We start from the raw sequence: 57,363 nt of genomic DNA on the forward strand, positions 1-57,363 counted from the left end.
GGCAGCAGCGACAAATCCTGGTAGACCGTTTCGATGCCCGCCGCGAGCGCTTCGAGCGGCGCCAGCCTCGCATGAGGCTTGCCTTCGATGATCAGCTCGCCCTCGTCGGGCGGCTGCGCGCCGGAGATGATCTTGATCAGCGTGCTCTTGCCGCAGCCGTTTTCGCCGAGCAGGTGATAGATCTGACCGCGTTCGAACGACAGCGTGACGCCGCGCAGCGCATGCACGCCGGTAAAGCGCTTGTGGACGCCGACCACTTGCAGCAAAGGCTCGGAGGAGGAAGTCTGTTGATTCATGATGCCTCCCGCTGGGCCGCCCCGAGGGAGGCATCCACCCCCTCGGGGGGCAGCGAACGATAGTGAGCGTGGGGGTAGTTCATTAGTTGACCGCTTGCGTTAAAAGCGGCGCGCGCTTGAAACAACGCGCGCCTTAGCCCTTCAACTCCGCCAACTTAGAACGAATAGCTTTTGTAGTTCGACTTGTCGACATCGACCCAGCCCTGGCCGCGCACGATGATGCCCTTACCCGGCCCCTTCGCCACCGTCACCTTGTTGTAGCCCGGAATGCCGAGGTCCTGGCCGTTCGTCACGGTCTTGCCGTCGATCAGCATCTGCGCGACCTTGTTCATCGCGAGGCCCGCGAGTTTCGGGTCCCAGAACGAGATGCCGTTGACCGCACCGCTTTCGAGGAACTTGCCCGCTTCGCCCGGCAGGCCCGTGCCGTACACGCAAATCTTGCCTTGCAGGCCCGCTTCCTCGACCGCGCGGCCGATGCCGATCACGTCGAGCGACGACGATCCTTGGAAGCCCTTCAAGTCCGGGTGCTTGCGCAGGACTTCCTTCGCGACTTCATAGGCGCGCTCGCCGTCGTTGTTCGTTTCGAGCTTCGGCTCGACCAAGTCCATCTTCGGATACTTCGCCTTCGCGTTCTGAATGCCGCCATCGGCCCACTGCACTTGCGAGCGGCTGCCGAGCGACCCGACCAGCACCGCCCACTTGCCGTCGTCGTGCATGCACGACGCCAGATGCTCGTTCAGGTTCGCGCCATAGGCGGTGTTGTCGAACGCCTCGATGTCGACCATCGTGTTCTTTTCGTTGTCGGCTTCGTGCGTCACAACCTTGATGCCGCGATCCATCGCCTTCTTGAGCGCGGGTTCAAGCGTCGGCGGATCGTATGGAACCACGGCGATCGCGCTCACTTTCTTCGCGATCAGGTCTTCGATGATGTTCAGTTGCTGCGCGGCGTCGGCGCGGCCCGGGCCCGTTTGATAAGCGTTGACGCCGGGATTGTCCTTAGCGAACTGCTTCACGCCTTCGTCCATGCGGTTGAACCAGTTGATGCCGGTCACCTTGACGACCGTGACGATCGTTTCGTTGATCGCCGCGTGCGCGGCAAACATGACGCCCGCGCTCAACGCACAAGCGGTGAGCGCAACGCTCAGTCGAGTCAATTTCATGCTGTGTGTCTCCTTTATCGTTTGACGACGCCCCTTAGCGACCAGCGGACGCCCGAGGCGCGATGTCCGCCGAATACCGTAAGTCAAGCGCTGTTAGCCCTTCGCTTCGGGCTTCCCTGCTGCCTGCGGCTTAAGCCCCGTGCCGAAGATCGCCCGCACCCGGTCGCCGCCCGCGAACGCGAGCGAAAGCAGCAGCAAGAAGCCCCACGCGCAGTCGCCGAAGAACTGCGAGACGCCCATCAGGTTGAACAGGCTCGACAGGAATTGCAGGACCGTCGCCGCGAAAAACACGCAGACGATGCGCCCGTAGCCGCCCGCCGGATTCACGCCGCCCATCACGGCGATGAGAATCGCGATCAGCAGATACGAATTGCCGTAGTCCCACTTCGCGGAAAGCGTGTGCGTCGTGCTGATCAGCCCGGCAAGCGAGGCGAGCACGCCGCACATCGTGTACGTGAGGATGAGCATCCGCGCGCGCGGAATGCCCGCGTAGAACGCGGCGCGCTGGTTCGTGCCCATCAGGTAAAGCCGCAGGCCGAACGGCGTACGCTTGAGGAGCCAGCCGAGCAGCACGACGGCGGCAATGAAGATGCAAAACGAAATCGGCACCTGGAAGAACGTGCCATTGCCGATGTTGGAGAGCGGGTCGACATAGTCGACGTGCACCGAAGCGCCATTGGACAGCGCGACCGCAAAGCCGGTGAACAGCAATTGTGTGCCGAGCGTGCAGAGAATCGGCGTGAGCCGCAGACGCGCGATCACGACGCCGTTCAGGAAACCGCCCACGAAACCCATGCAGACGACGATCGCGCAAAAGAGCGCCGTATAGAGCACGGGCGAATCGTCACCGCTGACGAACTTCGGCACGACGAGCGCGGCGACCATGCCCGACAAATTCGCGAGGCCGACGCCCGACAGATCGATCCCCCCGTTGCCCGAGAGCATCGACAGCATGATGCCGAGCGCAAGCAGACCGAGTTCGGGCAGTTGCGAGCCCATCGATTGCAGGTTGTCGATATCGACGAATTGGCCGTGCGACAGCCAGATCGCGATCAGCACGACCAGCACGTTCACGCCCAGCAGAAAATTCAATTGCCGGTCGCCAAAGAGATTCTGTAAACCGAACGAGGACTTCATGATGTCGGCGTGCTCCTTGAAACGTCTTTTTTTCAACGGCTCATCAGCGTGCCGTTGAGCACTTCGTTCACTTCGCTCAAACCCGGCATCGACGGCGCCGTGCCCGGGCGCGTCACGGAGAGGCCCGCGAGCGCGCAGCCGAAGCGCATCGCGGCGACAGGGTCCTCGCCACGCGCGAGCGCGGCCGCAAAACCGCCCGTGAAGCCGTCGCCCGCGCCCGCCGTCTCGACGACCGGGCCGCATTGGAACGCCGGCACGAGCACCGATTGCGAGCGCGAATGCAGCAGCGCGCCGGCCTCCCCCAGCGTGACGATCACCGCGCCCGCGCCTTTGTCGAGCAGGATGTCGGCCGCGCGGCGCGCGTCGTCGGCGTTGCGGATCTCGATGCCCGTCAGCGCGGCGGCTTCGGTTTCGTTCGGGGTGACGTAGTCGCAGAGCGGGAAGATATCGTCGGGCAGCGGCATCGCGGGGGCCGGGTTGAACACCGTCGTCACGCCGTGCTCGCGCGCCACTTCGAGGCCGCGCCGCGCGGCGGCGACCGGCTGCTCGAGCTGCGTGACGAAGACTTGCGCGGCGGCGATGTCGGCTTCGATCGCGTCGACATCGGCGGCGCTCATCGTGCCCGCCGCGCCCGACGCGACGATGATCGCGTTCATGCCCGTGTTGTCGTCGACGAAGATGTGAGCCGCGCCGGTTGCGACGTCGTCGAGCACGGTCGCGCGCGCGGTGATGCCTTCAGCCGCCCAGGTCTTTTGCGCGATCTCGCCGAACGCGTCGTTGCCGAGGCGCGTGCAGAACACCACCTCCGCGCCGGCGCGCGCGGCGGCCACCGCTTGATTCGAGCCCTTGCCGCCCGGCCCCATCGCGAACGCCGAGCCCGCGATCGTCTCGCCGATCACCGGCATGCGGTTCGCGCGAAACGCGAGGTCGGTCACGTAGATGCCGAGAATGACGACGCGGCCCTGGCTCATTTGCCTGCGTCCTTCGGGGCGTCCGGCGCGAGAATCACGCCTTTCGTGAACACGAAGCAGCCGTAGCCGCGCGTCTCCCCCGTCGCGATCACACAGTAGGCTTGCTTGGCACGCGCATAGAACGCGTGGCGTTCGATCGACGCGAACGGCACGTCGCGTCCTTCGGCGGCATTCACTTCGGCTTGCGCTTCGCGCTGCACGACAGGGATGGCATGCGGGTCGCCCACCACTTCCATCCGCATGGCCGGCGCATCGACGAACGTATCGAGCGGCAGCACCGACAACACCGCGCGCACGGCGCGCGCCGAATCCGCGCCGTCCAAACGCAGCAGCTTGCCGAGCACCGTTGCGCGCGCAACGGAATCGGCGGGGAAATTCGCGTCGCAGATGACGACTTCATCGCCGTGCCCCATCGCGCGCAGCGCATGGAGCACATCGGCGTTCAACAGCGGGTCTAGATTCTTTAGCACGTTGTCTCCTCCATTGAATGGGCGTGCTTGTCAGCGATCTATCGTTCGGCGACCCGTTCAATCGCCGTACGGTATCCAAATGTTTTTCACCTGCACGGCCTGCCGCAAGAACGCCAAGCCTTCGCTCGACCGGTCGAACCAATCGAGACGCCGCCCATGATCGACGAACGTCCGCTTCAGGTTGCCGATCGATTCGCGCTCGACGAGAGCCGCCTCGTCCGCCAGGCCGAAGCACCAGAGCGCGTCCACGTCGTCATGCTTCGCGAGCGCCGGCAGCAAGGCGCTACGCGCACCGGTCAGGATGTTGAGCGCGCCCGCCGGCACGTCCGAGGTCTCCACGATCTGATAGAAATCGGTCGCCATCAGCGGGCAAGCCTCGCTCGGCAGCACCACCACGCGGTTGCCCAGCGCGAGCGCGGGCCCCACGAGCGACACGAACGCGAGCAGCGGCGCCTCGTCCGGGCACGCGATGCCGATCACGCCGAGCGGCTCGTGCATCGCGAGCGCCACGCCGCGCAGCGGCGGGCTATGCACGGCGCCGTCGAACTTGTCGGCCCACGCCGCGTAGCTGAAAAGCCGCGTGATCGACGCGTCGACTTCTTCCCGCGCGTCGTTCACGCTGACATCCGCTCGCCGCGCGAGTTGCCGCGCGAACTCGTCGGCGCGCGCCGCGAGATTTTCCGCGAGGTAGTACAAGACCTGCGCGCGGTTGTGCGTGCTCGCCTGCGACCACTTCTGCGCATTGCGCGCGGCCGCGACCGCATCGCGCACGTCCTTGCGGCTGCCGTCGCTGACTTCGCCGACGAACTCGCCGCCCGGTGCGTACACCGCGCGCGAGTAACCGTTGTCGGGGCGCACTTGCTTGCCGCCGATATAGAGCTTGGCGGTGCGGTCGATGCGATCGACGCCGTCGATCGATGCTGGCGCTCCGCCTTCGCGCACGACTCGCGCCGCGCGCAGCGGCATGGTCCAGCCGTGCGGCTTCAAATACTCGTAGACGCCCTCGCGCCCGCCTTCACGTCCATAGCCCGACTCGCGATAGCCGCCGAAGCCGACGCCCGCATCGAACAGGTTCGTCGCGTTGACCCACACGACGCCGCATGCCAGCTGCGGCGCGATATCGAGCGCACGGCCGATGGTCTCGCTCCACACGCTTGCAGCCAAGCCATAGCGCGAGTTGTTCGCGAGCGCGACCGCTTCGTCCGGCGTGCGGAAGCTCATCGTCACGAGCACCGGCCCGAAGATCTCTTCCTGCGCGAGCGTCGAAGCGGGCGCCACGTCCGTGATCAGCGTCGGCGGATAGAAGCATCCCGCGTTCGGCAGCGCGACTTCGCGCGCCTGCCAGATCGAGCAGCCTTCGTTCCTGCCCGCCTCGACGAGCGCTTCGATGCGCGCAAGCTGCACGGGGTCGACGATCGCGCCGATATCGATGCCCTTGTCGAGCGAGGCGCCCACCCGCAGCGTCGCCATGCGCTGCTTGAGCTTCGCGATGAAGCGCGCTTCGATGCCTTCCTGCACGAGTAGCCGCGAGCCCGCGCAGCACACCTGCCCCTGGTTGAACCAGATGGCGTCGACGACGCCTTCCACCGCGCCGTCGAGGTCCGCATCGTCGAACACGATGAACGGCGACTTGCCGCCGAGTTCGAGCGTCAGCGACTTGCCCGAGCCCGCCGTCACCTTGCGGATATGGCGGCCGACTTCGGTCGAGCCCGTGAACGCGATCTTGTCGACACCCGGATGATCGACGAGCGCGGCGCCCGTGCGGCCGTCGCCCGTCACGACGTTGAGCACGCCGTCGGGCAAGCCGGCGCGATGCGCGAGTTCGGCAAACAGCAAGGCCGTGAGCGGCGTGTATTCAGCGGGCTTCAGCACGACGCAATTGCCGAGCGCGATCGCAGGCGCGATCTTCCATGCGAGCATCAGCAACGGAAAATTCCACGGCACGATCTGGCCGATCACGCCGAGCGGCGACCAATCGGCGAATTCGCTCTCTTGCAGTTGCGCCCAGCCCGCGTGATGCAGGAAGTGACGCGCGACCAAGGGGATATCGATATCGCGCGTCTCGCGGATCGGCTTGCCGTTGTCGAGCGCTTCGAGCACCGCGAACAAGCGGCTGTGTCGCTGCACCATGCGCGCGAGCGCATACAGATGCCGCGCGCGCGCTGCGCCGCCGAGCGCGAACCAGCCCGGCTGAGCGGCGCGCGCGGCGGCGACCGCCGCAGCCACATCCGCTGCATCGCCCTGCGCGACGTGCGCCAGCACGTCGCCGCTGGCCGGCGCGCGCGTCTCGAAGCGTTCACCCGAAGACGGCGCGCACCACGCGCCGCCGATGAAATGACCGAACGACGCGCCATGCTCCGCGAGCCATGCGCGCGCGGGCTGGTCGTCCTCCGGTGCGGGACCGTACTCCATCGAAGAAAAATACTCGGCTACGCTCATTGGAATTCTGCTCAGGCGACGGGGTGACGGTTGAAAGCGGAGTAACGGCCGCTCACGTGATGTTCGAGTTGCCGCTCGATGTCGGCGAGCAGGCTCGACGCGCCAATGCGGAACAACTCCGGCTCGAGCCACGGACGGCCCAGCTCCTCTTTCATGAGGATCTGATACGCGAGCACGGACTTCGCGGTCGAGACGCCGCCCGCCGGCTTGAAGCCCACGAGCGCGCCGGTGCGCTCGCGATACTCGCGGATCATGCGCACCATCACGAGCGAGACGTCGAGCGTCGCGTTCACGCCTTCCTTGCCGGTCGAGGTCTTGATGAAATCGGCGCCCGCCATCATGCAGACCATCGACGCCTTCGCGATGTTCGACAGCGTGCGAATGTCGCCCGTCGCGAGAATCGCTTTCAGATGCGCCGCGCCGCAGGCCGCGCGGAAGTCGCGCACTTCGTCGTAGAGCGCCTGCCAGTTGCCGGTCAGCACGTGTTCGCGCGTGACGACGATATCGATTTCCTCCGCGCCGTCCGCCACCGAGGCTTCGATCTCCTTGAGCTTGAACGGATGCGGGATGAGCCCCGCCGGAAAGCCCGTGGACACCGCCGCAACCGGGATGCCGCTGCCGGAGAGCGCATCGACCGCCGCCGCGACGAAGCGGTGATAGACGCAGACCGCGCCGGTTGTGATCGCGTCAGGGTCGAAGCCGAGCGCATCGAGAATGTCGGCGCGCACGGGCCGGCGCGCTTTGGCGCACAGACGCCGCACGCGGCCTTCCGTGTCGTCGCCGTTCAAGGTCGTGAGATCGATGCACGTGACGGCCTTCAGGAGCCACGCCGCCTGCGCATCTTTCTTCACCGAGCGGCGCGTGCCGAGCGTGGCGGTGCGGCGCTCGACCGCCGAGTGATTGACGCGCAGCGCGTCGAGCCATGAGGCGTCGAACGGCACGCCGGGATTGCGCGCGCCATGCACCGAGGGCGCGATCGGAGCGCCACGCAGCACGACGATTGAGTGGGTTGGAGCGTCGGACATAGGGCCTGTTTTGTGCGATGCACAACAAATGCTGATTGCGTGTTAGCAGGCATCCTACATCACTTGAGAGAATCATAACAAGCGGTCGTTACGATTATTTCTAGACAGCGTCGCGGCACACGTTTGCCGGGGGAAAGGCGCGAGTTCGGCTCGCGAAAGCCAGAACCAGCGCGCCCAGCCGACCAGCGCGAGCAGCACGAGCCCTGCCGCCCCGAGCACGGGCGAGCGCAGCGACACCAGCGCGGCGAACGCGAAGAGGCGCCCGCCCGCGAGCAGCGCAAATCCGGCGATCGCGCTCGACAGTGCGTCGAGCCAAAGCATCGCGCGAGTGTGGAGGGAGGCGACGGGCCCGGTCATGATCGCGTTCTCCTTATCTATCGGTGGTGAGTTTTCGACTTACGCCATCCCCGGCGCGGCATCGAGAAAACCGGTGACAGCCGCAAGCCGCCCCGACGCGTCGACGACGCCAAAGTCCGAGCCCTTCACGATCGCGTCGCCGTCGGGTGTCCTCAGCTCCCACGAAAAGCGCAAGCGGTTGCCGAAGCCGTCGACGTCCGTCGTGCGGCGGAACGTGTGGCGCGGAAAGCGCTCGTGCACGGCGCCGATCATCGCGTCGATGCCGTCGTGGCCGTTTCCGGACAAGAGCGGATCGGCGTAGGACGCATCGGCGGCCCAGGTCGACGCGATCAGCTCGCGGCGATGCGCGGCGTCGAGTTCGTTCCAGGCTTCGAAGTAGCGGTCGATCAGTTCGATATGCGGGTTCATCGCAGACTCCATTCGGTGGGTGACTGGGAGGTTCGCGAGGCGATCGATTCGCATCGATGGCCATTCGCTTGGGATGAAGGATCGGCGATCGAGCGCCGCGGGTCGATTACTCGGCAGGTAATGCTTTTACGTTGGCGAGCGCGCCCTGCTGGCGTTGGCGCGCATCAAGGGTGCCGTAACGCGGCAAATGAACCGGCGCAATATCGACATACGGATAAATTCGTTAGACATATCCCGCGTATTGCGGAAACTGGTTGTCTGGCTAGTTTCCATTCGGACACTGCCACTAGAAACTCGCTGCGAGCCGTTCAGGAGAATTTAGGAGAATCGCCGTGCCAACCTGGAAGCCAGACCCTACGTTCTATCCGTCCGCACGCATGGCGGGCGGCGCCCCGAAAGAAACGCTCGCCTATGTGGCGAGCTTCGACCCCACGCGGCAAACGCCCGATGCGCTCGATGTGATCGACCTCGATCCCGCGTCGCCGCGCTATGCGTCGATCGTCAATCGCGTATCGATGCCCAATGTCGGCGACGAGCTTCATCACTTCGGCTGGAACGCGTGCAGTTCGTGCTTGTGCCCGAACGCGCCGCATCCGCATTCGGAGCGGCGCTATCTCGTCGTGCCGGGCCTGCGCTCCTCGCGCATCCACATCCTCGATACCAAGCCCGACCCGCGGCGGCCGCAGATCGTGCGCGTGCTCGAGCCCGCCGAAGTCGCCGAGCGCGCCGGCTACACGCGCCCGCATACGGTCCATTGCGGCCCTGAGGGCATTTACGTGGTCTCGCTCGCGAACGCCGAGGGCGAGGCCCCGGGCGGCATCTTCCTGATGGATCACGAGACTTTCGATATCCGCGGCCAATGGGAAATCGATCGCGGCCCGCAGCAGCTCGCGTACGACGGCTGGTGGCACCTCGGCTACGACACGCTCGTGACGAGCGAATGGGGCCTGCCCGCGACGTTCGAGAACGGCCTCGTGCCCGAAGTGCTGCTTGGCGGCCAATACGGGCACCGTTTGCACTTCTGGGATCTGCATTCGCGCAAGCACAAGCAGGTGATCGATTTCGGCGCGGAGAACCAGCTCGTGTTCGAGCTGCGTCCCGCGCACAACCCGACGCGCGCCTATGGCTTCGTCAATTCGGTGATCAGCCTGAAGGATCTGTCGGCGTCGATCTGGACGTGGTATCGCGAAGGCGACACGTGGGCCGCACGCAAGGTCATCGAGATTCCGGCCGAGCCCGCCGATCCCGATTTGCTGCCGCCGATGCTCAAGAGCTTCGGCGCCGTGCCGCCGCTCGTGACGGACATCGCGCTCTCGCTCGACGACCGCTTCCTCTACGTGTCGTGCTGGGGCACGGGCGACCTGAAGCAGTACGACGTCTCCGATCCGCACTCGCCGAAGCTCACGGGCAGCGTGCGGATCGGCGGCATCGCGGCGCGCGCGACGCATCCGAAAGCGGACGGACGCCGGCTCAACGGCGGCCCGCAAATGGTCGAGGTGAGCCGCGACGGCAGCCGCGTCTACTTCACGAACTCGCTATACGGCGCGATCGACGAGCAGTTCTATCCCGACGGCGTCGATGGCTGGATGGTGAAGCTCGATACGTCGCCTTCGGGCGGATTGTCGTTCGACGAAAAATTCTTCATCGAATGGCCCGAGACGCACCGGCCGCATCAGATCCGCCTCGAAGGCGGCGACGCGTCGTCCGATTCGTATTGCTATCCCTAAGTTACGGACGAACGCTGACGAAAGATCAAGCATCACGGACATGGACAGCCTCTTCCAAGCCTCCGCGACGACGTGGGCCGCCATCGTCGGCAGCGGCGTGTTTCATGGCGTCAATCCGGCGATGGGCTGGCTCTTCGCAACCGCGCTCGGCATGCAGCGCGGCAGCCGCGCCGCGGTGTTGATGGCGCTTCCGCCCATCGCGCTCGGGCATGCCGCGGCGATTCTGCTCTTCACGACCTCCGCCGCCGCGCTCGGCTCGTGGCCCAGCCTATCGACAGCGCTGCCGCTCCATCTGCTGCTCGGCGCGCTGTTGATCGGCTGGGCCGTTTATCAGCATCTGTATGGGCATCGGCATCGCGTGCGCGTCGGCATGACGGCGGGATTCGCGGGGCTCGCCGCGTGGTCGGCGGTCATGGCCACGCTGCATGGCGCCGGGCTGATGCTGATGCCCGTCGTGCTGCCGCTGTGCGGCGCCTCCGGCACGGCAAGCGCCGCCGGCTTGCTCGTGCCGCTGCAATTCACCGTCGCTCACACCGTGGTAACGCTCGTCACGACCGGGGCGATCGCGCTCGTCGCCTACGAGTATCTGGGACTCGGCGTGCTTCGACGCGGCTGGATCAATTTCGACTGGCTCTGGTGCGGAGCACTCGCCACGACAGGGGCGGTGCTCATTGCGAGCGGCTAAGGTCGCAAAGACACGCCGCAAATCTAGCGGTCGCGGCCTGCTGGCCCTGGCTCTTGCGTTCGACGAGACCGATCTCGCGGTGGAAGCCCGCTTCGCCGAGCGCGATCGTTGCCACCGTATCCGGTATCTGCAACGCGGACGATTGCGGCACGATCGCGACGCCCGCACCATGCGCAACGAGCCCGACGATGCCCTGCAACTCGTCCAGCTCGACCGCCTCGTGCACCGTCAAGCGCGCTTTGCGCAGGAAACGGTCGACTAGGCGTCCGCCAAATGAATTCCGGTCGTAGCGGACAAACGGCTCCGAGCGCAGCAGCTCGCGCCAGGGACGCTCAGCCGCTTCGCGCGGCGCGAGCAGCACGAAAGGCTCGGCAAGCAGCGTGCTCCATTTCAGCTCGGCCGGCATCGCGAACGGCGGCTTGATCATCACGGCGGCATCGAGTTCGCCCGCGTCGACCTGCGCGAGCAGATTGAGCGACACGCCGGGAATCACGCGCACGCGCCAGCCGGGCGCCTCGCGCCGGAACCGCGCGATGGCCGGCACGAGAAACGACGTTTGTGCCGACGCGATCGCCCCGACGCGCAACACGCCGAAACGCTCGGCCGTGCCGCCTCGTCCCGCGAGCTTTCCATAGACCGACAACAACTCTTCGGCGACCTCGACCGTCTGCCGGCCTGCGGCGTTGAGCATCGCGGAACGGCCGGTCCGGTCGAACAGCGGGAAGCCGAGGTCGTCCTCGAGCCGCTGGATCTGGGCGCTGACGGCCGATTGCGTCAGGCCGATATGCGCGCCCGCGCTCGCAAACGTGCCGTAGCGCACGACCGCCAGAAAGGTTTTCAGCTCTCGCACCATCGCTTGGATTGATCGAAAATTTTGTTGCTCACAGCGAAAAGATATCGTTTTTCATTGATTTTTGTCATCACTAGACTCGGTTTTATCAGGTAACCGCGTCACACCACGCCGCGCGGGAAGCGCCGCGACACGCTAGCAGCGCCGCACCGTGCGAGGCTTTCTCTCCAACCATGGGCCCAACATGAGCACGACGACCGCAGTCATTCCCCCGTTTCACCTTGCCTTTCCGGTTCACAGCATCGCCGCCGCGCGCGAGTTCTACGGCGACCTGCTCGGCTGCCCGGAAGGACGCAGCGCCGACGACTGGGTCGACTTCAACTTCTACGGCCACCAGATCGTCGCGCACCTCGCGCCCGAGGAAGCGGGCCACCGCAAGACGAGCGCCGTCGACGGCGACGCGGTGCCGGTCCGCCACTTCGGCGTCGTTCTGCCGATGGAAGAATGGCAAGCCGCCGCAGACAAGCTGACCGCCGCGGGCGTCGCGTTCATCATCGAGCCGCATATCCGCTTCAAAGGCGAAGTCGGCGAGCAAGCGACGATGTTCTTCCTCGATCCGTCGGGCAACGCGCTCGAGATCAAGGCATTCGCCGATATCGCGTCGCTGTTTGCGAAGTAAGTTGCGATGAACGCCCGTAGCCCGGCGCGCATCGAGATCGAGCCGGCCTCGGCCTGGCGCATCGTGCCGTCCGGCGACTGCTGCTTGATCGTCGAGTTCGACGCGATCGATCCGGCCGCCGCGAATCGCAGCGTGCGCGCCGCGGCGCTCCGCTTGCGCGGCGCCGCGCTGCCGGGCGTCACTGAAATCGTCCCCGCGCTCACCACGCTGGGCGTGCATTACCGGCCTTACGCGGTGGCGTCGTCGAACAGCAAGGCGTCGCCCTGCACCGCGCTAGCCGACGCGCTCGCCGCGATGCTGTCGAACCTCGAGTGCGAGCACGAGCACCGGGCGAACGTGCTCGAGATCCCCGTTTGCTACGGCGGCGACTACGGGCCCGATCTCGAGGACGTTGCCGCGGCATGCGGGCTCACGCCTGCCGAAGTCATCGAGCTGCACTGCGCCGAGCCCGTCGACGTGATGATGCTCGGCTTCGCGCCCGGCCACCCTTATATCGGCCGCTTCGATGCGCGGCTGGCGCCGCCGCGGCGATCCACGCCGCGCACGTCTGTGCCGGCGGGCTCGATCGGGCTCGCGAACCGCCAATCGGTGATCTATCCGATGAGCCTGCCGGGCGGCTGGAACCTGATCGGCAGAACGCCTTTCGACATGTTCGAACCGCATCGCGGGCAGCCGTGCCTGCTCAAGGCGGGCGACCGCGTGCGCTTCGTGCCGGTCGATGTCGCGCAATTCGATGTCCTGCTGTTTGCGGCGCAGGCCGTCGAAGGAGCGCCGTGATGTCCATCGAAGTGCTCAAGCCCGGTGCGCTCACGACGTTTCAGGATCTCGGCCGGACCGGCTATCAGCAATTCGGCATCCCGGTCAACGGCGTGATGGACGAGCGCGCGCACCGTCTCGCGAACCTGCTCGCCGGCAACGATCCCGGCGACGCGACGCTCGAAATCACGCTGATCGGGCCGACGCTGCGAATGCTTGCGGACGTGACCATCGCGCTGTGCGGCGCGGACCTCGAGCCGATGGCCGACGGCGAGGCCGTGCCGCTCAACGAAGCGGTGCCTTTACCAACCGGCACCGAACTCAGCTTCGGCCAGCGGCGCAGCGGCGTGCGCGCGTATCTGGCCGTGCGCGGCGGATTCGCGCTCGAGCCGGTCATGGGCAGTTGCAGCACGTTCGTGCGCGGCGGCTATGGCGGACATCGCGGCAGGCCGCTGCGCAAGGGGGATGTGATCGCCGTGCGCGAGCGCGGCGCGTCGAACGCGGCGCCGCCGAGCGCCGCGAGCATGCCCACGTTTCCCAATGACGTGATTGGAGCACCCGGCGCCCCGCTGCGCGTCATCGCGGGCCGCGAATGGCCGCTGTTCTCCGCCGACGCGCAATGCGCATTCGCCAACACGCCGTATCGAATTGGCGCGCAATCGGACCGCATGGGCTATCGCCTTGAAGGCGAGCCCCTGGCGCTGGGTACGGCGCGGCAGATGATGTCGGAAGCCGTCGGCTTCGGCACGATCCAGGTGCCGTCCGACGGGCAACCGATCGTGCTGATGGCGGACCGTCAAACGACGGGCGGCTATCCGAAGATCGCTCATGTGTGTGCCGTCGATCTGCCGCGCCTTGCCCAGACCATGCCCGGCGAATCGGTGCGTTTCGAAATGATCGGCCTCGACGAGGCTCAGCGCTTATTGGCGCAGCAGGAACGAGCCTTCGCGAAAGTCGAAACGCGCTTCGGCGTTTAGCAGCACCGCGCGGCGCGCACCTTTTTGCAACATGCCGAATCAGACCGCCACATTCATCATATTGTTAGTTATACGAACAATATTATTGAACGAATTTTGAGCACTGTAGTTTGTGTATGTCGAGCGCATTTTGACCTGGTAGCCACCCTTCGACTACCGCCTCTAGATCCGGAGCCTCGCCCAATGTCCAACGTCCCCGCCACCCTGTTCACGCCGGAGGCCGACACGCCGCCGCATGTCGCGACAATGCTCGCACGCAAAGCGGCAGCAGCCGCTGCCGCCGGAAGCGCGATCGAGTACTACGAATTCGGTGTCTACGGCTACATGGCCGCTGTCATCGGGCCGCTGTTCTTTCCCGGCGGCAACGCCACGGCGTCGCTGCTCGCGATCCTCGCGGTGTTCGGCAGCGCGTTCCTGATGCGGCCGGTCGGCGGCATCGTGCTCGGCTGGCTCGGCGACCGCTATGGCCGCAAGGCGGTGCTGCTCGTCACCGTGATCGGCATGGGTATCGCGACGGGCGCAGTCGGCGTGCTGCCCGTGGCGGCCACAGCGGGCATCGCCGCGCCGCTCCTGCTGCTCGCGATCCGTCTCGCGCAAGGCTTCTTTGCCGGCGGCGAAGTGACCGGCGCGGCGGCCTATGTTGCCGAATCGGTGCCCGCCGGCCGGCGCGGCTTCTACGGCGCGTTCACGCCGGTCGGCGTCGCGGTGGGCGGCGCGCTGGCCGCGTCCGTGTGCGGCATCACGACCGGCGCGTTGAGCGCCCAGCAATTGCACGATTGGGGCTGGCGTGTGCCGTTCCTCATGGCCATTCCGATGGTCGCGATTTCGGCCACGGTACGCCGGCGCATCGACGAATCGCTTGCCTTCGCGCGAAGCCTGCGCGAGAGCGAGCCGCCGAAAGCGCCTCTCAAGGAAGTGCTCGATGCGCACGTGCCCGCGCTGGTCAAGGTGTTCCTGCTCTCGCTCGGACAGAACATGGGCTACTGGGTTGGTTTCGTGTTCATGAACCTCTACCTGACCACCTACCTGAAGTACGACAAGACGACCGTGTTCTGGATCATGGCGTTCGTGAGCCTCACGATGGCCGTGACGATGCCCTTCTTCGGCGCGCTGTCGGACCGGCTCGGCCGCCGCACGGTGCTCGCAGCCGGGTTCGTCGCCTATGCCGCGCTCGTGTTCCCGATGATGAAGCTGATGAACCATCAGAATATCGGCCTCGCGTTTCTCGCGATGGTGATCGTCGCGCTGCCGATGCCCATCGTGCAGTCCGTCGGCTATCCGACCTACGCGGAGCAGTTCCCCACGCGCGTGCGCTACACGGGCATGGCGTTCAGCTTCAACTTCGGTGCGATTCTCGGCGGCGGCGTCACGCCCTATATCGCGACTGCGCTGATCGGCAAGACCGGCGACCTGCTCATGCCCGCGTATCTGCTCGCCGGCGGCGCCATCATGAGCCTGTTCGTGTTGCTGCGCGTAAAGGAAACCGCGGGACATCGCGCGCATCGATCCGTCCGCCTCTCAGTGGCGAAATAAAAAAAACCAGAGTAGGCTTTTTAACAGCCCATCTGAACCCGGCGGCAGATTCGCGCCGGGATGCGCAACGCCGTCAATCCGTTTTCCGCTTCCCGCTTTGCCCACCAACCATCCGCAAAGGGGTGTCATGTCCGCATCGCCTTCCGTCGAAAGCCATTCGCCCTACGGTCCGGACGGCACGATTGCCGGCTCCGACGAGCGTCTCTTCAACCGCGATCTCGCGCCCGTGCCGCGCAACAAGCGCACGTGGACGAGCTACAGCATCTTCGCCATGTGGATGTCGGACGTGCACAGCGTGGGCGGCTATACGTTCGCCGCGAGCCTGTTCCTGCTCGGCATCTCAGGCTGGCAAGTGCTGCTCGCGTTGACGATCGGCATTCTGGTCGTCTACGTGTTGATGAACTGGGTCGGCAAGCCGAGCTTCGAGCACGGCATTCCGTTTCCGGTGATGGCTCGCGTCAGCATGGGTGTGATGGGCGCGAACCTCGCGGCGATCATCCGCGGCGTGGTCGGCATCGTCTGGTATGGCGTGCAGACTTATTTCGCGTCGAAGGCGGTCGCCACGCTGCTGCTTCTGTTCGTGCCATCCGTCGCCGCGTGGCGCGACGTGACCTTCCTGCGGCTCGACGGCCTCGGCTGGTTCAGCTTCCTGTTCATGTGGATCTTCCAGCTCTTCATCTTCCAGCGCGGGATGGAAACGATCCGCCGCTTCATCGACTTCTGCGGCCCGGCCGTGTACGTCGTGATGTTCGTGCTGATGGCGTGGATCTTGTCGCAGGCGGGGCTCGGCAGCTTGAGCCTCACGCTCGGCGGCAAAGTGCTCTCGGGCGGCGAGCAAATGGCCAGCATGGGCAACGCGATCCTGCTCGTGATCAGCTATTTCGCGGCCCTGCTGCTGAATTTCGGCGATTTCTCGCGCTTTGCGAAAAGCGAGCCGCAGATGAAGGTCGGCAACTTCCTCGGCCTGCCGGTCAACTTCGTCGTGTTCGCGATCATCACCGTGATCGTGACGTCGGGCAGCGCGCACGTGTTCGGCTCGATGATCATGGACCCGGTTGCCATCGTCGGGAAGATTCAGAACAAGGTGGCCGTCGTGCTCGGCAGCCTGACCTTCATCGTCGCGACCATGGGCATCAATATCGTCGCCAATTTCGTCTCGCCGGCCTACGACATCGCCAATCTGTTCGCGAAGCACGTGGACTTCAAGAAAGGCGGCCTGATCGCATCGATACTCGCCGTGCTCGTTTGCCCGTGGATTTTCGTCGACAGCCCGAAGGCGATCACGGTGTTCGTGAGCGTGTTCGGGGCGGTGCTCGCGCCGCTGTACGGCGTGATGATGGCGGACTTCTATCTCGTGAAGCGCCAGAAGGTGGAGACCGCGCAGCTCTATACGATGGCGCGCGAAGGGCGCTTTTACTACGACGGCGGGTGGAATCGCGTCGGGCTGGCGGCGCTCGTGCTGTCGGGCGCGATTTCGATCGGATGGGAGCTGTGCACGCAGCTTCTGCACGTGCTGCCCGACAACAATTTCGGATGGCTAATCGGGGCGGTGGCGGGCGCCGCGATTTATACGGTCGCGATGCGGCTGGCGAAGCGGACGTAGGCGGGTCGTGGTCCGGCATTATGGCGGGGTTACCGGGCGCCCAACTCCCCAGGGGGTTGCCTCAGAACCAGCGATGCGCTAGCATGTATATACGTAAATGTATATCAATTGGAGAGGCGATGAACCTGCAAATCGCGAAATGGGGCAATAGCCTTGCGCTGCGTATCCCCGCTGATTACGTTCGGCACGTAGGTCTCAAGGAGGGTGACGAGGTGCAGGCCAATCTGACCGTCGATGGCGGTATAAGCATTCGCGCGGCCAAATGGGACCGCAAGGCGTTCGCGCAGGAACTGGAGTCAACGCGCGAAGCGATGCCGATAACGGAGTCGGTCATGAAGGAACTGCGGCATGGGGCTCGCTATTGATGGTGTACGTTGACACGAGTGTACTGGTAGCACTGTGCGTGAATGAACCGATGAGTTCCGCCGTTTCGCAGTGGTACGCGGCGTGTACCGAAGAAATGGCCTCTGCGGCGTGGTGCGTGACCGAATTCGCGAGCGCTCTCGGCATCAAGCAACGGACGAAGCAACTGTCAGCCGAACAAGGGGCCTCTGCTTGGCAGGCGTTCGAGCGCCTATGCGCTGGCGACCTGCAGTTATTGCCAATCGAACCCACTACATTCCATCGTGCTGCCGTGCTCACCCTGGATGCGTCCACGGGCCTTCGTGCGGGTGATGCACTGCACCTCGCCGCCGCTCTCGACGCAAAGGCCAAAACCATGGCAACGCTCGATGACGTCCTGGCCGGCAATGCCAAGCGAATGAAGATTAAGGCGCACGTATTTTGATCAGAGCGAGTCTGTTTGTAGCTGTCGTCGAAACAAAGCCCCTTCCGGCAACTGCCGGAAGGGGCTTTCTCTATGTCGATGGCGGCTCTGGGACGAGCCGCGTCGAGTTAAAACGGCTTAAGCCTGAACCGAAGCCAGCGCCGCGTTCAGCGTCTTGCTCGGACGCATCACCGCCGCCAGCTTCTCGACGTCCGGCTTGAAGTAGCCGCCGATGTCGACTTCCTTGCCCTGCACGTCGCCGAGTTCGCCGATGATGGTCTTCTCGTTGGCCGTCAGTTGCTTGGCCAGCGGCGCGAACTTCGCGGCCAGCTCGGCGTCTTCGGTCTGCGCGGCGAGTTCTTGCGCCCAGTACATCGCGAGGTAGAACTGGCTGCCGCGGTTGTCGAGCTCACCGGTCTTCGGCGACGGGCTCTTGTTGTTGTCGAGCAGTTTGCCGGTGGCCGCATCGAGCGTCTTCGCGAGAATCTTGGCGCGCGCATTGCCGGTCTTGAAGCCGAGGTCTTCGAGCGACACCGCCAGCGCGAGGAACTCGCCGAGCGAATCCCAGCGCAGGTGGTTTTCCTGAACCAGCTGCTGCACGTGCTTCGGCGCCGAACCGCCCGCGCCCGTTTCGTACATGCCGCCGCCCGCCATCAGCGGAACGATCGACAGCATCTTCGCGCTCGTGCCGAGCTCCATGATCGGGAACAGGTCCGTGAGGTAATCGCGCAGGATGTTGCCCGTGGCCGAGATGGTGTCCTGGCCGCGAATCACGCGCTCCAGCGTGTAACGCATCGCTCGCACTTGCGACATGATCTGGATGTCGAGGCCCTTCGTGTCGTAATCCTTCAGGTACGTCTCGACCTTCTTGATCAGCTCGGCTTCGTGCGGACGGTACGGGTCGAGCCAGAACACGGCCGGCATGCCCGAGTTGCGCGCACGCGTGACCGCGAGCTTGACCCAGTCGCGGATCGGCGCGTCCTTGACCTGGCACATGCGCCAGATGTCGCCCTTCTCCACTTGCTGCGTCAGCGACGTCAGCACTTCACCCGTGGCGATATCGACGATGCGCGCTTCGCCGTCTTGCGGGATTTCGAACGTCTTGTCGTGCGAGCCGTACTCTTCCGCCTTCTGCGCCATCAGGCCGACGTTCGGCACCGTGCCCATCGTCTTCGGATCGAACGCGCCGTTGGTCTTGCAGAAGTTGATGATTTCCTGATAGATGCGCGCGAACGTGCTTTCCGGAATCAGGCATTTCGTGTCCGCCGGACGGCCGTCGGCGCCCCACATCTTGCCGCCTGCGCGAATCATCGCGGGCATCGATGCGTCGACGATCACGTCGTTCGGCGCGTGCAGGTTCGAGATGCCCTTGGCCGAATCGACCATCGCCAGCGCGGGACGGTGCTCGTGGCACGCGTGCATGTCGCGGATCACTTCTTCGCGCTTCGATTCCGGCAGCGCTTCAATCTTCTCGTACAGGTTCACGAGGCCGTTGTTGACGTTCACGCCCAGTTCCTCGAACAGCTTGGCGTGCTTCGCGAACGCGTCCTTGTAGAAGACCTTGACGGCATGGCCGAACACGATCGGGTGCGACACCTTCATCATCGTCGCCTTCACGTGCAGCGAGAGCATCACGCCCGTCTTGCGCGCGTCTTCCATCTGGTCTTCGTAGAACTCGACCAGCGCCTTCTTGCTCATGAACATGCTGTCGATGATCTCGCCGTCCAGCAGCGACACCTTCGGCTTCAGCACGATCGTCTCGCCGCTCTTTGTGACGAGCTCCATGCGGACGTCACGCGCGCGATCGAGCGTGATCGACTTTTCGCCGTGGTAGAAGTCGCCGTGCTTCATGTGCGCGACGTGCGTGCGCGATGCCATGCTCCACTCGCTCATGCTGTGCGGATGCTTCTTCGCGTAGTTCTTCACGGCGGCCGGCGCGCGGCGGTCCGAGTTGCCTTCGCGCAGCACCGGGTTCACGGCGCTGCCGAGGCACTTCGAGTAGCGCTTCTGGAGCGCCTTTTCCTCGTCGGTCTTCGGGGCTTCCGGATAGTCCGGCACCTTGTAGCCCTTCGACTGCAGCTCTTTGATCGCGCTCACGAGCTGCGGCACCGATGCACTGATGTTGGGCAGCTTGATGATGTTGGTTTCGGGGAGCTGGGTCAGGCGGCCCAGTTCGGCGAGGTTGTCCGGCACGCGCTGCTCTTCGGTCAGGAACTCCGGAAACTCGCCCAGGATACGGCCCGCCACCGAAATATCGCTCGTGGTGACCTCGATGCCCGCCGGCGCGGTGAACGTGCGGATGATGGGCAGGAACGCGCTGGTCGCGAGCAGAGGCGCTTCGTCGGTCAGGGTGTAGATGATCGTGGGTTGCTGAGTGCTCATTGCTTGGCTCTGGACGAGAAACAGGTTGAGGAACGTCGCCGGCTGGGGCGCAGACCGGATGAAACCCCTGAATTTTGCCTCATTTTGCTTTCACGAGGTTTTACGGGGGCTGACTCCCTTGCCCGCGGAGCACGAATTGGCCGACTTTGGCAGGCCCTTTTGGCGGAACAAAGCTCGCCCAAAGCCGCGTCGTTCGCGCTCGAGGCGCCTTGGCGTACACTGACCGCTGCCTTCGCACCCCAATTGCCATGCTCAAATCGATCGCCCCCGAACTGTGGCACCTCCAGCGCGATTTCGCACTGGTTGGCGGAATCCGCATTTCCTCGCGCATGACGGTCGTCCGGCTCGCGGATGCGTCGCTCTGGCTGCACGCTCCGGTGCCGCTTTCGGCTGACGTGCGATCGCAGCTCGCCGCATTGGGAGACGTTCGATACATTGTCGCGCCGAATAAATTGCATCACCTGTTCGTGACCGACTGCGCCGCTGCGTTTCCGGCCGCAGCCATTTACGGCGCCCCGGGCCTGAAGAAGAAGCGCCCCGACCTGGCCGCCATGCGCGAGCTGACTCGCGAAATCGAGCCGCAATGGTCGCAAGACCTCGAGCAGACCTTTTTCGACGGCTTCCCGCTCGGCAACGAAACCATCTGGTTTCACAAGCGCTCGCGCACGCTGATCGTGACCGACCTGTGCCAGTGCTGGCAAGGCGAAATGCCGTTTGCGTCAAAGCTGTATGCCTCGCTGACCGGCGTGAGAAATCGTCTCGCCGTGCCTCGCACCATACAGCTGGCCGTCAAGAATCGCGAGGCGGCGCGCGCCAGCGCCGCGAAAATCCTGGGCTATCCGTTCGAACGCGTCGTCACCGCGCACAATTCGATCGTCGAACACGACGCCCACGCGGCCGTGGAGCGTGCGTTCGCTTGCTTCGGTCCCGCCAGGTAAAGCCGGCGCGAATCCGCCCCATCCGTTACCTGTCGGGTAATGGAAACCCGGCGCCGTTTGACTATCATCCGCACCATGAGCACATTGAGCGCCCCCCTGATCCCGTCCCCCGCGCCGAGCGCGGCGAGCCGCACTGTCGGCGACATGCTGCGCGAATGGCGGCAGCGGCGACGCATGAGCCAATTGCTGCTCGCGTCCGAAGCCGAGATTTCGACGCGCCATCTCTCGTTCGTCGAATCGGGCCGGGCGCTGCCGAGCCGCGAGATGGTCATGCACCTTGCCGAGCGGCTCGAGGTACCGCTGCGGGCGCGCAACGCGCTGCTCGTCGCGGCCGGTTACGCGCCGCTCTTTCGCGAACGGCCGCTTTCGGACCCCCAATTGAGCGCCGCGCGGCAAGCGGTCGATCTCGTGCTCAAGGGCCACGAACCGTATCCGGCGCTCGCGATCGACCGCCATTGGACGATGGTCGCCGCCAACCGCGCGATTGCGCCGCTCGTCGCGCGGGCCGATCCCAAGCTGCTGGCCGGGCCGGTCAATGTGCTGCGGCTGTCGCTGCATCCGGACGGGCTCGCGCCGCACATCGTCAACTGGCACGCATGGCGCGAGCATGTGATCGGGCGCGTGCAGCGTCAGGCGGAAACGAGCGGCGACGCGACGCTTGCCGCGCTCGTCGGCGAATTGAGCGCCTACCCTGCGCCGCCGCATGCGCGCAAGCCGGATCCAGCCGGCGCGTTCGAAGCGAATCAGATCGCCGTCCCGTTCCGGCTCGCCACCGACCTCGGCGTGCTGTCGTTCTTCAGCACGACGACCGTGTTCGGCACGCCGGTCGACGTGACGTTGTCCGAACTCGCCATCGAAGCGTTCTTCCCCGCCGACGATGACACCGCGCGGGCACTGCGGGCCTACGCGGAAACCCAGGCCGCCCCCTAGAAATCGATCTTGGCGTTCAGGCTGAGCGTGCGCGGATCGCCGGGCTTGATGTAGTCGGCGTACTGGAATTCCCAGTACCGGCGATTGGCCAGGTTATCGATCGCGGCGCGGAGCGTGACGTCGTGGCCGGCGATTGCGGTGCTATACGTGGCCCCGGCGTTGACGAGCAGAAAGCCGGGCGCAGCCAGGTTGCCCGCTGCACGCACTTGCGTATTCCCCGTGAATTTGGCGTCGACGCCGAGCTTCAAGCCGGGCACGGCCCGTACCGCGTACTGCGCATACGCGGCGGCCACGTAAGCGGGGGCGCCCGCGACGCGGTTGCCGTCGTAGGACGTGCCCTTCGCGTACCAGGTATCGAGCCACATCAGGTTGCCGCCGAGTTCCCACTGCGAGCCGAGGTGCGTGGATGCGCCCAATTCGATCCCTTGATAAATCGACTTGCCGTCTTCGACGTAGACGTTGTCGCCGTTTGCGTAAGCCGCGCCGCGTTCGATGCGGAACACCGCAGCCGTCGCACTCCAGCGCGCATGCTCGCTCTTCACGCCGATTTCGTATTGCTTGCTGCGCAGCGGATTCAATTGCTGGCCGTAGTTCGCGTAGCCGACGCCGACTTGCGGGCCTTGCTCGAGGGCTTCGACATAGCTCGCATAGAGCGTCGTCTGCGGCTCGACTTTGAACATCAGCGCGACGGTCGGCGTGAGCACGGCGTTCTCGTCGTAGGTCGATGCCGTCGATCCGGTCGTCGTGTACGACGTCTGCGAGTAGTTCGTGTAGCGCAGGCCGCCGAGGATGGACCAGCGCTCGGTGATCTGCATCGTGTCGCTCGCGAACAGCGACTTCTGCGTGATGACGCTGTCGCGATAGGTCTGCAAACCGCTCTTGCCGGGATAGCGGTACGGGTTCGGCAGATAGAGATTGCCCGCGCCGAGCGTCGCAGAGTACGGATTCGCGGAGTAATAGTTCAGCTGCTTTTGCCACGCCGCGCCGAATACGAGTTCGTGCGTGAACGGGCCGGTTTTCAGCTTGCCTTCCAGCATCGCCTGCCACTGGCTGAACTGGTGGGCCTCGTTGCTGTTCCAGCGCGAGTCGCTGTAGTCGCCCGCGCTGTTCAGCAGATAAAGCGTGCTCTCGTTGCGTTCGCGCGTGACCGTGCTGTAGCTGTACGACGTCGAGAAACGCCAGTCGGGTGAGATCTGGTATTGCACGCCTGCCGTGTAGAGCTGCAGGTTGGTGTTCAGGAATTGATCCTGGCCGCCGAGGTTCGACGTGCCGCCGCTAAGGGTCGGCGGCAGGCTCCCGCCGACGTACTGCGCCGTCGAGATCGACGGCGTCAGCCCGGTCACGCGACGCTCCTGGTAGAGCGCGCCGAAGTTGACCGACAGATCGCGCGTCAAGCGAGCGTCGAGCGCGAGCGAGACGGCATCGCGCCGGAGGTTGCCGTCGTTATAGGTCTGCCCTTCTTCGTGCGTGGCGTTGATGCGCGCGCCGAACATCTTGTCAGGGCCGAAGCGGCCGCCCAGATCCGCGTGCTCGCTCCAGATGCCGTCGGTCCGGTAGCCGACGTCGACGCTGCGCACGGGCGTGTCCGTCGGCTTCTTCGTGACGTAGTTGATCACCCCGCCCGGCGAGCCGAACCCATACATGAATCCCGACAGGCCCTTGAGCAACTGCACGCTCTCGAGTTGCTCGTAAGGCATCGTGATGCCATAACTGACGAACGGCATGCCGTCGATCTTGAAGCCGTTTTGCCAATCGATTTGCAACCCTCGGACCGTGAGGTAAGTCGCCCACGCGTTGTACGCGCCGCTGTTGTCCGACACGGAGGCGTCGCCTGCAAACACGTCGCCGAGCTTATAGACCTGGTGGTCAGCCAGTTGCTCGCTCGTCACGACCGTGGTGGAGAACGGCGTGTCGAGCTGAGAGCGCGAACCGAGCGCGCCGGCCGCGACGCTCGCGTCGAGATGCTGAGGCGTGTCGCGCTGCACCGTCACTGTGATCGGCTGCAGCTCTTGGGCGAACCCGGCACGGCTGGCGCAGAGGGTCAGGTAGCCGGCGATCTTCAAAGAGCGGTTGAGTTGTCGGAGTTTGGGTTGGGCGATGCGCGAAACAGGGTTCTTCATTTTTTCGGTCGGAATTTGCGCGTGGTCTAATCTTGTAACGAGAATCATTCTCATTACGAGGTTGCGATCCTAGCAAAGAGCCTTCCGCTTTGAAAGCCAATTTGAATAACTCGATTTCCGCTACGGACAGCGAAATGCGGCGTCCGCCCCGCCTGAGGCCGCTGTGACGCGGGTTGCGAGTCGCGCCGCTTAATGGGCGAAGCGCTGGAGCACCCTACAAGTCAGTAAGGTTATTTCCGGCTAGCTTGCCTTCCCCCACCTATCTTCATATTATTCGCAAACGCGAACCATTCTCATTCACGATCTTAGCGATACGGCTGGACATCGCCGGCCAACGAAACCAAAGGAAGCTTAATCATGAGTAGTTCTAATCACGTATGCGAGGACTGAACGCCATGCACAGCGACGAGCACGACTTCATCGCGATCGGCCTAGGCCCGTTCAACCTGAGCCTCGCCTGCCTCGCCGAGCCGATTCGCGGCTTGCGCGGCATCTTCCTCGAACGCAACGACGACTTCGACTGGCACCCCGGCATGCTGATCGACGACACGACGCTGCAGAACCCTTTTCTGGCCGATCTTGTGAGCCTCGCAGACCCGAAAAGCCAGTTCAGCTTCCTCAACTACTGCAAGCAGGAAGGCAAGCTCTACGCGTACTACATCCGCGAGCGCTTCTATCTGAGCCGCGCCGAATACAACCGCTATTGCAAGTGGGCGATCCGGCAGCTTTCGAGCATTGCGTTCGGCTCGAACGTCGAGCGCATCGACTATGACGACGTGCGCAAGCAGTACGTCGTGAGCGGCCGGCACTCGCGCACGCAGCAGCCGTTCACGCATCGCGCGCCGAAGCTCGTGATCGGTGTCGGGTCGGTGCCGCACTTGCCCGCCTGTTGCGCCGGCGTGGCGGAGCACTGCCTCCATAGCGCCCAATACGTCGAGCGCAAGACCGAGTTGCAGAAGAAGCGCTCGATCGCCGTGATCGGCAGTGGCCAAAGCGCCGCCGAAATCTTCCACGACTTGCTCAAAGACAGCGACAGCTTTGACTACTCGCTGACCTGGATCACGCGCTCATCGCGCTTCTTCCAAATGGAGACCACGAAGCTCACGCTGGAAATGAGCTCGCCGGACTACGTCGACTACTTCTACAACCTGCCCGACGAGGTCAAGGAACGCATCATCGAGAAACAGGACAACCTCTACAAAGGCGTGAACGCGACACTGATCAATCAGATCTACGACTTGCTCGACGACCGCCGCAGCCGCGGCCACGCGAACGCGAGGCTCATCACCAACTCCGAGCTCACAGGCTGCCGTTACGACCCGGCCGGCGACCGCTTCCATCTGCGCTTCATCCAGCGCGACGAACGCCAGCCGTACACGCATGTCACCGACGGCGCCGTCTTCGCCACGGGCTACGGACAAAACGTGCCGCGCTTCATCGACGGCATCCGCGAGCGCATCCGGTGGGACGCGAAGGGACGCTACCGGATGTCGCGCAACTACGCGATCGACCTCGTCGAATCGGACATCTTCGCGCAGAACGCGGGCCTCTACAGCCACGGCCTCACGAATCTCGACCTCGGCATGAGCTGCTACCGCAACTCGTGCATCCTGCGCGAGCTGACCGGCGTCGAGCATTACCCGATCGAGCGCCGCATCGCCTTGCAAGACTTCTCGGTGCCCGCGAGCGATGCGTTCAGCAAGGTGCCGCTGGAGGCCGAATGATGCGGGGCGCCATCATCCTCATGACAGCGTTCGCGGTGATCAGCGATGCCGTTCTGATTCCGTTCTATCCACAGTTCTTCGCATCGCGCTATCAGTTGACGAGCCCGGTGCACGCGGGCGCGTATGTGGCCGCGATCTCGATCGCCGTGATGCTCACGCTCCCGCTATGGGCACGCATCGCGAAGCGGCTCGATGCCATGCATTTGCTCGTCTATACGCAATGCGCGGCCGGCGTGTTTTCCGTGTTGAGCTACTGGGCCCCGACCGTGCCGGCGTTCTGGCTGCTGTCGCTCGCGATGTTCATGTGCAAGAGCAGCTATCTGCTGATGTACCCGTACCTGATGCGGCTCGAAGAGAAAGCGGCGCACGCGAACACCATCGGCCTGCTGTCGGTCGTCGTGCATTTCGGCGCGATCCTGGGGGCGGTCGTGGGCGGCTTCGTCATGCAGACCTGGGGCGCGGACAAGTGCATCTTCGCCATGGCCGCGGGCGATTTCGTGCAGATGTTCGTCTGCCTGCATCTGATCCGCTCGCACGGCATCGCGCGCCGTTGCCGCTTCGCACCTGCCGAGCGCGTTCGCTTGGGCTTCGCCCATCGCCTGCCGATCCTGCGGCTCGCGCTCCTGATGCTCGTCTTCGATTTCAGCGTCTATCTGATCCGGCCGTTCATGTCGTCGTATTGGCAGGCCATCAGCGGATCGTCGAGCGAATTGCTGTCGGGGCTCGTGTTCGCGATTCCGGGCATGGTGGCCATCGTCGCGTTGCGCATCAACCGCCACGGCGCGCGCACGGGCGGCCAACCCAAACGCAAGCTCGACCACACGCTCGGCAATCTGCTGCTCGGCGCCGCCGGACTCCTCCTGCAAGGCTCGGGCGACCCGCTCTGGACGGTGATCGGGCGATGCCTGTTCGGCTGGGCGCTGTTCCAGATCGTCGTGAAGCTCGACGTCACGATGTTTCGTCTCAGCACGCCGGCCTCGTATGCCGCGGACTACAGCGTCATCAACTTCTTTCAGAACCTCGGTGTGTTGCTTGCGTCGTTCGCGGCCGGGGCCGTGGTCGAAAGCTACGGATTGCGCACGCCGTTCTTTATCGCCGCCGCGGGGCTGTTGCTGACCGTCTTGCTCAACACGCTGCTGCTCGACGTCGACAGAGCCGACGCCACGCAATCTCATGATGAACTTGCCGACGCTTTGCCTGAGACCGGAGTCACCGCCCGTGCGAACTGACATCGCCACTGCCGAGATCGCGCTGCGACCCGCGCCGCCCGAGCGTTCGCCCGGCACTTACCATGGCTTCGCTTTTCGTCCTCTCGATCCCGCTCGCGACGCGCCGATGCTGCACAGTTGGTTCGTCGAAGAACGCGCGTCGTTCTGGAACATGCGGGACAAGCGCGTCGAAGAAGTCGAGGCCGTCTATCAAGCGCTCGCTGATTCCGGCCATGCCACGGCATGGCTCGGCATCGAACGGGGCACGCCGGCCTTCCTGATCGAGTGCTACGACCCCGCGCACGATCAGGTCGGCGAACACTACGACGTGCTGCCCGGCGACTTGGGCATGCACGTGTTCGTCGCCCCCGCGCCTCGGCGCATGCACGGCTACACGCGGCGCGTGTTCGCCGCGCTGATGACGTTCATGTTCGCGCGGCTCAACGCGCGCCGCATCGTCGTCGAGCCCGACGCGCGCAACACGCGCATTCACGCGCTCAACCGCGCAATGGGCTTCGTCTATTGGAAAGACGTCGCCTTCCGCGAAAAAACCGCCTCCATCGCGTTTTGCACACGCGAGGATTTTCACGCCGCCATCCAGAAGGAACCTCAGCCATGACCCGCCTGCCTATCGACCACCCGTCCGACCACCCGTCCCGCGCCACGCTCCATCTGACGCCTGACATCTGGCATCGCGCGAACCGCCTGCTCGTCAAGAAGGCGATCGCCGAGTACGCGCACGAACTCATCGTCGAACCCAAGTGGATCGGCGAAGCCGCGGGCGCGGGCTTCGCGCGCTACGCGCTCGCGTCCGACGACGGCACGCGCGTCTACACATTCGAAGCGCGCCTGCTCGCGCTGCGGCATTGGAGCATCCGGCACGAATCGATCACGTGCGTCAGCGATGGCGGCGTGCAGCCGCTCGACGCGCTCGCGTTCATCCTCGACGTCAAGGGGCGGCTCGGCATCAAGGAGGACATGCTGCCGATCTATCTCGACGAAATCAGCAGCACGCTCTACGGCAGCGCCTACAAGCTGACGAAGGACGGCCCCGACACCGGCGCGCTCGTCGACGCCGACTTCCAGACCTTCGAAACCGCGATGATGGAAGGCCACCCAGGCTTCGTCGCCAACAATGGACGCCTCGGCTTCGACGCCATCGACTATCGCGCCTACGCACCCGAAGCCGGCGCCGAGATCGCCGTCGTGTGGCTCGCGGTGCACAAGGACAACGCGACGTTCCACTGCTCGCAAGACCTCGACTACGAGCGGCTGATGATAGAAGAACTCGGCGAGGAGACCATCGAGCGTTTCCATGCCCTCATCGCCGAGCGCGGCTGCAACAGCGCCGACTATCACCTGATGCCCGCGCACCCGTGGCAGTGGTTCAACAAGCTATCGATCTGCTTTGCGTCCTACGTCGCGAGCAACCGCATCATCTGCCTCGGCTACGGCGACGACCGTTATCTCGCGCAGCAATCCATCCGCACGTTCTTCAACATCACGCATCCGGCGAAGCGCTACGTGAAGACGTCGCTATCGATTCTGAACATGGGGTTCATGCGCGGCTTGTCGCCGTATTACATGTTGGGCACGCCGGCGATCAACGATTTCATCAAGAGCCTCATCGAAAGCGACGCCTATCTGCAAAGCAAAGGCTTCACGATCCTGCGCGAAGTCGCTTCGCTCGGCTTTCGCAACGGCTACTACGAGGCTGCGATTCAAGCCGACAGCCCGTACAAGAAGATGTTTTCGGCGCTGTGGCGCGAGAATCCGCTCGCGCTTGCGGGCCCGGGCCAGCGCTTGATGACGATGGCCGCCCTCTTGCACACGGACCGGCACGGCCGCGCACTGCTGCCCGCGCTGATCGCCGCATCGGGCTTGAGCACGCGCGCATGGCTCGAACGCTACATGGAGGCATATCTCGCGCCGCTCGTGCACGGCTTCTACCGGTATGACCTCGTATTCATGCCGCACGGCGAGAACCTGATCCTCGTGATGGAAAACCACGTGCCGGTGCGCGCGATCATGAAGGACATCGCCGAGGAAGCGGTGATTCTAGACAAGGACGCGAAGCTGCCCGACAACGTGAAGCGCCTCGCCGTCGACGTGCCCGATCGCCTCAAGCTGCTCGCGATTTTCATCGACGTGTTCGACGGCTTCTTCCGCTACGTGAACCAGATCCTCGTCGAGCACGAATGCTGCACGGAAGACGTGTTCTGGGACGTCGTGGCCCGTTGCGTCTCGGCGTATCAGGATGCGCATCCGGAGTTCGCCGCGAAGTACGAGAAGTACGATCTGTTCGCGCCGGAGTTCCTGCATTCGTGCCTGAACCGTCTGCAACTCGGCAACAACCAGCAGATGGTCAACCTCGCCGACCCGGCTGCGAACCTCAAGCTCGCGGGCAATTTGCAGAATCCGCTCGCGGGACGGCGCGATGCATTGCGCGAATGCATCCTTCCGCTCCATGCCGAAGCGGACGCAGCGTAGCCACGCTGGATCGCGCGGCCTGCCGCACGTGGGCGGCTGGCGCCGCCTCAGCGGCTCCTCCTACGCTGCAACCGCCGGCGCGCTCGTCTCGCGCATGAGACGGAACACACGCTCGATATCCTCGCCCAACGGCCGATCGTCGCGATACGTCGCGACGACCTCGCGCAAACGACGCCACAGGCCGCCGGTATAGCGCGAGCGCGCCGGTCCCGACGTCTGCAAGTCGCACGCTTGCGCGGCGGCAAGCCATTCGATGGCCACGATGCGCGCACTGTTGTCGAGCAGTTCCAGCGCCTTCAATGCCGCCGGGGTCGCGTGACACAAGTGATCTTCCTGCAGACCCGACGTGACGCCCCCGTCGAGACTCGCCGGGGCCGCAAGCCGCCGGTTCTGCGCGACGAGCGACACCGCCGTGTACTGCGCGATCATGAATCCGGAGCACGTGCCGCTTTGCTGCGCCAGGAACGCGGGCATGCCGCTGACGAGCGGGTTGACCAGGCGATCGAGGCGACGCTCCGCCATCGCCGCGACTTGCGCGATCGCCACGGCGAGACTGTCCATCGCGAGCGCGATCGACGCGCCCACCGCATGCGCCTGCGAATGGACGCGCGGCGCATCCGGCGTGCCGCTCACGATCGGGTTGTCGGTCACGGCGGCCAGCTCGCGATCGACGACGTCGGCCGTGGTGGCGAGCACATCGCGCGCCGCGCCGTGCACGTGCGGAATCGTGCGCAGGCTGAGCGCATCCTGCGTGCGGGCGCCGACGGCGGCGGCCAGCACGCCGCTGTCGGCGAGCATCGCGTGAAGGCGCGCGCCCACCGCAGCGAGTCCCGGCGATGCGCGCAGCGCGAGCGCATTCGCGTCGAACGCGGCAAGCTGGCCGCGCAGATCCTCGAAGCTCAGCGCCGCCACCGCATCGGCCCAATCGAGCAGGCGCTCGGCGCGCGCGAGCGCGAGCACGGCGAGCCCCGTCACGCAGGGCGTGCCGTTGACGAGCGAGAGCCCCTCCTTCGCTTGCAGCATGAGCGGTTCGAGCCCGAGCCGCCGCAGCGCTTCCGCCCCGGCAAGACGTTCGCCGCGATAGTGCGCGTACCCCGCGCCGGCGCAAACGAGCGCGATATGGGCCATGTGCGTCAAGTAGCCGACCGAGCCATGCGCCGGCACTTCCGGCAAGCAATCGGCGTTCAGCAGCGCCACGAGCCGCTCGACGATGTCGAGCCGCACGCCCGAATAGCCGTGCGCGTAGTTATTGATCGCGGCTGCCATGATCGCGCGGGTTTCGGCCGCGCCAAGCGGCGTGCCGACACCGACCGCGTGGCTCATCAGAATGTTGTGCGAGAGCGCGCTTTGCTGGCTCGGTCCGATGATGACGTCGCACAGCGCACCGACACCGGTATTGACGCCATAGGCGCGCATCCCGCGCTCGACGATGGTGTCGACCAGCACGCGCGCCGCCGCGATGCGCTCGCGCGTGTCTGCCGAAAGCTCCAGCGCTTCGCCGCCGGCCACGGCGGCCAGTTCGCGCCAATCGAGCGGACGCTCGGATCGAATCACGGTCATGTTTGACTAAGCCTCAATTCGCCGTACGGTGATGGTGACTGGAAACGAACTGCTTGAAACGTTCGGAGCGCAATTCGCCGAACACTTCGTCGGGCGTGCCGTCCGCCTCGACCTGCCCTTGATGCAGGAACATCACGCGGTTCGACACGTGGCGCGCGAAACCCATCTCATGCGTGACGACGAGCATCGTGCGCCCCTCTTCCGCGAGCGAGCGCATCACGCGCAGCACTTCGCCGACGAGTTCGGGATCGAGCGCCGAGGTCGGTTCGTCGAACAGCATGACCTTCGGATGCATCGCCAGCGCACGCGCAATCGCCACGCGCTGCTGCTGGCCGCCCGACAAATGCGCCGGATAATGCGCGCGCTTTTCCGCGAGGCCGACTTTCGCGAGCAGCGCCTCCGCTTCCTCGACCGCTTCGGCGCGGCTCCGCTTCAGCACGCGAATCGGGCCTTCGATCAGATTCTCGAGCACGGTCATATGCGACCACAAATTGAAGTTCTGAAACACCATGCCCAATTGCGAGCGGATGCGATCGACCTGCTTGCGGTCAGCCGCTTGCAAGTGCCCGTCCTTGCGGCGCTTCATCTGCATCGTCTCGCCCGCGAGCGACACCGTGCCGTCGTCGGGCGTCTCCAGCAGATTCAGGCAGCGCAGAAACGTGCTCTTGCCCGAGCCGCTCGCGCCGAGAATCGAAATCACGTCGCCTTCGTGCGCGTCGAGCGAAATGCCCTTGAGCACATGCATGTCGCCGAACGACTTGTGGATGTTCTTCGCCGACAGCGCGACAGGTGTCGTTTGACTCATATCAGTCTCCAGAATGAAGCGAATTTCAATGCTTCCAGCTTGCGTTCAGGGTTCAGGATTCAGCGCGCGCTTCGGCGGGCATCACGGGCGCCTTGTCCTTCTGCGCGACGGGCGCCGCACGCAGGTGCCGCGAAAGCCGCCATTCGAGCAAGCCGAGCAGCCGCACGATCACGAAATTCAAAAGCAGATAGATGAGCGCCGCGCAAATGAAGACTTCGCTCGTCCGGTAGGTCTTTTGAATGATCTGCTGCGCGACGCCCGTCACTTCCCACACCGTGACGAGACTCGCGAGCGCCGTCGATTTGACGAGCAGCACCGCTTCGGTCGAATACGCGGGCAAGCACTGGCGCAACGCAATCGGACCGATCACGCGCCGCAGCAGCGAAAACCCCGACATCCCGCATGCGTAGCCCGCTTCGATCTGGCCGACCGGCACCGCCATCAGGCCGCCGCGAATGATTTCCGCCGTGTAGCCCGCGGTGCAAAGCGCGAGAGACAACACCGCGCACATATAGGGATCGCGCAGCACCGGCCACACGAAGCTGTCGCGAATCACATGAAACTGCCCGAGCGCGTAGTAGACGAGAAACATCTGGATCAGCAGCGGCGAGCCGCGGAACACCAGGATGTAGGCGCGCGCAAAGCGATTCGGCAGCCAATGGGGCGAGACGCGCATCGTGACGATCACGAGCGACAGCAGGCCGCCGACCACGAGCGAGGCAAAGAACAAGCTCAGCGTCATCGGCACGGCCGCGAGCAGCTGCGAGAGCGTATCGGTCAGGAAGTCGATATCGAGGTGCATGGGGGTTCTCGTCTTCTCGTCAATTGCGCGCGAAATTGCGGCGGAAGGATCGGCCGACGTGCGCTTCCGCACGGTTGAAGATCCGGTTCGAGACGCTCGTCATCAGCAGATACAGCGCGCCGCCGACCACGAAGAACAGGAAGTAGTTGTGCGTCGAGCCGGCCGCGACCTGACTCGTGCGCAGCAATTCCGCGAGACCGGTCACCGAGATCAGCGCCGAATCCTTCAAGCTCAACTGCCAGACGTTGCCGATGCCCGGCAGCGCGAAACGCAGCACTTGCGGAATCAGAATGCGGCGCGCCATCGTGAACGTGGGCATGCCCATCGCGCGCGCCGCTTCGAGCTCGCCTCTCGACACCGCCAGCACCGCCGCGCGATAGACCTCGGCCTGATACGCGCCGGAGATCATACCGACCGCGAACGCGCCGATCGCGAACGGCGGCACTCCAATGAAGCCGTCCGCGCCGAACCACTGTCCGATCGTCGTGACGAGCGTCGAGCCGCCGAAATAGAAGAGATAAATCACGAGCAGTTCGGGCACGCCGCGAAACACGGTCGTGTACAGGTCGCCCACTACGCGCGCCGTGCGATAACGCGACAGCTTCGCCGCCGCCACAAAAGCGCCGAACACGGCGCCGATCGCGAGGGCCGCGAGCGTCAGCACCACCGTCATCAGCGCGGCGAGCAGCAGTGCGCCGCCCCATCCTTCGGAACCGAAACCCAGTGTCTCGATCAGGTCCATGCTTCACCCGGTACGTTCATCCAGTCCTGCTGAGAGGCGGCGCTGAGCCATGGGCTTGCGCCGCCGCGTTTCGACGCGCGGCGCGGGCCATGCCCGGCGCCGCGCTGAAGGCCAGTGCTCAAGGCGCGACGTTGGTCTTGAACCATTTCTCCGACAGGCGCTTCACCGTGCCGTCGGCCAGCGCCTCGCTGATCGCCGTATCGAACTTCGCCTTCAGATCCGCATCCTGCTTGCGGAACGCGAGCCCTTCGCCCGGCCCCCAGATCGGGCCGCCGATCTCCGGACCCGCCAGCGTCACGCCCGCGTTCTCCTTCTTCGCGAGGGTGGCGGCGTAATACGTCACATCGTCGAACGAAGCGTCGATGCGGCCCGCGACCAGGTCGAGGTCGCGCTCAGGCGAGGTCTTGTAGACGCGGATCGTCGCGATGTCCTTGAAGCTGTCGTTGATGAATTGCGTGTAGACCGTGCCCGACTGGATGCCGATCGTCTTGCCCTTCAACTCCTTGCGCAAGGCATCGACGGTCGGCTTGTCGGTCTTCGGGTCGCCCGTCAGCTTGATAGCCTGCGCGCCCGGCGACGCCTTCGGCAGAATCTTCGTATCGGTCACGGCGAACGTCGCCGGCGTGGCCGCGTAAGGACGTGAGAACGCGATGATCTTCTCGCGGTCGGGCGTGATCGAAATCGCGTCCATCAGCACGTCGAACTTGCCCGCTTGCAAGCCGGGGATCATGCCGTCCCAATCTTGCGCGACGAGATTGCATTGGAGCTTGATGCGCGCGCACAGATTCGCGACCAGCTCAGGCTCGAAGCCGCCGAGCTTGCCGCCCGGAAGCGTGAGGTTCCACGGCTCGTAGCTGCCCTCGAGCGCGATCGTCACCGACTTCCATTCCTTCGCCTGCACGGGCGCCGCGAGCGTCACCGCCGCGCCGAGCACCGCCACCGCCAAAACCTTTGCCAACGTTGAGCGCTTGACCATCACTTCGAATCTCCAGTGGATTGAGTAAGAAACCGCGAAGAACCCTCTTATCGGTCAAGCGATCGCCCGGCCAATTTGTATATACAACTCTGCAAGAAACAAAAAACGCTTGCAAGCGCTTTTGCCGGGGAATGCGGGAATCTTCGGGTAAGCCCTATGGATAAGGCTCTGTGAGAGATGGGGAGCGATCTCGCGGCATTCTCAGTGAGCGAGAATTGCGCCGGAGTGGTGCATGTTGGCTATACAAGATTGGTGCAACGGAGAGACGAACGCCAGCCTCATGCGCGGCACGAACACCGGCATGAGGCGACGAAGACGGGAAAGGGCTCGCGCTATTGGGAAAGGTGCTCGGTGCAGCGAAGCGCACTGGTTTTCGCGTTCTGCCCGACGTGGGCATCGAGCAGACGCAAATCCTTCATGGCAGGCGGCTCCGAACGCAAGCCGATCGCGTTGAGCAGGCGATAGAGCGTCGCGCGCGACACCCCCAGCTCGGCGGCCGCGCCCGACAAGCTGTACGCGTGCCGTGTCAGCGCTTGCTGAATGGCGATGCGCTCGGCCTCGTTGCGAACCTCCGCGAGCGTGCGGCCCGTGCTGTGCGGCGCGTCCGGCAAGCCCAGGTCCGCAGCGGTGATGAAACGCCCTTCGGCCATCACAACCGCGCGGCGCACGCAATTGATCAGCTCGCGGACATTGCCGGGCCAGTCGTAATTGAACATCGCCGTGACGGCATCGCTCGAAAACCCGCGGAATTTGCGCGGACCGTCCTGCTTGTACATGGCGAGCGCGTGCTCGGCGAGCAGCTTGATGTCGCTGCCGCGCTCGCGCAGCGGCGGCTCCGCAAGCCGCAGGACGCACAACCGGTGATACAAGTCCGCGCGAAACCGGCCCTCGGCGACCGCCTCCTCGAGATTGACGTGAGTCGCCGAAATGACGCGCACGTCAACCCGCACCGTGCCCTCGCCGCCCAGGCGCTCGATGGTGCCCTCCTGAAGAAAGCGCAGCAACACCGCCTGGCATTCGTGCGGCATGTCGCCGATCTCGTCGAGAAAGAGCGTGCCTTCCGCCGCGGCCTCGATGCGGCCGATCTTTCTCTGCAGCGCGCCCGTGAACGCGCCGCGCTCGTGGCCGAACAGCTCGGATTGCAGCAGCGTCGGCGGAATGGCCGCGCAATTGATCGCCACATAAGGCTTGCGCCCGCGCGACGAGCAATTGTGGATCGCCCGCGCCGTCAATTCCTTGCCCGTTCCCGATTCGCCGGCGATGAACACCGGCGCGTTGTTGCGCGCGCATTTGTCGATGCCGCGATACAGCAGCTGCATGGGTTCGCTCTGGCCGATCATTTCATGGCGGCCCAAATCGGGTTCGGGCGACGACATCGTTTCGCGCAGCACCGACAGCCCGTGCGCGTGGCCCAGCGCGAACAGAAGGCGCTCGTCCAGGCACGGCAGCGTGACGAAGTCGAAGCAATAGTCGAGGATGAAGCGGCGCATCAGCAAGTCTTCCGCCTGCCCCGGCCAAACCTGGGCGATCCAGGTCGCGTCGCTGTGCGCGATGCACGCCTCGAACTTCGACAGCACCTGCGCCGTGCATTCCTTCGGCAATTCGATCAGCGCGACTTTGATTGCGCCGCGCTCGAGCAATTTTTCGGCTTGCTGCGTCGATTTCGCGTGCACCACGTGCCAGCCCACCGACGCGAGCGCGTCGACGGTGTCTTGATCGAGTTTCGGCGAGATGCAAAGGACGGTGCGTTCAGCACACGGCTGAATCAAGGCGGTGTTCATGTTGCCCCCGATTTCGATGCGGAACGCTAAGCAAATGGCCTTGAGGCTCAAGCTTGGAACCGCATCGGTTTCTTGCTGACTAGACGATGTTGGTCGATGGCCGATCGCCGCAGTTGGCCGTTAAGGCCGTATCTGCGTGTTCCGCCGGCCGCTCTTGCTTCGGCATCCTTGCTGCAGGTTGTGCGAATGCGCCTGTCGCGCACCCGGTTTTCGCTCAACGTTTACGGCATTCATGCCGACCAAAATAGTCTGGTCGTGCGTTTTTGTACTTTTCATTTTCCTCATCCCCGGATTGAAGAACCGCACTGCGGCGGCTAACGATGCTGCGCTCTAAACGGCGCGTGAAGTTTCAACATAGACCAACGTGTATGGAATTTCCATAGGAATTTCCCTTTCGAATCGATACAGCGCGGTCAAATTGATTCGAGCACGTGCGAAAGACCACATTAAGGCCGGCCAAGCGCGTTCGGCATTCCGAGCTATAACGCCTCGTGAACCGTGCAGTATGCGACGCCTCGAAATCAGCGCGAACCGGCCTTGTCACGCCCTCTTACCTTGATATCGGCTTTTATTCGACAATTGATTATCCTGGTTTCCCCGGAGTTTTTTTTATTTTTCCTATTTCGCGTAAAGCGAATGCCTCTTGATTCGCTCTGCCCCATTTTTCCGCGTGTTTCAAAACTGAAACAAATTGAGCAAAAAAACGAATCCTTTCGAAGAATTCGAATCTACGCCGCTGCAATCCATCCGCGAGTTCGACTACTCGTAGATCATCGTCGCCTTGGCGGAAAGCACCACGCCCTCGCTGAGCGCATTGACGATCTTCGCGATCGCCAGCCCATTGTAGGGATAGCTGACGGTCACTGTCAGCGGGTCGCCGGACTTGGTCCCCGACGACCGGTCGACAGCCACCACGACCGAGTCGGACCAACCGAACGTGATCAACTTGTCCGAAGCGTAGTTTTGCGCCACGTTCATGATGTCGAGCGTGCTCATTCGCGATCTCGTTTGCGCTGCGCCCTCCCGCGCGGCTTCCTGGCTCGCCTGAGCAATGACGTTCTGATCGTAAACGCCGACGCCAGCTTCGACGACGCCGAACAGCACCAGCAAGAGCGCGGGGAAAACGAGCGCCACCTCGATGCCCGTCGCACCCGCTTGCCGTTTTATTTTCTTTTGGCTCATGATCATCCCCGACCCACTTGACGTGCCGAATTCGCACACACGTCAACAAGCAACTATCGAACCATCGCGGGCGGGGCTTGGGGCCGCAAGAAAATCGGGGCGGCGAAGCATGCGCTACATAGGCAATGCGTATCAAACGTGAATAGCGAGATACGTAGGCCAACGTACGGACAAAACGAAGCGCCTGCCATACTCGTCGAAGCATGGTAGGCCGGCGAGGCCCGGGGCGCTTATCGGTAGGTTCAGAACCGGTCGACCGCAACCGATGAAGGTGCGCTAAACGTAATCAGATAATCCGAAGCATCATTCCGCGCGATGCTCGTCCTCTGAGCGGGAGTGACTCGTGGCGCCGGGTTGACGCGCCGTTGACGCCGGCCTTTTCGAATTCATTCTTGTTCCCCTAGTCACGCCGAATGACGAGGGTGGGCTCTGCATCTGTGCTCTGACGCCAGCCAACGTATCCCGGACGCGCCTGCCGAAGGTATCCGCAATATTCGAATCACCGCGGTTACAGCGGCGGCTGGCATAGTGGACGCTAAGGTGGATGACCGGTAAAGAGCTTGACGCCGCGAAAAGCGTAGCAATCGTGAAACATCATGCTATGTGATCCGGCGCACGTACGAATCCTCGTGGCTGCAATTACCGTTTGCATCATGTGCGTCACATTCAAGAAATCGAAAACAAAACAAACACACAAGCGGTCGCAACCGCATACACCCGGGGGAATTCAATTGGAAAAATTCGTTGCCGCAAGGGGGGGCAAGCATTCCTGGGGCACGCCGCCATTCTCGATCGTCGCGGCGTTGATCGGCTACGGCATCGTTCTATTCGCACCGCCGGTGTTGAACGATCCCGACACCTATTGGCACATCGCAGCGGGTAGGTGGATGCTTCAGCATCACGCGATCCCCCATGCAGATCCATTCTCCTATGCACTCAACGGAGCACCGTGGGTGGCGCATGAATGGTTATCCGAAGTTCTCATGGCTCTCGCCTATCGGGCCGCCGGATGGAGCGGCATCCATATTCTCTTCGGCCTCGCAACTGCGGCGACATCCGGCGTGCTGGCGCGCTATCTTGCGCGCTGGTTGAGTCAACCGGCCGCCTCTGTCGTATTTATCCTCGGCACCGCGTGCATCAGTGGCAGCCTGCTTGCTCGACCGCACCTGCTTGCACTTGCCGCACTGACGCTTTGGACTTCCGGATTGCTGACGGCGAGGGATAGAGGCATGGCACCATCCGTGCTCCTGCTGCCACTCATGGTGATTTGGGCCAATCTCCACGCCAGCTTCGTTTTCGGCCTTGGACTTGTCTTGCCGATCGCCGTCGACGCTGTCGTCGAAGCGAAGTCGGGACGCGGCCTAATCGCCCGCCGTTGGGGTATTTTTCTCGGCGCAGCAATCGGGGCGTCCATTTTGACGCCGAACGGCTGGCATGGCTTGCTGTTCCCGTTCCACTTGATGCGCATGGCGACCACCTCCAGCATTGACGAGTGGGAGCCGACAAGCTTTCAAACGCTCCAGCCGTTGGAGGGCGCGTTGGTGGCGCTGCTCTATGTCGCCTTTTCACGCCACGTGCGATTGCCGATCGGTCGACTGATCATCTTGCTTGGGCTCCTTCATCTCGCGCTTCATCACGCGCGCCACCAGATGCTGGCCGGGATCGTCGGCGCGATGGTTCTGGCCATGCCGCTTGGGCAGGCGTTTGCCGACGCGGAACGTGAAGGCACCAGTCGTCGTTCTTCCCCGCTCTGGCTTTTCGGCGCAATCGCTTGCGTCGCGCTGCTGAGTGCAATCCGGCTTACGCATCCGGTCGAGCGAACCGACGGCCCAGCATCGCCGATCGCGGCGCTCAATCATGTGCCGATCGAAATTCAGCGGGAGCATGTCTTCAACAGCTATGCATTCGGCGGTTATTTGATATTCAGAGGTATCAAACCCTTCATCGACGGCCGCGCCGACGTGTATGGCGATGATTTCATTTCCACCTACCTCGCCGCCATGACGCCGAACCGTGCGGTGTTCGAGGGACTCGTGGACAAGGACGGAATTCGCTGGACGATCCTCCCCGCCCGCAGCCCCGCTGTGGCAGTGATCGAAGCGCTGCCTCAGTGGCAGCGGATATATGCCGACGGTATTGCAGTAGTGGATGTGCGGGTTGCAGATCCTCGACATCATGAAGAGTCGGCCGAGTGATCTCTGCATCGCGCGGTGAGCATCGTTCATGCCGGCGGTATTGGTCGATCCAAAAAGGCAAGACGCATTTCGGAAAAAAGAATGGGGGTTTTCGTGACCAACGTGTCGAGAGCAAGCGGCGGCCGCGGCGCCGACCGCGTCACGCTATACGCCACTGCCGTACTGGTTATGCAAGTCCTGGTGCTCGCCATCTGGAGCGTTCGCTATTACGTGTTGCATGAACAGTCGGCTCCAATGCTCGGATGGGATTTCGTCGTATTCTGGTCCGCTGCGCGCGTGGCACTTGAGCATGGTGCGGCGTCGGTCTTTTCGCCGCAATTGATGTATGCGGTCGAGGTGGGTTTGACACCTTTCGGCGGCGGTGCAAAATGGCCCTATCCACCGACTTTCTTGCTGCCACTCATTCCGCTTGGCCTTTTGCCGTTCAGCGTTGCGCTCGCGTCGTTCTCCGCGGTCGGGATCGCGCTTTATGCATGCGTGTTGACACGTGCCGCTCGCGGACTTGCACGGCCGAATTTTCTAATCGCAGCCGCGTTTCCCGGCATCCCCGTCGCACTTGCGGCCGGACAAAACTCTTTGCTGACAGTGGCGGCGGCCGGTAGCGCGCTCTGGTTGCTCGAAGCGAATTCAGTGCTTGCAGCCGTGTGCATCGCCACACTTGCCATAAAGCCGCAATTCGCGGTTTTATTCCCGCTGGTGCTCATTTGCAGCCGACAGTGGAGAACGCTTGTTGCATCAGCCGCGTGCTGTGTCGCGTTCGTGGGCCTCAGCGCTGCAGTCCTTGGACTAGATGCGTGGACCGCTTTCATTTCATATTTGCCCAAATTCAATCAGGTCACCGTCGTGCACGGCACGCACCTATGGAACGGCATGCCAACCCTATTCGCGGCCAGCAGGCTCGCCGGCCTGTCGGTTGGCGCGGCGTATGCCGTCCACGTGCTTGTTGTCGTTCCGGCCGTGGTGGCGACGGCGTATCTGTGGCTCCGGCCCGCCAGATTCGAGTTGCGTGCGACAGCATTGACCGTCACGACGCTGCTCGTGCAACCCTACCTCATGTTTTACGATCTCGCATGGCTCGCGCTACCGATCTTGTTTCTGATGCGCGATGCTAAGGTTAGCGAATTGAGTCGACTCGAATGGGTGATGCTCGGCGCCGCGTGGCTGACGCCCGCTCAAGGATTCCTCGCGGTCGTGTTCGGTGCTCCTTGCCAGATTGCACCGGCCGTGCTGACCGCGCTGCTGGCTATGACCATGCGTCGGCATTTCGCGACACAAAAAGTTCGAACCTCAAGTTCCATACATTGTGCGTTTTGAAAGTCGTTCCAGAACAAGTCGGGGATGGAAAATGAAAACAAATGCTTCTCTTGAAGGTTTGCGCGGAGCCGCCGCGCTGCTCGTCGTCGTCTTTCATATGTCTCTCTCCGTTCCGTATCTCAACGCGGCGCGAAACGGTTATCTGGCCGTAGACCTGTTTTTTGTATTAAGCGGCTTCGTGATTTCTAGCGCATACGGCGCGCGCCTGACAGATGTCGCACAATTCCGGACCTTCATGGTTCGGCGGTTTGGTCGACTATGGCCTACGCACGTCGCGACGACACTTCTCTATTATCTATGCGTCAACGTCGGCCAGTTAAAGGCATCGCTCGCAGGGCAGACGGTCCCGTATTTTGTACCATCGGTGAAAGAGCTCGTCGCCACTGCGTCCATGGCTCAAGGGCTAAACCTGTTCGATCACTTTGTCGGAACCAAAGTCAATTGGAGCGCGGGTGATGAATTCTACGTATACGTCCTATTCGGTGCGCTGTGCCTGCTGTTGCGCGGGAAGTCTCGCCTTGCGGCGGTCATTGCGCTCGCATTGATTGGATATGTGATCGCGGCATGGCAAACATTAGGACCGAACGCATGCCTTACATATGGCCATTGCTTGGATTTGACTTACAGTTACGGGTGGGCGCGCTGCCTTGTCGGATTCTTTACGGGCGCGTTGATTGCCGAATATCGTGACTGTGCGCCGCTGCGCGTGCTACGTGGGCGCGCGACGCAGGTATTCACGTTTTCCGCCGTGCTAGTCTTCGTCTTCATCGATAGGATGCCCAGCATTGCGCTGGCCGCCCCGATCGTCTTCGCTGCGTTGATTGCATCGCTCGTTGACGATAGCGGACCCATCGCGCGGCTTTTCCAAACATCCGCGGCGCAGTATTTAGGCCGCATTTCATATTCTCTCTATCTAGGTCACGCGGTGTTTTGGGTAATGCTCAGGGCGAGAGCTGACCTTACGGACAATAACGCGATAAAACTTGCAACGGGCGCGGTTTTTCTGCTCATGTCGTTCGCGCTTGCGCATTTGCTAAATCGGCTTGTAGAAATGCCGTTCCGGCAACGCTTCAATGCATGGTCCGATACGGCATTTCGTCTTCCAGCTCCCGGCAATCGCGGCTTATATGAGTAAGTGGGTCGTCCGGCGATCCGTTCAGCGATACGTCCACGATCCGTGAGCGACAAATGTAAACGGCGGCACGACACAAACCACAATCGCGATGCCCGACCAGGGACTGGCACCTGCGGCTTGTGCAACGTGTGAGACGAGTGCGGTCAGCGCGGCGCGTCAAGCAAAACGACAAGGAGCCACCCAGCACTTCTTAGGCCAATTGAACTCGAAAAACCCCACAGCATTTGCAACAGATATGATCCGCAGATCGCGCACGCGAATGCCACGGAGTTTGCCAAGGTCGAAGACATGTCGGCGCGCGGTCAGAATGACCGCTACGCTGATGTACAGGCCTGTTGCGAAGAGCCCGACACCGGGAATCGAACTCGTTTCAGCCACCCTGAACCGCTCATCGTCACCGCTTCACCTCGCGATCGGCACAACTCAGTGGCTCGCAACGCGCACCCGCGGCGCCACACGCCTGCGCACGAGATTGGACCGCGAAGCGCTCGGCACATGGTGTTCTCGGCGCTTGATAGGCAGTGTGCTGACTTTGCTCTTCGCCTGATAGCGACGGCGTATGAGATAAATGGGACGTTCCTTCGTCTCGTGGTAGATGCGCCCAATATACTCGCCGACCACACCGATGCCGATCAATTCGATTCCGCCTAAAAAGAGCAGCACGGAGAGCAGCGACGCGTATCCAGGGACCGGATTTCCGAACAGCAGTGTGCGGCTGACGACAAACCCACCGTAGACGAACGCGATCAGCGCAATCAACAGTCCGATATAGGTCCAGCTTCGCAGCGGCACCGTACTGAAGCTCGTGATCCCCTCAAGCGCAAAATTCCACAGCCGCCATCCGGAGAATTTCGAGCGGCCGGCGCTGCGCTGTTCACGCTGATATTCGACTATCACGGTCCGATAGCCCACCCACGCAAACAACCCCTTCATGAAGCGCCGCCGTTCGGGCAAGCTTTGCAATGCATTGACAACCACGCGGTCCATCAGACGGAAGTCACCGACGTTTTCTGGCAGCTTAACATCGGAAAGTGCGTTGTGAACGCGATAGTAAAGCGCGGCCGCCGTGCGTTTCGCGAACGTGTCGCAGGCGCGATTGCTTCGCTTCGCGGCAACCACTTCCGCGCCGCCGAGCCAGTGCTCGATCATCACCGGAATCAGGCTGGGCGGATCTTGCAGATCGGCGTCGATCGGGATGATCGCGTCACCCGACGCCTCGTCGAGGCCGGCGGTAAGCGCAGCTTCCTTACCGAAGTTGCGCGTGAGGTCGATGACGCGCACACGCGCATCTCGCGCGTTGACGCCGATCAGCTTGTCGAGCGTACCGTCGCTGCTGCCGTCGTTGACGCACACGATTTCGAAACGTATCGTTCTGATTGCCTCGAGAACCGGTACGACGTTAGCAAAAAACCCCTCGACGGCATCGAGCTCGTTATAGAACGGCACGACAAGCGAAATCAATGGCTTGCTGGCCCGTGTAGACATGATGCCCCCCGTTATTTCCATCCAATGCCGCAGCCAAGCCACGGTGATCGTCGCAAGTTCCGCCTAGGGCGGACAAAGCGCGTACGTTCCCTGTTTGGCCGGTCGCGCGTTTGATATTGCCGCGTCTGTTACCGCCCGCCCTCATTCCCCAGGAGACGGCCGAAGAATGGCGGGCTCGCGTCTTTCCAACGCGATGCGTCGAATCAGCATCCAAAGCGTAATCGCCGAGATCAGCGGCATAAACTGAAACTTTACGTGCGTAACCACGAGAACGCCGGCGAGAGGTGCAAGCCAAACCACGATGAGCCACTCGCGCTCGCAACGTTTCCATCCTCTATCCATGGCGTATTTGCAATACCACGCGATAAGCACGCCATACCAGGCGAGGTCATAGTCGAACAGATACGGACTGACCAAGAGGCTGGCACAAATCAGCGCCGCTGCGCGTAGCGGATAGGAGCTCTCGCGGCACCAGGCGTAAACCACTGCGGCAGCAGCGAGCAGCGCGGATGCGCCTTGGGCCACGTATGCAAGTGCCGAGGAAGCATGAGCCAGTTTCGCGAGTGCGAACACGGTCGGGATCCGCGCCAGAGCAACTCGCCCCGTTTCCATGTAGCTCGTCATCATTCCCGCGTTGTGCAGGAATGCCGCGAGCGTTTCGGTCCCGAACACAAGCACTGCGACGCCAAGCATCGACACCGCGGTCAAAGCGAGGGCAGCGAGGGCGCGCCAGGAACGGGAGCACAGCAGCGCGAGCGGAAAAAGCACTGCCAGGTGCGGCTTCATGCAAAGCAAACCGAAACATATTCCCGCCATCATGGGACGACGGCGAAGCAACGCAAGCCCAAGAGCGGCGAGCGAGGCGGTTAGCAGGCCATTTTGCCCGGAGATCGCAACGAGGGCGGCGCCTGGAAATGCCGCCGCGATGAGTATCGCTTGCCGGCAAGGAAGCGTGGCGTGAATCGACCTGATGAAGAGTGCATAGGTGCCGCCGAGAAAAAGTGTCGCGGCAATTTTCCAGGGTAGTAGCGCAAACAAATAAACGAACAGCAGGAATGTCGGTGGGTAAAGCCACGGAAGGATGCCGACCGGGTGAGATATCGCACCGCTCTCAATTTTGGTCAGGAAGTTCAGATTGTAGGCATCGACTGCGTGCCCGTGTAACGCCAGGTACGACGAACTCCAGAACGGCAGAAAATCCATTGCGAGCGGACTGATGTATTCGTGCGGATGCCATACGGCTTTGTACAAGTAAATCACGACAAACAGCGCGTAGCAGATGAGCGCCAGGACCGGGTAATTCCGCAATCGTTCGCCGCTGAGCCAGTGCTGCCGGCGCGCGGGAGAGGCTGTGGGTAACGTGACCGCCGGCCGCTCGTGCCGGACCAACTGTTTGCGTGGCGAGATCGAATTCATGGCCGCTCTCCCACTATCGTTCGTGCACGTCGCAACGTGACAGAGCGAACGAGCGACATGCATACGGGCTGGAGATCAACGCCCACGTTGCAAGCAATATAGCGTACGAGATAAGAATCGCGCCGCTGAATAGGGTCGACTGCTCCCGCATCAGCCAGCCATGCGCGCTGCTTTCGTCGCCGCGTGCCCCCCGAATTAGGAAACGCATATTTTCTGCCTTGTGTGGTCACCGGACTTATTCCCATGAGCCGTCCGTTCAAACTTTTTTTATTCGCATCACGTGAATGCGAACGAGGCATCACGGATATCCGTCTGTCTTATTGTTGGGAGAAAACGATGCGACTTTCAACCCGTCTTTTCCTTAACGAGACCGCGCGATCGCTGCATGCGTGCGCCAGCGTACTCATTTAAAGTCACGTCGCGCAGATCCACCGGACGCACGTTTCAACATCGAAACATTCCGTGTCGGTTGGCGGCTCCCAAAAGCCGCTTTTCCCTCGAAACCGACGCCTTATCGAAGTAAGGGTATGTCCCTAGCAATCTGCGCAACCGCAATACACACATGCCATTCGGCTGTGTTGGTTGACGACGGGCTGCAGGCCGAATTTGTCGCAGACCTGCGACAGTTTGGGCATCGATGGCCCTCCGCCCTAGCACCTGTGGCGCCGAGACGCCCGTTTTTTCGCGTTTTCGGGAAAGCTGGCCCGCCCCTTGCAAAGCGAATGGCGCGGAAGTCGACGACGTAACGACCGGCAGCCATTCGAACCGCTCGGCGCAGATCGAGCTGGAATCGCCACCGAAGTTACCCGCGGGGATAGTCCTCAGTGTTCCCTGCCGCCAACCTCATATGCGGCAGGAACTCGGACAGGACGACGGACAATCGCCGACTGACCAGCGGGACCGGTCTCGACCGGACACCACGAGCAAGCACTGAAAACCGGGGGCGTTAGCATGAAAACAGTGCATCGACGCGGCGTATCACTCGTCGCTACTGCAACCTTGGCCTCGCACGTCCAGTCGGCTATCCGCCGGCCGGTCGCGGCGTGCGCACTCGCGCGGTCTCTTATCGGGTCCACGCTTCACACAAAGCGTATCGTTTCGCGCGGACCAGCCCGCCGCTTCCGCTGTATCACCTCTTCTACCCGTCCCCAAGCGTTCAGGAATGCAGATGGACGATGACGTCCCCGGTAGAGGGATATTTCCGGCTTTACGTGCATCACCTGTAGTTCACTCCCGAAGCCATGTCCGGCCAGGGTTTTTAGTTCGCCACCTAAATGGAGAGTCACACATGAAAGCCATTTTCAATCAAGCAAAGCGTTTCATTCGCGACGAAGAGGGCGCCACCATGGTCGAGTACGGCCTTATGGTCGCCCTTATCGCAATCGTCTGTATCGGAGCGGTTACGACGATCGGCACGAATTTGAACCTAGTGTTCAGTGACATCGCGGCCAAGATTTGATCAAGGACGGCGGGCGAATTCGTTTCCTCGCTTCGTCCGCTTTCTTTCATCTATCTCCGAATTCCATGTGGGTGCGACCCAAAAGGAGTTGATCGTGAGCGCAAATATTTCCTTTCGATACGCATGTGTTCGTCGTCTACTGGCTGGTGCACGAGATTCACGCGCCATTGAAAGGACAAAGGCATTCCTTCGCGATGATGAAGGAGCCACCATGGTCGAGTACGGTTTGATGGTCGCTCTTATCGCGATCGTCTGCATCGGGGCCGTTACGACGATCGGCACGAATTTGAACCTCGTATTCAGCGACATCGCGGCAGCCATTTGATCAGGCGATGCAGACAGATCCTGCGTCCTCAGGTCCGCACGAGTTCGACAGCTTAGGCACGTAGGGCACCACGGCGCCACGGTGCCCGCGAAAATAAATTTCAGGGGGTTGCGATGCATGCACCGCACACGATCGTTTCGAGGTTCCTGAAAGAGGACCAGGGCGCAACCATGGTCGAGTACGCGTTGCTCATATCGCTCATCGCGCTCATTGCCTTTGCGGGGGTCGTGGCTTTCGGCAATTCGTTGCAAACCCTCTATCAAAACATTCGCGATCAAATCGCCGCCGCGCTCGCGTGACGCAAACAAACCTGACCGAGGTTCCTGATGTTGCTCCTATCTCTTCCTCCACAACCGATCCCGCCGTGCGTCATCGCGTTGACTGTGGTCGCGGCAAGCACGGACATCGTGTGCCGCCGCATCCCGAATCAGATTATCGGAATTGGCCTGATTGCGTCGCTCCTGGTTCAGGTATGGGTGAATGGCCTCCTGCCGGGCAGCGGCAACTGGCTCTCGGGCGCCATGACCGGGTTCGGGCTGCTAGTACCGCTTTACATGGTGCGCGGCATGACCGCCGGCGACGTGAAGCTGCTGTTGATGATCGGCACATGGGTCGGCCCGTCGATGACCCTCTACATCGCTCTCGCGACCTTTGTCATCGGCGGTGCATGGTCGCTCGCCTTTGCGGTATGGCACAAACGCACGACGCTTCTGCTCTTGAACATCCGACATCTCGTTTATGGAGGGTCGCGCATCGGACACAAGGAGAATGCGCTGCCATACACGCCGATCAAATCGGTCGGATCGTTGCCTTACGGGGTGGCCATTGCGGCTGGAACCATAGGTGTTGTCTTCGCGTCGGTCGCGTAACCGCGGCAATCGAGTGAGGGGACAGGGAGAGAGGCCATGAATGAACAGAATTCCGAACACGGCTGCGCGCAGGTTACACACCTGCACCAATCCGGGCTGCCGCGCGGACGCATTGCGGAGGCGCCGAGCGTTTCGCTGCGCGCCCCCCGCTCACTCGCCGACACGGGTTTGCCGCCCGTGTTCGTGGGCCGCCTCGTGCTCAAGTCCACGCTCTTGAACGGCAAGTCGAGTTTCTCCGATCTCTCCGAGCGGCACCGGCTTCCGGTCTCGGTGCTCGAGGACGTACTGGCGTTCCTCGTGCGCGAGCGACTTGCCGAGATTACCCATCGCGGCGCCACCGACATCGACGTTCATTTCCGCCTCACGGAAGCCGGACGTGACCTTGCTGTCGATGAAATCTCGCGTTGCAGCTACTGCGGCCCGGCACCCGTTGCATACGAGAACTATGTCGAGATCGTGCGCGAGCACTCGGTGCGCCGGCAGCGCATCTCGCAGTCCGACGTACGCGCCGCGTTCCGTGACCTGCGCATCGACCCTGCCTTGTTGGATGCGGCTGCCGCCTCGCTCAACGCCGGGCGGCCGTTGCTGCTGTACGGCCCGGCCGGCAGCGGCAAGACGTTCCTCGCCGAACGGCTCGGACTGCTGCTGCAAGGGGACGTGCCGATTCCGTACGCCATCTACGTCAGCGGCGAGATCGTGCAGCTGTACGACCCGCTGCTGCACCACGACGCCCCCGCGGCCAGCTCCGCGGCCGCAGGCGACAAGCGCTGGCGCATGTGCCGCCGGCCCGTCGTGATCTCGGGCGGCGAGTTGACGCTCGAGGGGCTCGATCTGCGCTATGACGCCGCTGCGGGCTTTTATCAGGCGCCGCCGCACATGAAGGCAAACATGGGCCTCTATATCGTCGACGACCTCGGACGCCAACGAGTCGCCGCGCAGGACCTGCTCAACCGCTGGATCATGCCGCTCGATCGTGCCGTCGACTTGTTCACCCTGCAGTCGGGCTCGCGCTTCTCCGCGCCGTTCGACGTGTGGCCGGTGTTCTCGAGCAATCTCGATCCCGCCGCGATCGGCGACGAAGCGTTCTTGCGCCGCCTCGGCTCGAAGCTGCATATCGGTCCACTGCCGCTCGATAGCTACCGGGCCGTGTTCGAAGCGCGTTGCGCCTCGCTGGGGCTCGCCGTCACGCCAAGTGCGTTCGACTACCTGCTGCACAACCTGCACATGGTGAACGGCAAGCCGTTTCTCGCCTGTTACCCGGGCGACCTGCTCAGCCTGGTGAACGCGTCCGTGGACTACCGCGGTGCCGCGCGCGAAGTGACCGAAGAAGGGTTGCGCGAAGCGTGGGACAGCTACTTCGGTGCGGTCACGGATCACAACAGCCGTTATCCGCCGGCCATCGAACGACCCGGCAAAAAGCTTGCCGCCGGCGAATAGGCCGGCGCCCCATGATCCACGAGGAGTCTTGCCATGAAAAACAGTCGCGCTCTCATCATGCTGGCGATGGCCATGCTGGCCGGCCTGGCCGCCGTCGTATTCGCATCTCGATGGTTGATGCACACCTCGTCGGGTTCGATGACGACCGTCGCCGTCGCAGTAGACGACATCAATCTTGGCCAGCCGCTTAGCTCGAACCTGATTCGCACCGTCAGCTGGCCCACGTCCAGTGTTCCTCCGGGCTCATTCGCCGACGTGAAGGCGCTCGACGGTCGCGTTGTGCGCACGAGTCTCGCTCGCGGCGAGCCGGTGCTCGAATCGAAGCTCGCGCCGCTTGGCACGAAAGGCGGCCTCTCTGCCGTCATCAACGACGGCGATCGGGCGATCACGGTCCGCGTGAACGACGTGATCGGCGTGGCGGGCTTCGCATTGCCGGGTAACTACGTCGACGTCATCGTCAACACGCAACAACCCGAAAGCAAGAACGACCAGCAACAGAGCATCTCGAAGATCGTGCTCGAGAAGATCCTGGTCCTCGCCGTGGCCCAGCAAGTCAGTCGCGACGACACGCAGCCGAAGGTCGTCAACGCGGTCACGCTCGAAGTCACGCCCGATCAGGCGGAAAAGCTCGATCTCGCGCGCAGCGTCGGCACGTTGTCGCTGGTTCTGCGCAATCAGGTCGACAAGGACACGCTGACCACGAAGGGCGCAACCAAGCTCACGCTGCTTGGCACGCCGCCGGTACCGGCGTCGGCGCCCGCAGCCGCGCCGCGGCCAGCGCGCGTGCGCTATGCACGCGCCGAGCACGCCGAATCGAAGCGCGACTGTGTCGGCGTGCTCGCCGGTGTCAAGGGCAGCGTCGAATGCTTTTAACGCACGCGGCGCCGCGGCACGCTGACATTTAGCCGCGTCGCACGATGCAGGCAGGTATGAAAAATCACGATGCGCACGCATCGAGTAACGGGGGCATGACGAAATGAAAACGAGACTGGAGTTCTCATCCGACCGGGGTCCGCGCCGCAGCAAGCTGAGCAGCGCGGTCATGGCCGCCATGTTGGGCGCGGGGCTGCTGGCTACGCAGCCGGGCAGCGCGCAAGTCGTCGTCGAGAGCGGCGCGCTCGCCAAGGGCAACACCGTCGCGGTGACGCAAATGGGCCGCAGCCCGACGAAATTGACCATCGCCGCGGCATCCACGCCAGCCGGCGCTCCACGCCCGGCCGCAATCCCGCAGCCTCCCGTCGCCGAGGGTCCGCTGCGCGGCCCGAACTGCGTCGGCGAGATCCGCGGCGAAACCACCGTCGTCGTGCCGCTCGGCAAGTCGATGCTCGTGCCCACGGACGAGCCGGTGCGCAACCGGACCCTAGGCAATCCCGCGATCGCGCAGGCAACCATGGTGTCGCCGCAAAGGCTTTACATTCTCGGCCAGTCGGTCGGCACGACCAACATGATCATCCAGGGAAGAAGCGGCGCGTGCCAGATCATCGACGTCGTCGTCAACGTGGACGCGGGCGGGCTGCAGGCATCGCTGTCGCAGTTGATGCCCAACGAACGCAATATTCGGGTGTCAACGGCCGCAAATAACCTTGTTCTCCTCGGCCGCGTGTCGAGCGCGCAGGCAGCGCAAGAAGCGCTCGATATCGCAAAGGCGTACACCCAGAGCAGCGGCACAGACGACCCAAGCAAAAGCGGCGGCGTGCTGAACATGATGACGGTCGATTCGCCGCAGCAAGTGATGCTCGAAGTGAAGGTCGCGGAAGTGTCGAAGACACTGATCGATCAGCTCGGCTCGTCGCTGACCCTTCAGGGCGGGTTCGGCTCGTGGACCGGCTCCCTCGTGAGCACCTTGCTGTCGGGCGCTTCCACCATCCTGACGGGCACCAAGTCGAACAACCTGCCGATTTCGATGTCCATCGACGCGCAAAAGACCGACAACCTCACCAAGATCCTGGCCGAGCCGAATCTCGTCACGATCACCGGCCAGGAAGCCTCGTTCCTCGCCGGCGGCAGGGTGTTCATTCCCGTGCCGCAAAGCAACGCCAACGGCGGAACCACGATCACGCTTCAAGAGGAAGAGTTCGGCGTCGGGCTCAAATTCACGCCGACGGTGCTCGGCAACGGCCGCATCAACCTGAAGGTCGCGCCGGAAGTGTCAGAGCTCTCGCCGACGGGCGTAACGGTAACCGCTACCGGCACGAGCAGCACGGCGATCCTGCCGCTCATCAACACACGCCGCGCGTCGACGACCGTGCAAATGAACGACGGTGAATCGTTCGCGATCGGCGGGCTCATCAGCAACAATGTCACGGGCGCCCTCAAGGCATTTCCGGGTCTCGGCGAGTTGCCCATAATCGGGGCGCTCCTGCGCAGCACGTCGTTCCAGCAGGACCGCACGGAGCTCGTGTTCGTCGTCACGCCGCATCTCATCAAGCCGCTTCCGAACCAGAACTATCCGTTGCCGACCGACAGCTTTACGCAGCCCAACGAGGCCGACGTGTATGCCACAGGCGACATGGAAGGCCGCGGCGCCTCGCGCGCGAAAAGCGCGGCTCCGGCGAGCGGCGCACCAGGCAACTCGTCGACGCAGCCGCCCGCTCCGGCGGGCTCGCAAGCGGGCGTGCCGTCGCCGGCACCGGTGCCGCGCGCGCCGACGGCTCCGGCCGATGCGCGGCTTGCGCCGCATGACCCGCCCCACGCCGGCCCGGCGCCCGCTTCGCCGAGTTCGCCGAGTTCGCCCGATACCGCCAAGCAGCAAACGAGCGCCGTCCAGCCGCCCGCGAGCCAATCCGCACCGGCACCAGACGCGCAGGCGGCACGCGTCGCGCGCATTGAAGCGGACGCCGCCCGGATCGCCGAGCAAGAGAAGCAGCGCGCGATCGCGATATCGAGCGCGTCAAACGGGACGATCAAGCAGTGACGTGATACCAAGGGGAATCTCATGAAACTCGATTGCATTGTTTTCGCACGCCGGGCACTCCTCATCGTGTCGGCCTGCGCAGTGCTCGGCGGCTGCATGTCGAGCTCGCCGATCTGGGACGCGCATTTCGGCGAATCCGTCAGAGCCATCACCCGGGCGCAAATCATCGATCCGCAGGCCGGCGAGCACCGGCCGTCGACGCCCGGCATCGATGGTAATTCCGCTGCTTCGGCAATGGACGCATACGATAAGTCGTTTAAAGCGCCCGTGCCGGCAGCCAATCCGTTCGTCATCGGCATCGGCGGTGGCAGCGGTGCCGGTGGCGGCGGACAGTGATACCCATGCAGACGGAGATGATCATGCGTCGCGAACTTCAATCCCGTGTGCAACGCCGGACTCGTCAGTCCGAGCGCGGTGCCGTGGCCGTACTCGTGGCACTCGCACTCGTCGCGCTCATTGGAGCTGTCGGGCTCGCGCTCGATCTCGGCAAGCTCTATGTCGTCAAAAGCGAATTGCAGAACAGTGCAGATTCGTGCGCATTGGCTGCGGCCCGCGACCTGACGGGAGCAACGATCAACCTCTCCGTCTCCGAGGCGTCCGGCATTACCGCCGGACACCTCAACTACGCATTCTTCCAGAGCTCCCCGGTGCAACTGGCCGTCAACAACAACGTGACGTTCACCGATGCGCTGACCGACCCGTTCCTGCCGAAAAACTCGGTCACCAATCCGTCGACAATCAAGTACGTGCAGTGCACCACCTCGCTCTCGAACATCGCGAACTGGTTCATCCAGGTACTCGACATGCTGCCGGGCGTGAATGTCGCCAACGCGTCGGTGTCGGCCAACGCGGTGGCCACGATCAGCCCCGCGCAAACCACGTGCGCGATTCCGGTATTCGTCTGCAAGGCAGGCACCCAGGTCACCCCGGCAATTCCCAATCAAAGCTATACGCCGGGCCAGTGGATCGCATCGAAAGCCGGCTCGCCGCCCAGTTACGGGAACGGTAACTTCGGGTGGGCCGCGCTCAACGGCACCACAAACGCGAACGACATCAGGAACGAGCTGACCAGCAACTACTGCAACCTCCCGGCCATTGGCTCGACCGTCGGCTCCCCGGGCAACAAGCTCACGGACGACGGCGCTTGGAACTCACGTTTCGGCATCTATCAGAACCCGTACTCGCAATCGAGCGATGCGACCGATTTCACGGGATATGCGTACACGGCCCATAGCTGGCTAGCGCAAGCCAACGCATACAGCGACTTCGTCAGCAAGCGGGCCACGTTCACGGCGTATCAGGGTGACGGGAACGGGACCACGCAATCAGGTCTGACATTGAAGGGTTCCTCTTCGGGCACCGTCTACACGGCTGGCGCCGACCGGCGCCTCGCGCTCGCCCCCGAGGTCGACTGCGGCCAGCTATTGGTCCCGGGGGGGCACTCCGCAAATATTCTCCAGTGGGATTGCGTCCTGATGCTCGATCCGATGGACAAGGCGGGCGACCCGGTTCATCTGGAGTACGAAGGCAACACAACGGACCCGACCATGCCGTGCGCGACGCACGGTATCCCGGGCAACAGTTCATCGGTCGGGCCGCTGGTTCCGGTTCTGGTGCAATAGACGAGGCGACCATGAAAACCCGCTCCTCCTCGCGCAAGTGCATGCACGGCGCAGCCGCCGTCGAGTTGGCGCTGATGCTGATTGTGCTCGTTCCGCTTGCCCTCGGAGTGGCCGAGTTCGGCCACGCGATCTCGCAGTACGAAACGCTCACCAAGGGCACGCGCGACGCGGCGCGCTACCTCTCGACGTACCTGCCGAGCGACCCGGCGTACCCGCTTGCGCAGGCGCAGTGCCTCGCCGTGTACGGCAGCGCGACCTGCCCCACCGGCAACGCCACGCCGCTCGTCACCGGCCTCACGACATCGATGGTCGTGGTGTGCGACGCCGTAAACACCACGAATTGCCAGGACACGACGGACCCGACCCTGTTCGCCAGCGTACCGACCTACGACTCGAACAACGGCGCGGCCGGTGGCACTCAGTCGGGCAGCATCAACGTGGTCGAGGTCAAGATCAAAGGCTTCAAGTACCAGCCGATCGAGCCGTTCTTCAATCCGACGCTCAATCTCGCGCAACTGATCTTCAACGACATCTTCACCGTCATGAGGCAAGTATCATGAGCACTGTCATGGAGCAGCGTGCTGGCGCCATCCGTTCGCGGCGGCGCAGGGAGCGCGGCGCCGCCATGGTCGAGTTCGCGCTCGTCGCGGCCGTCTTCTGCACGCTCCTGATCGGCGCCTTCGAGTTCGCCCGCGTGTTGTTCTACTGGAATACGGCCGGTGAAGCGATGCGCCTCGGCGCGCGCACCGCCGTCGTATGCGACGCGGACGCATCGGTGATCAAATCGAAGATCACCTCGTTGCTGCCCCTCCTCGCCAACTCGAACGTGACGCTGAGCTACACGCCGGCCGGCTGCGACTCGGATCCGACCACGGCGCGCAACACCTGCACGTTCGTCACAGTCAGCGTCACTAACGTACAGGTGCAGACGATGATTCCATTCGTCCCCCTCACGCTCACGATGCCGCCACTCAGCACCACGTTGCCGCGCGAGAGTCTCACGACGGCCACGGGCGGCACAGTCTGTCAATAATTTTCGATAGTTCGGCGGGACACCATCATGATCGATCTCCTGAGCATTTCCAAGGACGCCACGCGGCTCGCCGAGGTCGCGCGCCTGATCGGCGAATGCGGCAACTACCGGGGGACGCGTGCCGTCGCCACCCCGTCCCAGCTCCTCGAGCGAGGGGACAGTCTCGACGCGTTCGACGTCCTGATCGTCGATGCCCTATCGCTTCAGGACGCCGACTTGCCGGTCGTCGCCGATTTGTGCCACCGGCATGGGCATCTCACATGCATTCTGCTGATTCCGGATGCGTCGCCGGAGACGCTCATTGCCGCGATGCGCGCCGGCTTTCGCGACGTGATCCACTGGCCGCTCGATCAGCGCGCGCTTCGCGACGCGCTGCAGCGTGCAGAAAACCGGCGTGCGCTGCACGACACGCACGAGACCCGTATCGTGTCGTTCATGTCATGCAAGGGCGGGACGGGGACGAGTTTCATTGCCAGCAACGTCGCGCACGCGCTTTCGACGACGCTGCAAAAGCGCGTGTTGCTGATCGACCTCAATCAACTGTTCGGCGACGCCGCCTTTCTTGTTACGAACGAAACACCGCCTTCGACGCTGCCGCAGATGTGCGGGCAGATCGCGCGGATGGATTCCGCCTTCCTCGACGCTTGCCTGCTTCATGGCAATGACAGGTTCGATCTACTCGCCGGCGCGGGCGATCCGGTCAAGGCTGCCGACATCAAGTTGGAAACACTCGAATGGATCCTGGGCGTTGCGGTACCCCGCTACGACTTCGTGATCTTCGATCTCGGCCAGAGCATCAATCAGCTTTCGATACTCGCGCTCGATCGCAGCGACGAAATCCACATCGTATTGCAGCCCAGCATGCCGCACGTGCGCGCAGGGCGACGCCTGCAGGAAATCCTGGCGTCGCTCGGCTATTCCGCCGACCGGATGCGGCTGTTGCTGAACCGGCATTCCCGCCACGGCGAACGTGCGCGTGCCGCGATGGAGGAAGTCCTGGGCATGCAACCCTACGAGGTGCTTCCGGAGGACGCCGCGACCGTGGCCGCAGCGATGAACGAAGGGGTGCCGGTGTCACAGATCGCCCGTAACAGCGGCGTGGCACGCAGTGTGCAGAAGCTCGCGCAAAACATCGTCAACCACGGGCCCGCGCCCACGCGCGCCCACGCACGCGGCGAGTCATTGGTCACCCGCTTCTTCGGCCGCAATGCGAACCCGAAGCTCAAGACCATGTAAGAAACGACTAGGAGAGCACCATGTCTTTGCGTGAACAGATATCCTCACAATTGGTGAAGCCATTCGGAGAACGAAACGGCGGAGCGAACTCGCACAAGGGGATGGCTAGCACCGCATATCAGCAACTCAAGCGAGAGGTCCATCATTTGGTGCTCGAGCACGTCGAACTGGAACGTCTCTCGAGACTTCCGGTCGATCAGGTCCGTCAGGAAATCGGCACCCTTATCGGACGCATTCTCGAAGAAGAGAAAGCACCCGCCAACGATGTTGAACGCAAGCAACTGGTCGTCGACGTGTATGACGAGATGTTCGGCTTCGGTCCGCTCGAAGTGCTGCTTCGCGACCCGACCGTATCCGACATTCTCGTCAATACGTCCAAGCAGACGTACGTCGAACGCAAGGGCCGGCTCGAATTGACCGACGTGACGTTCTACGACGACGCGCACTTGATGAAAGTGATCGAGAAGATCGTTTCGCGCGTCGGACGGCGCATCGACGAATCGAGCCCAATGGTCGATGCGCGCCTGCCGGATGGCTCGCGGGTCAATGCAATCATCCCGCCCACCGCGGTGGACGGGCCGCTCGTGTCGATCCGGCGCTTTGCTGTGAATCCGCTGCAGGTGTCTGACCTGATCCAGCTGCAGACCCTCACGCCGCCGATGGCGGAGCTGCTCGATGCGCTAGCGCGCGCGAAAGTCAACATCCTCATTTCGGGCGGCACCGGCAGCGGCAAGACGACCCTTTTGAACATTCTGTCCGGCTTTATTCCGGCCGACGAGCGCATCGTGACAATCGAAGACGCGGCGGAACTGCAACTGCGGCAGCCGCATGTGCTCAGACTCGAGACGCGTCCGCCGAACATCGAGGGACGCGGCGAGGTCACGCAGCGCACACTCGTGCGCAACGCCCTGCGGATGCGCCCCGATCGCATCATTCTCGGGGAAGTGCGCGGCGCGGAAGCGCTCGACATGCTGGCCGCCATGAATACCGGCCATGAGGGTTCCCTTGCCACGATCCACGCGAACACGCCGCGCGATGCGCTCACGCGTCTCGAGAACATGATCAGCCTTGGTGGCATGTCGCTTCCGCCGAAGACGATGCGCCAGCAGATCGCGTCAGCGATCTCGGTGGTCATCCAGGCCTCCCGGCTAAACGACGGTCGGCGCAAGATCGTCAGCATTCAGGAGCTGACCGGCATGGAAGGGGAGATCATCAACATGCAGGAGGTGTTTACGTTCAAGCGAACCGGAGTCGACCAGAACGGCACCGTGCGCGGCCATTTTTGCGCGACCGGCGTGCGGCCGAAATTCGTCGAGCGGCTGCAGGCATTCGGCATCAGCCTGCCGGATCAGATCTACGACCCCTCACGACGCTTCGAAACCACGTGATCAGCATAGCCCGACGCTTCGGCTGACCCTCTCAAGGTCTCAGGAGACCTGTATGGACCCGATCTTCTACGCGTTTGTCGTCCTGGTGTTCGTGGCCGTGGTGCTTGCGGTCGAGG

General features: G+C 63.2%; 54 protein-coding genes (2 of these 54 running past the window's edge). 33 read left to right on the top strand and 21 right to left on the bottom strand.

All coding sequences use genetic code 11. The features are described from left to right. The 9 genes from FAZ95_RS32835 to FAZ95_RS32875 all read right to left on the bottom strand — a co-directional run. Positions 1–296, bottom strand: the beginning of a protein-coding gene (locus FAZ95_RS32835) for a sugar ABC transporter ATP-binding protein (RefSeq protein WP_137336563.1). 1,240 nt of this gene lie to the left of the window's left edge; only the first 296 of its 1,536 coding nucleotides appear in the window; it begins with the start codon at positions 294–296; its stop codon lies off the left edge, out of view. Positions 297–451: 155 nt separating this feature from the next. After that, the gene (locus FAZ95_RS32840; RefSeq protein ID WP_137336564.1) at positions 452–1,456 is read right to left on the bottom strand and encodes an autoinducer 2 ABC transporter substrate-binding protein; all 1,005 of its coding nucleotides are present in this window, start codon (positions 1,454–1,456) and stop codon (positions 452–454) included. A 93-nt stretch (positions 1,457–1,549) separates the two neighbouring features. Beyond that, entirely contained in the window at positions 1,550–2,593 is a 1,044-nt protein-coding gene (locus FAZ95_RS32845) for an ABC transporter permease (protein ID WP_137336565.1), read from the bottom strand. 32 nt (positions 2,594–2,625) lie between these two features. Further along, a complete protein-coding gene (rbsK, locus tag FAZ95_RS32850; RefSeq protein ID WP_137336566.1) occupies positions 2,626–3,564 on the bottom strand; it encodes a ribokinase in 939 nt (312 codons plus the stop codon). After that, positions 3,561–4,034 carry an RbsD/FucU family protein gene (locus FAZ95_RS32855; protein WP_137336567.1) on the bottom strand — a complete coding sequence of 158 codons (474 nt, stop codon included), beginning with the start codon at positions 4,032–4,034 and terminating at the stop codon, positions 3,561–3,563. The genes rbsK and FAZ95_RS32855 overlap by 4 nt, the downstream gene beginning before the upstream one ends. 57 nt (positions 4,035–4,091) lie before the next feature. Beyond that, the gene (locus tag FAZ95_RS32860) at positions 4,092–6,473 is read right to left on the bottom strand and encodes an aldehyde dehydrogenase family protein (protein ID WP_137336568.1); all 2,382 of its coding nucleotides are present in this window, start codon (positions 6,471–6,473) and stop codon (positions 4,092–4,094) included. An 11-nt stretch (positions 6,474–6,484) separates the two neighbouring features. Further along, complete coding sequence (gene deoC, locus FAZ95_RS32865; RefSeq protein WP_137336569.1) at positions 6,485–7,498, bottom strand: deoxyribose-phosphate aldolase; 1,014 nt, start codon at positions 7,496–7,498, stop codon at positions 6,485–6,487. Between the two features lie 72 nt (positions 7,499–7,570). Further along, positions 7,571–7,855 carry a hypothetical protein gene (locus tag FAZ95_RS32870; protein WP_254700049.1) on the bottom strand — a complete coding sequence of 95 codons (285 nt, stop codon included), beginning with the start codon at positions 7,853–7,855 and terminating at the stop codon, positions 7,571–7,573. A 39-nt stretch (positions 7,856–7,894) separates the two neighbouring features. Beyond that, a complete protein-coding gene (locus FAZ95_RS32875; protein ID WP_137336570.1) occupies positions 7,895–8,263 on the bottom strand; it encodes a nuclear transport factor 2 family protein in 369 nt (122 codons plus the stop codon). A 332-nt stretch (positions 8,264–8,595) separates the two neighbouring features. Between FAZ95_RS32875 and FAZ95_RS32880 the strand changes: the two genes are divergently transcribed. Both FAZ95_RS32880 and FAZ95_RS32885 read left to right on the top strand, forming a co-directional pair. Then, positions 8,596–9,990: a selenium-binding family protein gene (locus FAZ95_RS32880; RefSeq protein ID WP_137336571.1), complete on the top strand. Its 1,395-nt coding sequence runs from the start codon at positions 8,596–8,598 to the stop codon at positions 9,988–9,990. 40 nt (positions 9,991–10,030) lie between these two features. Beyond that, positions 10,031–10,675: a hypothetical protein gene (locus tag FAZ95_RS32885; protein WP_137336572.1), complete on the top strand. Its 645-nt coding sequence runs from the start codon at positions 10,031–10,033 to the stop codon at positions 10,673–10,675. Here FAZ95_RS32885 and FAZ95_RS32890 read toward each other — a convergent pair. After that, on the bottom strand, positions 10,659–11,528 hold the full coding sequence (locus FAZ95_RS32890) for a LysR family transcriptional regulator (RefSeq protein WP_137336573.1): 870 nt from the start codon (positions 11,526–11,528) through the stop codon (positions 10,659–10,661). The two genes, FAZ95_RS32885 and FAZ95_RS32890, sit on opposite strands and share 17 nt — an antisense overlap. A 181-nt stretch (positions 11,529–11,709) precedes the next feature. On the opposite strand from FAZ95_RS32890, the gene FAZ95_RS32895 reads away from it, so the two are divergent. The 7 genes from FAZ95_RS32895 (at position 11,710) to FAZ95_RS32925 (ending at position 17,800) form a co-directional block, all read left to right on the top strand. Further along, complete coding sequence (locus FAZ95_RS32895; protein WP_137336574.1) at positions 11,710–12,144, top strand: VOC family protein; 435 nt, start codon at positions 11,710–11,712, stop codon at positions 12,142–12,144. Between the two features lie 6 nt (positions 12,145–12,150). Then, complete coding sequence (gene pxpB, locus FAZ95_RS32900) at positions 12,151–12,921, top strand: 5-oxoprolinase subunit PxpB (RefSeq protein ID WP_137336575.1); 771 nt, start codon at positions 12,151–12,153, stop codon at positions 12,919–12,921. Further along, complete coding sequence (locus FAZ95_RS32905) at positions 12,921–13,877, top strand: 5-oxoprolinase subunit C family protein (RefSeq protein WP_137336576.1); 957 nt, start codon at positions 12,921–12,923, stop codon at positions 13,875–13,877. The genes pxpB and FAZ95_RS32905 overlap by 1 nt, the downstream gene beginning before the upstream one ends. Before the next feature lie 183 nt (positions 13,878–14,060). Beyond that, the gene (locus FAZ95_RS32910; protein ID WP_137336577.1) at positions 14,061–15,410 is read left to right on the top strand and encodes an MFS transporter; all 1,350 of its coding nucleotides are present in this window, start codon (positions 14,061–14,063) and stop codon (positions 15,408–15,410) included. 127 nt (positions 15,411–15,537) lie between these two features. Next, positions 15,538–17,013: an NCS1 family nucleobase:cation symporter-1 gene (locus tag FAZ95_RS32915; protein ID WP_137336578.1), complete on the top strand. Its 1,476-nt coding sequence runs from the start codon at positions 15,538–15,540 to the stop codon at positions 17,011–17,013. 119 nt (positions 17,014–17,132) lie between these two features. Beyond that, on the top strand, positions 17,133–17,378 hold the full coding sequence (locus FAZ95_RS32920; protein WP_137336579.1) for an AbrB/MazE/SpoVT family DNA-binding domain-containing protein: 246 nt from the start codon (positions 17,133–17,135) through the stop codon (positions 17,376–17,378). Beyond that, positions 17,378–17,800 carry a type II toxin-antitoxin system VapC family toxin gene (locus tag FAZ95_RS32925; RefSeq protein ID WP_137336580.1) on the top strand — a complete coding sequence of 141 codons (423 nt, stop codon included), beginning with the start codon at positions 17,378–17,380 and terminating at the stop codon, positions 17,798–17,800. Before FAZ95_RS32920 ends, FAZ95_RS32925 begins: the two co-directional genes overlap by 1 nt. A gap of 117 nt (positions 17,801–17,917) precedes the next feature. Here FAZ95_RS32925 and FAZ95_RS32930 read toward each other — a convergent pair whose 3' ends face one another. After that, positions 17,918–20,161, bottom strand: a complete 2,244-nt coding sequence (locus FAZ95_RS32930) for an NADP-dependent isocitrate dehydrogenase (RefSeq protein ID WP_137336581.1) — start codon at positions 20,159–20,161, stop codon at positions 17,918–17,920. Positions 20,162–20,409: 248 nt separating this feature from the next. Here FAZ95_RS32930 and FAZ95_RS32935 point away from each other — a divergent pair, with 248 nt between their 5' ends. Both FAZ95_RS32935 and FAZ95_RS32940 read left to right on the top strand, forming a co-directional pair. Continuing rightward, the gene (locus FAZ95_RS32935) at positions 20,410–21,099 is read left to right on the top strand and encodes a DUF4336 domain-containing protein (protein ID WP_137336582.1); all 690 of its coding nucleotides are present in this window, start codon (positions 20,410–20,412) and stop codon (positions 21,097–21,099) included. Between the two features lie 75 nt (positions 21,100–21,174). Then, positions 21,175–22,029 (top strand): helix-turn-helix domain-containing protein, encoded by an 855-nt coding sequence (locus FAZ95_RS32940; RefSeq protein ID WP_254700053.1) that lies wholly within the window; start codon positions 21,175–21,177, stop codon positions 22,027–22,029. On the opposite strand, the gene FAZ95_RS32945 is transcribed toward FAZ95_RS32940, so the two are convergent. Beyond that, positions 22,026–24,149, bottom strand: coding sequence for a TonB-dependent siderophore receptor (locus FAZ95_RS32945; protein WP_137336584.1), 2,124 nt, complete (start codon positions 24,147–24,149; stop codon positions 22,026–22,028). The genes FAZ95_RS32940 and FAZ95_RS32945 overlap by 4 nt on opposite strands. 395 nt (positions 24,150–24,544) lie before the next feature. On the opposite strand from FAZ95_RS32945, the gene FAZ95_RS32950 reads away from it, so the two are divergent. From FAZ95_RS32950 to FAZ95_RS32965, 4 genes are read left to right on the top strand one after another with little or no spacing between them, the layout of a single operon-like run. Beyond that, entirely contained in the window at positions 24,545–25,873 is a 1,329-nt protein-coding gene (locus FAZ95_RS32950; protein ID WP_137336585.1) for a lysine N(6)-hydroxylase/L-ornithine N(5)-oxygenase family protein, read from the top strand. Beyond that, a complete protein-coding gene (locus tag FAZ95_RS32955) occupies positions 25,870–27,102 on the top strand; it encodes an MFS transporter (protein ID WP_137336586.1) in 1,233 nt (410 codons plus the stop codon). The genes FAZ95_RS32950 and FAZ95_RS32955 overlap by 4 nt, the downstream gene beginning before the upstream one ends. Further along, positions 27,092–27,700, top strand: a complete 609-nt coding sequence (locus FAZ95_RS32960) for a GNAT family N-acetyltransferase (RefSeq protein WP_254700055.1) — start codon at positions 27,092–27,094, stop codon at positions 27,698–27,700. The genes FAZ95_RS32955 and FAZ95_RS32960 overlap by 11 nt, the downstream gene beginning before the upstream one ends. After that, entirely contained in the window at positions 27,697–29,571 is a 1,875-nt protein-coding gene (locus tag FAZ95_RS32965) for an IucA/IucC family protein (protein WP_137336587.1), read from the top strand. Before FAZ95_RS32960 ends, FAZ95_RS32965 begins: the two co-directional genes overlap by 4 nt. Positions 29,572–29,631: 60 nt before the next feature. Here FAZ95_RS32965 and FAZ95_RS32970 read toward each other — a convergent pair whose 3' ends face one another. The 6 genes from FAZ95_RS32970 to FAZ95_RS32995 form a co-directional block, all read right to left on the bottom strand. Next, a complete protein-coding gene (locus tag FAZ95_RS32970) occupies positions 29,632–31,131 on the bottom strand; it encodes an HAL/PAL/TAL family ammonia-lyase (protein WP_137336588.1) in 1,500 nt (499 codons plus the stop codon). 13 nt (positions 31,132–31,144) lie between these two features. Beyond that, positions 31,145–31,936, bottom strand: coding sequence for an ABC transporter ATP-binding protein (locus FAZ95_RS32975; protein WP_137336589.1), 792 nt, complete (start codon positions 31,934–31,936; stop codon positions 31,145–31,147). A 52-nt stretch (positions 31,937–31,988) separates the two neighbouring features. Continuing rightward, positions 31,989–32,738 (bottom strand): ABC transporter permease, encoded by a 750-nt coding sequence (locus tag FAZ95_RS32980; protein WP_137336590.1) that lies wholly within the window; start codon positions 32,736–32,738, stop codon positions 31,989–31,991. Between the two features lie 19 nt (positions 32,739–32,757). Beyond that, the gene (locus FAZ95_RS32985; RefSeq protein WP_137336591.1) at positions 32,758–33,480 is read right to left on the bottom strand and encodes an ABC transporter permease; all 723 of its coding nucleotides are present in this window, start codon (positions 33,478–33,480) and stop codon (positions 32,758–32,760) included. 118 nt (positions 33,481–33,598) lie between these two features. Further along, the gene (locus tag FAZ95_RS32990) at positions 33,599–34,456 is read right to left on the bottom strand and encodes a transporter substrate-binding domain-containing protein (RefSeq protein ID WP_137336592.1); all 858 of its coding nucleotides are present in this window, start codon (positions 34,454–34,456) and stop codon (positions 33,599–33,601) included. Positions 34,457–34,788: 332 nt separating this feature from the next. Next, a complete protein-coding gene (locus FAZ95_RS32995; protein WP_137336593.1) occupies positions 34,789–36,237 on the bottom strand; it encodes a sigma-54 dependent transcriptional regulator in 1,449 nt (482 codons plus the stop codon). Between the two features lie 96 nt (positions 36,238–36,333). On the opposite strand from FAZ95_RS32995, the gene FAZ95_RS33000 reads away from it, so the two are divergent. Then, on the top strand, positions 36,334–36,555 hold the full coding sequence (locus FAZ95_RS33000) for a hypothetical protein (protein ID WP_137336594.1): 222 nt from the start codon (positions 36,334–36,336) through the stop codon (positions 36,553–36,555). Between the two features lie 441 nt (positions 36,556–36,996). Here FAZ95_RS33000 and FAZ95_RS33005 read toward each other — a convergent pair whose 3' ends face one another. Beyond that, on the bottom strand, positions 36,997–37,419 hold the full coding sequence (locus tag FAZ95_RS33005; RefSeq protein ID WP_175425830.1) for a TadE/TadG family type IV pilus assembly protein: 423 nt from the start codon (positions 37,417–37,419) through the stop codon (positions 36,997–36,999). Positions 37,420–38,048: 629 nt separating this feature from the next. Between FAZ95_RS33005 and FAZ95_RS33010 the strand changes: the two genes are divergently transcribed. Genes FAZ95_RS33010 through FAZ95_RS33020 form a run of 3 tightly spaced genes read left to right on the top strand, consistent with a single transcriptional unit; the run spans position 38,049 to position 42,063 of the window. After that, the gene (locus FAZ95_RS33010; protein ID WP_137336596.1) at positions 38,049–39,614 is read left to right on the top strand and encodes a hypothetical protein; all 1,566 of its coding nucleotides are present in this window, start codon (positions 38,049–38,051) and stop codon (positions 39,612–39,614) included. Positions 39,615–39,629: 15 nt separating this feature from the next. Next, a complete protein-coding gene (locus tag FAZ95_RS33015) occupies positions 39,630–40,928 on the top strand; it encodes a glycosyltransferase family 87 protein (RefSeq protein ID WP_254700057.1) in 1,299 nt (432 codons plus the stop codon). 31 nt (positions 40,929–40,959) lie between these two features. Continuing rightward, a complete protein-coding gene (locus tag FAZ95_RS33020) occupies positions 40,960–42,063 on the top strand; it encodes an acyltransferase family protein (RefSeq protein WP_137336597.1) in 1,104 nt (367 codons plus the stop codon). A gap of 423 nt (positions 42,064–42,486) precedes the next feature. On the opposite strand, the gene FAZ95_RS33030 is transcribed toward FAZ95_RS33020, so the two are convergent. Continuing rightward, positions 42,487–43,548, bottom strand: a complete 1,062-nt coding sequence (locus tag FAZ95_RS33030) for a glycosyltransferase family 2 protein (protein WP_137336598.1) — start codon at positions 43,546–43,548, stop codon at positions 42,487–42,489. 141 nt (positions 43,549–43,689) lie between these two features. Continuing rightward, on the bottom strand, positions 43,690–44,964 hold the full coding sequence (locus tag FAZ95_RS33035) for a glycosyltransferase family 87 protein (protein WP_137336599.1): 1,275 nt from the start codon (positions 44,962–44,964) through the stop codon (positions 43,690–43,692). 1,288 nt (positions 44,965–46,252) lie between these two features. Here FAZ95_RS33035 and FAZ95_RS33040 point away from each other — a divergent pair. The 14 genes from FAZ95_RS33040 to FAZ95_RS33105 all read left to right on the top strand — a co-directional run. Next, positions 46,253–46,423 (top strand): Flp family type IVb pilin, encoded by a 171-nt coding sequence (locus tag FAZ95_RS33040; protein WP_137336600.1) that lies wholly within the window; start codon positions 46,253–46,255, stop codon positions 46,421–46,423. Positions 46,424–46,589: 166 nt separating this feature from the next. Then, positions 46,590–46,748, top strand: a complete 159-nt coding sequence (locus tag FAZ95_RS33045; RefSeq protein WP_254700381.1) for a Flp family type IVb pilin — start codon at positions 46,590–46,592, stop codon at positions 46,746–46,748. A gap of 113 nt (positions 46,749–46,861) precedes the next feature. Further along, positions 46,862–47,047 (top strand): Flp family type IVb pilin, encoded by a 186-nt coding sequence (locus FAZ95_RS33050; RefSeq protein ID WP_137336601.1) that lies wholly within the window; start codon positions 46,862–46,864, stop codon positions 47,045–47,047. 30 nt (positions 47,048–47,077) lie between these two features. Beyond that, on the top strand, positions 47,078–47,617 hold the full coding sequence (locus FAZ95_RS33055) for an A24 family peptidase (protein ID WP_175425900.1): 540 nt from the start codon (positions 47,078–47,080) through the stop codon (positions 47,615–47,617). A gap of 36 nt (positions 47,618–47,653) precedes the next feature. Then, positions 47,654–49,054 (top strand): DUF8689 domain-containing protein, encoded by a 1,401-nt coding sequence (locus tag FAZ95_RS33060; protein ID WP_137336603.1) that lies wholly within the window; start codon positions 47,654–47,656, stop codon positions 49,052–49,054. Positions 49,055–49,087: 33 nt separating this feature from the next. Further along, positions 49,088–49,927, top strand: coding sequence for a Flp pilus assembly protein CpaB (gene cpaB / locus FAZ95_RS33065; protein ID WP_137336604.1), 840 nt, complete (start codon positions 49,088–49,090; stop codon positions 49,925–49,927). 103 nt (positions 49,928–50,030) lie between these two features. Continuing rightward, positions 50,031–51,968 carry a type II and III secretion system protein family protein gene (locus FAZ95_RS33070; RefSeq protein ID WP_137336605.1) on the top strand — a complete coding sequence of 646 codons (1,938 nt, stop codon included), beginning with the start codon at positions 50,031–50,033 and terminating at the stop codon, positions 51,966–51,968. Positions 51,969–51,989: 21 nt separating this feature from the next. Next, entirely contained in the window at positions 51,990–52,304 is a 315-nt protein-coding gene (locus FAZ95_RS33075) for a hypothetical protein (protein WP_137336606.1), read from the top strand. 23 nt (positions 52,305–52,327) lie between these two features. After that, positions 52,328–53,590, top strand: a complete 1,263-nt coding sequence (locus tag FAZ95_RS33080) for a Tad domain-containing protein (protein ID WP_137336607.1) — start codon at positions 52,328–52,330, stop codon at positions 53,588–53,590. Positions 53,591–53,631: 41 nt separating this feature from the next. Continuing rightward, the gene (locus FAZ95_RS33085; RefSeq protein WP_137337725.1) at positions 53,632–54,150 is read left to right on the top strand and encodes a TadE/TadG family type IV pilus assembly protein; all 519 of its coding nucleotides are present in this window, start codon (positions 53,632–53,634) and stop codon (positions 54,148–54,150) included. Beyond that, entirely contained in the window at positions 54,147–54,623 is a 477-nt protein-coding gene (locus FAZ95_RS33090) for a TadE family protein (protein ID WP_437437758.1), read from the top strand. The genes FAZ95_RS33085 and FAZ95_RS33090 overlap by 4 nt, the downstream gene beginning before the upstream one ends. A 27-nt stretch (positions 54,624–54,650) precedes the next feature. Then, positions 54,651–55,859, top strand: coding sequence for a CpaE/TadZ family protein (locus FAZ95_RS33095; RefSeq protein ID WP_137336608.1), 1,209 nt, complete (start codon positions 54,651–54,653; stop codon positions 55,857–55,859). 20 nt (positions 55,860–55,879) lie between these two features. Then, positions 55,880–57,247: a TadA family conjugal transfer-associated ATPase gene (locus tag FAZ95_RS33100; protein WP_137336609.1), complete on the top strand. Its 1,368-nt coding sequence runs from the start codon at positions 55,880–55,882 to the stop codon at positions 57,245–57,247. 52 nt (positions 57,248–57,299) lie between these two features. Next, a protein-coding gene (locus FAZ95_RS33105) for a type II secretion system F family protein (RefSeq protein ID WP_137336610.1) crosses the window boundary here: on the top strand, positions 57,300–57,363 show its beginning. 914 nt of this gene lie beyond the right edge of the window; only the first 64 of its 978 coding nucleotides appear in the window; its start codon is at positions 57,300–57,302; its stop codon lies beyond the right edge, outside the window.

Origin of the sequence: Trinickia violacea, assembly GCF_005280735.1 — a bacterium.
GTDB classification, from domain to species: domain Bacteria; phylum Pseudomonadota; class Gammaproteobacteria; order Burkholderiales; family Burkholderiaceae; genus Trinickia_A; species Trinickia_A violacea.

Bases quoted from the DNA above. Each gene is read 5' to 3' on its own strand.
- FAZ95_RS32940 (WP_254700053.1), top strand. From the start codon at position 21,175: ATGAGCACATTGAGCGCCCCCCTGATCCCGTCCCCCGCGCCGAGCGCG.
- FAZ95_RS32995 (WP_137336593.1), bottom strand. From the start codon at position 36,237: ATGAACACCGCCTTGATTCAGCCGTGTGCTGAACGCACCGTCCTTTGC.
- FAZ95_RS32895 (WP_137336574.1), top strand. From the start codon at position 11,710: ATGAGCACGACGACCGCAGTCATTCCCCCGTTTCACCTTGCCTTTCCG.
- FAZ95_RS32990 (WP_137336592.1), bottom strand. From the start codon at position 34,456: ATGGTCAAGCGCTCAACGTTGGCAAAGGTTTTGGCGGTGGCGGTGCTC.
- FAZ95_RS32955 (WP_137336586.1), top strand. From the start codon at position 25,870: ATGATGCGGGGCGCCATCATCCTCATGACAGCGTTCGCGGTGATCAGC.
- deoC (WP_137336569.1), bottom strand. From the start codon at position 7,498: ATGTCCGACGCTCCAACCCACTCAATCGTCGTGCTGCGTGGCGCTCCG.
- FAZ95_RS33035 (WP_137336599.1), bottom strand. From the start codon at position 44,964: ATGAATTCGATCTCGCCACGCAAACAGTTGGTCCGGCACGAGCGGCCG.
- FAZ95_RS32920 (WP_137336579.1), top strand. From the start codon at position 17,133: ATGAACCTGCAAATCGCGAAATGGGGCAATAGCCTTGCGCTGCGTATC.
- FAZ95_RS32970 (WP_137336588.1), bottom strand. From the start codon at position 31,131: ATGACCGTGATTCGATCCGAGCGTCCGCTCGATTGGCGCGAACTGGCC.
- FAZ95_RS32930 (WP_137336581.1), bottom strand. From the start codon at position 20,161: ATGAGCACTCAGCAACCCACGATCATCTACACCCTGACCGACGAAGCG.
- FAZ95_RS33100 (WP_137336609.1), top strand. From the start codon at position 55,880: ATGTCTTTGCGTGAACAGATATCCTCACAATTGGTGAAGCCATTCGGA.
- FAZ95_RS33070 (WP_137336605.1), top strand. From the start codon at position 50,031: ATGAAAACGAGACTGGAGTTCTCATCCGACCGGGGTCCGCGCCGCAGC.
- FAZ95_RS32885 (WP_137336572.1), top strand. From the start codon at position 10,031: ATGGACAGCCTCTTCCAAGCCTCCGCGACGACGTGGGCCGCCATCGTC.
- FAZ95_RS33060 (WP_137336603.1), top strand. From the start codon at position 47,654: ATGAATGAACAGAATTCCGAACACGGCTGCGCGCAGGTTACACACCTG.
- FAZ95_RS32860 (WP_137336568.1), bottom strand. From the start codon at position 6,473: ATGAGCGTAGCCGAGTATTTTTCTTCGATGGAGTACGGTCCCGCACCG.
- FAZ95_RS32845 (WP_137336565.1), bottom strand. From the start codon at position 2,593: ATGAAGTCCTCGTTCGGTTTACAGAATCTCTTTGGCGACCGGCAATTG.
- FAZ95_RS33075 (WP_137336606.1), top strand. From the start codon at position 51,990: ATGAAACTCGATTGCATTGTTTTCGCACGCCGGGCACTCCTCATCGTG.
- FAZ95_RS32945 (WP_137336584.1), bottom strand. From the start codon at position 24,149: ATGAAGAACCCTGTTTCGCGCATCGCCCAACCCAAACTCCGACAACTC.
- pxpB (WP_137336575.1), top strand. From the start codon at position 12,151: ATGAACGCCCGTAGCCCGGCGCGCATCGAGATCGAGCCGGCCTCGGCC.
- FAZ95_RS32840 (WP_137336564.1), bottom strand. From the start codon at position 1,456: ATGAAATTGACTCGACTGAGCGTTGCGCTCACCGCTTGTGCGTTGAGC.
- FAZ95_RS33050 (WP_137336601.1), top strand. From the start codon at position 46,862: ATGCATGCACCGCACACGATCGTTTCGAGGTTCCTGAAAGAGGACCAG.
- FAZ95_RS32875 (WP_137336570.1), bottom strand. From the start codon at position 8,263: ATGAACCCGCATATCGAACTGATCGACCGCTACTTCGAAGCCTGGAAC.
- FAZ95_RS33080 (WP_137336607.1), top strand. From the start codon at position 52,328: ATGCGTCGCGAACTTCAATCCCGTGTGCAACGCCGGACTCGTCAGTCC.
- FAZ95_RS32915 (WP_137336578.1), top strand. From the start codon at position 15,538: ATGTCCGCATCGCCTTCCGTCGAAAGCCATTCGCCCTACGGTCCGGAC.
- FAZ95_RS32890 (WP_137336573.1), bottom strand. From the start codon at position 11,528: ATGGTGCGAGAGCTGAAAACCTTTCTGGCGGTCGTGCGCTACGGCACG.
- FAZ95_RS33000 (WP_137336594.1), top strand. From the start codon at position 36,334: ATGGCCGATCGCCGCAGTTGGCCGTTAAGGCCGTATCTGCGTGTTCCG.
- FAZ95_RS32965 (WP_137336587.1), top strand. From the start codon at position 27,697: ATGACCCGCCTGCCTATCGACCACCCGTCCGACCACCCGTCCCGCGCC.
- FAZ95_RS33095 (WP_137336608.1), top strand. From the start codon at position 54,651: ATGATCGATCTCCTGAGCATTTCCAAGGACGCCACGCGGCTCGCCGAG.
- rbsK (WP_137336566.1), bottom strand. From the start codon at position 3,564: ATGAGCCAGGGCCGCGTCGTCATTCTCGGCATCTACGTGACCGACCTC.
- FAZ95_RS33090 (WP_437437758.1), top strand. From the start codon at position 54,147: ATGAGCACTGTCATGGAGCAGCGTGCTGGCGCCATCCGTTCGCGGCGG.
- FAZ95_RS32905 (WP_137336576.1), top strand. From the start codon at position 12,921: ATGTCCATCGAAGTGCTCAAGCCCGGTGCGCTCACGACGTTTCAGGAT.
- FAZ95_RS32985 (WP_137336591.1), bottom strand. From the start codon at position 33,480: ATGGACCTGATCGAGACACTGGGTTTCGGTTCCGAAGGATGGGGCGGC.
- FAZ95_RS32980 (WP_137336590.1), bottom strand. From the start codon at position 32,738: ATGCACCTCGATATCGACTTCCTGACCGATACGCTCTCGCAGCTGCTC.
- FAZ95_RS33085 (WP_137337725.1), top strand. From the start codon at position 53,632: ATGCACGGCGCAGCCGCCGTCGAGTTGGCGCTGATGCTGATTGTGCTC.
- FAZ95_RS33030 (WP_137336598.1), bottom strand. From the start codon at position 43,548: ATGTCTACACGGGCCAGCAAGCCATTGATTTCGCTTGTCGTGCCGTTC.
- FAZ95_RS33020 (WP_137336597.1), top strand. From the start codon at position 40,960: ATGAAAACAAATGCTTCTCTTGAAGGTTTGCGCGGAGCCGCCGCGCTG.
- FAZ95_RS32975 (WP_137336589.1), bottom strand. From the start codon at position 31,936: ATGAGTCAAACGACACCTGTCGCGCTGTCGGCGAAGAACATCCACAAG.
- FAZ95_RS32870 (WP_254700049.1), bottom strand. From the start codon at position 7,855: ATGACCGGGCCCGTCGCCTCCCTCCACACTCGCGCGATGCTTTGGCTC.
- FAZ95_RS32925 (WP_137336580.1), top strand. From the start codon at position 17,378: ATGGTGTACGTTGACACGAGTGTACTGGTAGCACTGTGCGTGAATGAA.
- FAZ95_RS32910 (WP_137336577.1), top strand. From the start codon at position 14,061: ATGTCCAACGTCCCCGCCACCCTGTTCACGCCGGAGGCCGACACGCCG.
- FAZ95_RS32935 (WP_137336582.1), top strand. From the start codon at position 20,410: ATGCTCAAATCGATCGCCCCCGAACTGTGGCACCTCCAGCGCGATTTC.
- FAZ95_RS33040 (WP_137336600.1), top strand. From the start codon at position 46,253: ATGAAAGCCATTTTCAATCAAGCAAAGCGTTTCATTCGCGACGAAGAG.
- FAZ95_RS33005 (WP_175425830.1), bottom strand. From the start codon at position 37,419: ATGAGCCAAAAGAAAATAAAACGGCAAGCGGGTGCGACGGGCATCGAG.
- cpaB (WP_137336604.1), top strand. From the start codon at position 49,088: ATGAAAAACAGTCGCGCTCTCATCATGCTGGCGATGGCCATGCTGGCC.
- FAZ95_RS32950 (WP_137336585.1), top strand. From the start codon at position 24,545: ATGCACAGCGACGAGCACGACTTCATCGCGATCGGCCTAGGCCCGTTC.